Below are 57,671 nucleotides of genomic sequence, written 5' to 3'. Positions count from 1 at the left end.
CAACGGTGACGGAACCAGTTCGATCGTTCGTGAGGATCTCGGCACCGTCGACGGTCTCGCGCGCTCAGGTTCGACGATCTACGTGAGCACGACCTTCGACATGGTGACCGCCGTCCACGTCCTCGACGCACACGATCTGGGCGGAGCAGTGCGGACGATCACGCTCCCCGGATTCGGTCCGGCAAACATGGCGGACGATCTGACTGTCGGACCGGACGGCGCGCTGTACGTCGCTTTCAATGCCGGCGGCAAAGTTGTTCGCGTCGATCCGGATTCGGGATCTTCGTGTGAGATCGCCTCGGGTCTGCCGTTCACATCCGCGGTCAAGTTCGGCGCCGGTCCGGGCTGGGATCCCAACTCGCTCTACACCACCGGTTTCCTGGGTGAGGTTCACCGTCTCGAACGTGTGGCGGGCTGAGCGTCGTGGCTGAGACAGCGCCTGTGCGGTTGACGGCGTGGGTTCACGGATACGTTCAAGGCGTCGGGTTTCGGTGGTGGACCAGGGCCCGCGCTCTCGAACTCGGGTTGATCGGATATGCGTCCAATCAGCGTGACGGTCGAGTGCTCGTCGTGGCGGAAGGCGAACGCACGCAGCTCGAGCGATTGTTGGAGTTACTGCGCTCGGGGACTACCCCGGGCACGGTGGATCTTGTGGTCGACAGCTGGGACCCCGCCAAGGGCGACCTGACAGGGTTCGTCGAACGCTGACCGGTTTGGCGGTAAAGTTTCCCCCCATGCACCTCAAGAGTCTGACACTCAAGGGATTCAAATCCTTTGCGTCGGCAACGACTCTTCGGTTCGAGCCGGGGATCACCTGCGTCGTCGGCCCCAACGGCTCGGGCAAATCCAACGTCGTCGATGCGTTGACCTGGGTGATGGGCGAGCAGGGCGCCAAGGCCCTGCGCGGCGGCAAGATGGAAGACGTCATCTTTGCCGGGACCTCCGGTCGGGCGCCGCTGGGCCGCGCCGAGGTGACCCTGACCATCGACAACGCCGACGGCGCGCTCCCGATCGAGTACTCCGAGGTGTCGATCACGCGCCGGATGTTCCGCGACGGCGCGGGGGAGTACGAGATCAACGGCTCGTCCTGCCGTCTGATGGACGTCCAAGAACTGCTCAGCGACTCCGGTATCGGCCGCGAGATGCACGTCATCGTCGGGCAGGGACGGCTCGCCGCGATCCTCGAATCCCGGCCCGAAGACCGACGCGCCTTCATCGAAGAAGCCGCCGGAGTCCTCAAACATCGCCGCCGCAAGGAAAAAGCGGTGCGCAAGCTCGATTCCATGCAGGCCAATCTCGCTCGGCTCAGTGACCTCACCTCGGAACTGCGTCGGCAACTCAAACCGCTGGGACGCCAAGCCGAGGTCGCCCGGCGAGCGCAGACGGTCCAGGCCGACCTCCGTGATGCCAAGATGCGACTGGCCGCTGACGACCTGGTGACCCGTCGAACGCAACTGAACGACCAGGCGCAGGACGAGAAAGCGGCTCGCGAACAGCACAATCAGGTAGCGGCTGCGCTGGACGAGGCCAATCTCGAACTCGGGCGACAAGAGCAAGCCCTCGCTCGGCTGACTCCGGGATCGGAAGCTGCCGCGCAGAGTTGGTTCCAGCTCTCCGCGCTTGCCGAACGAGTCAACGCCACCGTGCGCATCGCCCGTGAACGCGCCCGACATCTCGACTCCGAACCCGTCGGCAATCGAGGCCAGGACCCGGACGAGATGGAGGCGCGCGCCGAACGTCTTGCGGCCGAGGAAGCTGAACTCCTCGAAGGCGTCGAGATCGCGCGAGCGGCATCGGAAGCAGCTCGTGAGCAGCTGGCAGCCACGGAAGATGCTGCAGCAGAGGCGGAACGGGCGCACATGGCGGAAGTCCGCGCCGTCGCGGATCGGCGCGAAGGTCTCGCTCGACTCTCCGGTCAGGTCGACACTCTGCGCACCCGCGTCGAATCCGTCGACGCGGAAGTGTCTCGGCTGACCGAAGCGATCGACGAGGCTCGCCTGCGTGGGGATGCCGCACAGGCCGAGTTCGACACGGTGCAGGAGAGCATCGGGGATCTCGATGCCGGTGAAGTCGGCCTCGACACCAATCACGAACGCGCCATCGAAGCTCTCGAGATGATCGACGCGCGCGTCGAGGAACTTCGCGAGGAAGAAAAGACGAGCGGGCAACGTATCGCTTCGCTCCGTGCACGCGTCGAGGCACTGTCGATGGGCTTGCAGCGCAAGGACGGTGGCGGTTGGCTGCTCGAACACCGGCGCGACGACGGCATAACCTCGCTGGCCGGATTGATCCACGTCGAACCAGGTTACGAAGCCGCGATCGCCGCCGCGATGGGACCGGCAGCGGACGCCGTCGTGGCGCAGTCGCTGGACTCGGCTCGCTCGGCGGTTGCATCACTGGCCGATCAGGACGGTGGGCGTGCATCACTGATCGTGAGCGGTGAACCGGCGATCAAGCGCGAGGCCGAGATCGCGCCGGGTAGTCGTCATGCGGTCGACGTCATCGACTGTCCTGACGAGTTGCGTGCCGGATTGACCGCCATCCTCGACGGCGTAGTCCTGGTCGAGACACTCGATGATGCGATTCGAGTTGTTGCTGACCACAAGGGGATTCGTGCAGTGACGCGTTCCGGCGATCTGCACGGTCCGGGGTGGATGATCGGCGGCTCGGATCGGCAACCGAGCACGCTGGAGGTGCAGGCGGCGATCGACGCGTCCGCAGCGGAATTGGCGGCAACGGAGAGCCGATCCGAGGAACTCGACGCTGCGCTGTCCGGCGCCCTGGCCGAACAGGCCGCTCGACGCGAGACCGCGGAGCAGACACTGGCCGCGCTCAACGAGTCGGACGCAGCCATGTCCGCCATCTACGAGCAGCTGGGCAGATTGGGGCAGGCGGCACGAGTCGCCCACGCGGAATCCGATCGGCTGACCGCCCAGCGAGTGCGTGCCGAGGAGGGACGCGGTGAGTCGCTGACCAAGCTCGCGGATCTGGAGGAACGACTGCGCGTTGCCGAAACCGACGGCAGTGCGCCGGGACACGGCGCAGAAGCGACCGCAGCCGACCGTGAAATGGCCGCAGCAGCGCTGGCGGAAGTACGCATCGTCGAAATGGATGCTCGCCTTGCGGTGCGCACCGCCGAAGAACGTGCGGAATCCGTTCGCGGAAAGGCTGATTCGCTTCGCCGCGCCGCGGCCGCCGAACGAGAAGCGCGAATTCGCGCCGAACGGGCTCTGCGCGCCAGAGCGCACGCGGCGGAGGTTGCAGCTGCCGTCGCCGAATCGGGACAACGAGTGGCGGCCGAACTCGAGACCGTCGTCGCTGCGGCTCTTGCTCACCGCGACGAGTTGGCTCGGGCCCGCTCCGAGTGCACAGCCAAACTGGATCAGGTCCGCGAGATAGTCCGAGCACTGACCGGACAACTCGCTTCGCTCACCGACGCCGTCCATCGCGACGAGGTTGCCAAGGCTCAGGCGGCGTTGCGCATCGAACAACTCGAGGAGTCGATCCTCGACCAGTACGGTATCGGCCTCGACGACCTGATCGCCGAGTACGGACCTGAAGTCGAACTGCCCCCGACGGCACTCGAAATCGAGGAGTACGAACACGCGAAGGAGCGTGGGGAGCAGGTCACCGCGCCCGCTCCGCTTCCGTACGACCGAGCCACTCAGGAACGCCGAGCCAAGCGTGCAGAGAAAGACCTCGCCACCCTCGGCAAGTTCAATCCGCTCGCGCTCGAGGAATTTGCAGCACTCGAAGAGCGGTACACCTTCCTCTCCACTCAGCTCGAAGACGTCAAGACCGCTCGCAAGGACCTTCTTGCTGTGGTCGCAGACGTAGATGCGCGAATTCTGCAGGTATTCACCGAGGCGTACGCCGACGTCGAGCGTGAGTTCGTGGGAGTGTTCGAGAAATTGTTCCCTGGGGGAGAAGGGCGACTGGTCCTCACCGACCCCTCGGACATGCTCACTACCGGCATCGAAGTCGAGGCGCGTCCGCCCGGCAAGAAGGTCAAGCGGTTGTCGTTGCTGTCGGGCGGCGAGAAGTCGTTGACCGCGGTGGCCATGCTGGTCGCGATCTTCCGGGCTCGCCCTTCCCCGTTCTACGTCATGGACGAGGTCGAGGCGGCGTTGGACGACACCAACCTGCGGCGGCTGATCGGACTCTTCGAACAATTGCGGGAGAAGTCGCAGTTGATCGTGATCACCCACCAGAAACCGACCATGGAAATCGCCGACGCGTTGTACGGAGTCAGCATGCGCGGCGACGGAATCACCACAGTGATTTCGCAGCGACTTCGCGGTCAAGACATGGCCTCTACGTAAGCCCTGCTCACTTTCCGGCTCGGAGCCTGAAACAATGGGCCGGTGACTACCCAGGCTTGGATCATCATCGCGGCTGTAGCAGCCGTACTACTCGTCGTTCTCGTTGCCGGATTCCTGCGCTACCGCAAGGGGCAGGTGTCGCTGAAGGCGCCCGAGACGAAGCCGGAGCTCGGCGCCCCCGAGAAGGACAAGTCAGGCGGCTACAAGGCCGGCGGCGGGTTCAACTTCAGTCAGGGGTCCACGGCGACGGCGCCGCCTCCGGTGGTTCCGACACCTCCGGTCGCGGAGAAGCCGCCCGTTGTCGAAAAGCCGATAGTTGAAGAACCTGTCGTCGAAAAACCGGTTGTCGAGAAGCCGGCTGTTGCGGAACCGGCTGTCGAGGAACCTGTCGCTGAGAAGCCGGCCGTCGTCGAGGAACCGGTTGCCGAAGAGCCGGTAGTAGAAGAGCCGGTAGTAGAAGAGCCGGTAATCGAAAAGCCGGTCGTCGAAGAACCGGTTGTCGAACCTGTTGTCGTTCCCGAACCTGTAGTTGTACCCGAGCCTGTCGTGCCTGCACCGCGCGTGCTGGACGAGATCGACCCGACCGAGGGTCGGCTGGACCGACTGCGCGGACGCCTCTCCCGCTCGCAGTCAGCGGTCGGCAAGAGCTTGCTCGGTCTGCTCGGTGGCGGCGATCTGGACGAGGATTCTTGGGAAGAAGTCGAGGACACCCTTCTGATCGCGGACCTCGGCTCCGCGACCACCGAGAAAGTCGTCACCAAGCTTCGTGAGCAGATGGCGGCCCGCAGTGTCCGCACCGAAGCTGACGCCCGCGCACTACTTCGCGAGGTGCTGATCGCCGAACTGCGTCCCGAACTGGACCGTTCCATTCGCGCACTGCCGCACGACGATCACCCGGCTGTTCTGCTCGTCGTCGGTGTCAACGGGACCGGCAAGACCACCACCACCGGCAAGCTGGCTCGCGTGCTCGTCGCCGACGGTCGTCGCGTCGTGCTCGGTGCCGCGGACACGTTCCGCGCCGCCGCTGCCGATCAGCTCCAGACGTGGGCCGAACGTGTCGGCGCCGAAGTTGTGCGTGGTAAGGAGGGCGGCGATCCCGCTGCGATCGCGTTCGACGCGGTTTCTCGCGGCATCGCGGACGGCGTCGACGTGGTCCTCATCGACACCGCCGGCCGCCTGCACACCAAGACCGGCCTGATGGACGAACTCGGCAAGGTCAAGCGGGTCATCGAGAAGAAGGCGTCGGTCGACGACGTTCTGCTGGTTCTCGACGCGACGGTCGGCCAGAACGGACTCGCGCAGGCACGAGTGTTCGCGGAGGTCGTGGACATCACCGGCGTCGTGTTGACCAAGCTGGACGGAACCGCGAAGGGCGGAATCGTCTTCCAGGTTCAGCATGAACTGGGTGTGCCGGTGAAGTTGGTCGGTCTCGGTGAAGGCGCCGACGATCTGGCGCCGTTCGAGCCGGGTGCGTTCGTAGACGCTCTCCTGGGCTGACGCCCCCGTGCGCCTTTTTGGTAGTGCGAACTACCAAAAAGGCGCACAGGGTTCGTAGAACCCCCTGGCGAAACCTGTTTGCAACAAAGTTGGGCAATTGGTTCACGTCTGCGAAACGCGACAGCGCCATGGACGAAACACCAGCCCAGCACTCTTCTCCTAACGACGTGCTGCCCGGCACGTGCGACTAGGAGGTAGTAAGTGAGTACCGACGATTTGTTGGCGAACTCCGGTAACGCCGCATGGATGCTGATGGCTGCATCTCTGGTCTTGCTGATGACACCCGGCCTCGCTTTCTTCTACGGCGGGATGTCTCGGTCCAAGTCCGTCCTGAACATGATGATGATGTCCTTCGGGGCCATGGCCGTCATCGGCGTCATCTACGTTCTTTGGGGATGGTCGATGTCCTACGGCACCGAGAACATCGGGGGCATTTTTGCCAACCCGTTCGAGTTCTTCGGCCTCAAGAACAGCATCACCGATGCTGACGGCAACTTCATCGCCGGCGCGTGGGGCTACCCCAACGTCATCGACATCGCGTTCCAGGTGACATTCGCGATCATCACCACCGCCCTCATCAGTGGCGCCCTGGCCGAGCGAGTCAAGTTCGGCACCTGGCTCCTGTTCTCGGGTATCTGGGTCACCGTCGTCTACTTCCCCCTCGCACACATGGTGTGGGGCGGCGGACTCCTCTCGGGCTCCGAGGACGGCATCGCGGCAAAGCTCTTCGGTACCACGGTCAACGATGACGGCGTCACCGTTGCCAACGTCGCTCCGATCGACTTCGCCGGTGGCACAGTCGTTCACATCAACGCCGGTATGGCCGGTCTGGTTCTCGCCCTCATCGTCGGCAAGCGTCTCGGCTTCGGCAAGACCGCCTTCCGTCCGCACAACCTGCCGTTCGTGATGCTCGGCGCCGCACTGCTCTGGTTCGGTTGGTTCGGCTTCAACGCCGGCTCGGCATTCGCCGCCGACGGTAACGCCGGTCTCGCTTGGGTCAACACGACCACCGCGACGTGTGCTGCAGTCCTGGCCTGGCTCGCTACCGAGCGTATTCGTGACGGTCACGCCACCAGCCTCGGCGCAGCCTCCGGTGCGGTTGCCGGTCTGGTTGCCATCACGCCGGCTGCCGGTGCGCTCAACCCCGTCGGTTCCATCTTCCTGGGCGCTGTCGCCGGCATCCTGTCCGCTCTCGCAGTCGGCCTGAAGTTCCGCTTCGGCTTCGACGACTCGCTCGACGTCGTCGGTGTTCACCTCGTCTCCGGCTTGTGGGGCACGATCGGTATCGGATTCTTCGGCACCGCAACCGGCCTCTTCTACGGCGGCGACTACAAGCAACTGGTGGTTCAGATCGTGATCGCACTCGCAGCACTCGTCTTCACCGGCGTTCTGACGACGATTATCGGCTTCGCACTCAAGCCCCTGGGCTGGCGAATCTCGGCCGAGGACGAGGCACGCGGCATCGACGAGACCGAACACGCAGAGACCGCATACGACCTCGCGTGATCAGCACGTGATTAAAGTGAATTCAGGCACTTCAGAGTTGGGAAAGGGATGAGCACATGAAGCTGATCACAGCAATCGTCAAGCCGTTCACGCTCGAGGACGTCAAGACCGGACTCGAGCAGGCCGGAGTGCTGGGTATGACAGTCAGCGAAGTTCAGGGCTACGGCCGACAGAAGGGCCACACCGAGGTGTACCGAGGCGCGGAGTACTCCGTGGACTTCGTACCCAAGGTGCGGGTCGAGGTCGTCGTAGACGACGCGGCCGTGGACAAGGTGGTCGAGGTGATCGTCGAGGCCGCTCGCACCGGCAAGATCGGTGACGGCAAGGTGTGGGTCTCGCCCGTCGAGTCGGTCATCCGGGTTCGTACCGGGGAACGCGGTGGCGATGCACTCTGACCCGAAAGGGTCCGAGAACTTCGGCCCTGGTTCCGTCGCGAAAGCGACGGGGCCAGGGCCGGTCTCGTCAGGGGGATCCGACGAAGCTGCGGACCTGGCCCGCGCACGCAAGGCCCTACTCACCGGAGGCGTCAAGAACAGGAGGCTCGACGCCCCGTCACTGCGACATGCACTGGTCGATCTGCACGAATTCTGGTTGACCACCAAGGGGACCGAACTGGGCATCAAACCGGATTGTGGGTTTGCCATCGTCGCCGTGGGTGGTCTGGGCCGACGCGAACTGTTGCCGTATTCCGACCTCGATCTGATTTTGCTGCACGACGACATGGACCCGGCAGTCGTCTCCCACGTTGCGGACAGCCTGTGGTACCCGCTGTGGGACGCGCACATCAAACTCGACCACAGCGTGCGGACGCTTCCGCAGGCGCTCCAGGTTGCGGCCACCGACATGACCGCGGCGCTCGGAATGCTCGAAGCGCGCCACATTGCCGGCGACGTGGAACTGAGCAACTTGTTGATCAGTGGTGTTCGTCGACAGTGGCGTATGGATATCCGCAGCCGGTTCGACGAGTTGATCACCCAGACTCGTACGAGGTGGGAGCGCAGCGGCGAGATCGCCCATCGCGCCGAACCGGACCTCAAGAGCGGCCGCGGCGGGTTGCGTGACGTGCAGTTGCTCAACGCCCTGTCCATTGCGCAGTTGACCGACGGGATGCCAGGACTCGGACCCAACTCGCCCGGCGGTGGTCTGGCACTTGCGCACAGGCGGTTGCTCGACGTGCGTACCGAACTTCATCGCGTTGCCGGTCGCGCTCGCGATCAACTGCGAGCACAGGACGCCGACGAGATCGGTGCGGCGCTGCGGATCGGGGACCGATTCGATCTTGCGCGCCTCCTCAGCGAATCGGCGCGCACCATCAGCTATTCGGTGGACGTCGGTATCCGTACCGCCGGAAACTCCTTGCCCAGGCGCGGTTTGTCTCGGCTGCGTCGTGCGCCGGTGCGGCGGCCCTTGGACGAGGGCGTCGTCGAGCACGCGGGTGAGGTTGTCCTGGCGCGCGACGCCAGGCCGAAGAAGGACCCCGGTCTGGTGATGCGGGTGGCGGCAGCAGCAGCCACCAACGGCATGCCTATCTCTGCGTCGACGCTCAATCGCCTGGCCGACAATGCCCCCGAACTACGTGAACCGTGGCCGAAGAACGCGGTCAACGATCTTCTTGTCGTGCTCGGTTCGGGCTCGCGTGCGGTTCCGGTGATCGAGGCGATGGACCGGACCGGGCTCTGGGGTCGACTCCTGCCGGAGTGGGGAACCATTCGCGATCTTCCGCCGCGCGACGCCGTCCACACGTGGACGGTCGATCGCCACCTGGTCGAAACTGCCGCCTATGCAAGCGGATTCACCACGCGGGTCGCCCGGCCGGATCTGCTCATGCTCGGTGCGTTGATCCACGACATCGGCAAGGGTCGAGGGGGAGATCACAGCGTCGTCGGTGCCGAACTGGCCACCGCGATCGGAAATCGATTGGGGCTCTGGCCTTCCGATGTCGCGACGTTGACGGCGATGGTGCGCTATCACCTGCTGTTGCCGGAAACCGCGACCCGTCGCGACCTCGACGATCCGGCAACTGTGCAGCGAGTGGTCGACGCACTCGAGGGAGACGGGACCCTTCTCGATCTCCTGCATTCGTTGGCGGAAGCGGATTCTCTGGCCACCGGGCCTGGTGTCTGGGGCGACTGGAAGTCGTCGTTGATCGGCGAGCTCGTGCGTCGTTGCCGATTGCTGATGGCGGGGGAGGAGCTCCCGCAACCAGATCCACTCGCACCCGAGCAGTTGGCCATCGCCGAGGACGGCGGGGTTCACGTCTCGCTCGTTCCGGCCGAGAATCCGCACACCTACGTCGTGACCGTCATCGCGCCTGACGCACCCGGGTTGTTGTCTCGGGCTGCCGGGGTTCTGGCGCTGCAGTCTTTGCGGGTGCATTCTGCTTCGCTGGGGTCGCATGCGGGTTCGGCGGTCAACTCGTTTGTCGTGACGCCGAGGTTCGGTACACCGCCGCAAGCGGTGTTGCTCCGACAGGAACTGATCCGAGCGTCCGCCGGTGAGCTGAATCTGCTCGAACTTCTCGATGCAAAGGACGAAGAGGCGCGGGCGGAGCAGTGGGACGACCCGATCCAGACCAACAAGGATTCGGCGGTTCCGGTGCTCTATTCGCAGGCGCCGCCGCGGGTCATCTGGTTCGACGCGCCCGGCGACGGTCACGCGATCCTCGAATTGCGCACCGAGGACCGCGTCGGCCTGCTCTGCCGACTGGCCGCAGCACTCGAACACAGTGGTGCCGATATCCGGTGGGCAAAGGTCGCGACGTTGGGTTCTTCGGTGGTCGACGCGTTCTGCCTCGACTTCGGTGAGGCAGACACCCGCGCGGCCAGAGAGCGTGTGGAAGAGGCGGTGCTCGCGGTGGTTCCGGTGCCTCAACCCAAGAAGAAAGAGGATTGACGGACCTGGTTTCGGCGGTTACGCCCGCATCGGCTGGGATCGGTGCGGGCGTAGCGGCTAGGCTGGTGCCCGAGAATATCCACGGCTAACTCGCACGACCTTCAGGAGCGCACTCGGTGTTCGAATCCCTTTCCGACAGATTGACCGGATCTCTCAAGGATCTGCGTGGCAAGGGTCGTCTGTCCGGCGCCGACATCGACGCTACGGCCCGCGAGATCCGCCTTGCCCTGCTCGAGGCCGACGTCGCGCTTCCCGTAGTGCGCAGCTTCATCGCCAAGGTCAAGGAACGAGCCAAGGGCGCCGAGGTCTCGGGTGCACTCAACCCGGCTCAGCAGGTCGTCAAGATCGTCAACGAAGAGCTGGTCGAGGTTCTCGGCGGCGAAACCCGTCGACTCCAGTTCGCCAAGACTCCGCCGACGGTCATCATGTTGGCCGGTCTGCAGGGTTCCGGTAAGACCACGCTGGCCGGAAAGTTGGCCAAGTGGCTCAAGGATCAGGGGCATACGCCACTCCTCGTCGCCTGTGACCTTCAGCGTCCCGGCGCCGTCACTCAGCTTCAGATCGTCGGTGAGCGTGCGGGCGCTGCAGTCTTCGCGCCGCATCCCGGCACCTCCATCGGCGGCGGTGAGAACGCCCTCGGTGTGTCCGCTGCCGACCCCGTCGAAGTCGCCCGCGCCGGCGTCGAGGAAGCACGCAACAAGCATTACGACGTCGTGATCGTCGATACCGCCGGTCGTCTCGGCATCGACTCGGAGCTGATGGCGCAGGCCGCCGGTATCCGTGACGCCGTCAACCCAGACGAGACCATCTTCGTTCTCGACGCCATGATCGGTCAGGACGCGGTCAGTACCGCCGACGCTTTCCGTGAGGGAGTCGGCATCACCGGCGTCGTCCTCACCAAGCTCGACGGCGACGCCCGCGGTGGCGCCGCACTGAGCGTCCGCGAGGTCACCGGTCAGCCGATCCTCTTCGCCTCCACCGGCGAGAAGCTCGAAGACTTCGACGTCTTCCACCCCGATCGCATGGCCAGCCGGATCCTCGGCATGGGCGACGTCCTGAGCCTCATCGAGCAGGCCGAGCAGGTTTTCGACGCCGATCAGGCCGAAGCCACCGCAGCCAAGATCGGTTCCGGACAGCTCACCCTCGAAGACTTCCTCGATCAGATGATGGCCGTCCGCAAGATGGGCCCGATCGGCAACCTGCTCGGCATGCTGCCGGGTGCAGGCGGCATGAAGGACGCGCTTGCCAACGTCGACGAGAAGCAACTCGATCGCATTCAGGCAATCATCCGCGGTATGACGCCGGCCGAGCGTGACGATCCGAAGATCATCAACGCCTCACGCCGACTGCGCATCGCGAACGGTTCGGGCGTCAAGGTTTCCGACGTCAACCAGTTGGTGGATCGCTTCTTCGAAGCCCGCAAGATGATGGCTGCCATGGCCGGCCGTATGGGCATGCCCGGCGCCCGCAAGCAGGTGCGCAGCAAGAAGGGCAAGAAGGGCAAGAAGGGCGGCAAGGGTCCGACGCAGCCCAAGATGCGCGGAGGATTCCCCGGCATGGGCGGGTTCCCGGGTATGCCCGGCGGCATGCCGGCCGGAATGCCCGACTTGTCGAACATGCCCAAGGGTCTCGATCAGTTGCCGCCCGGACTGGAAGGCATCGATCTCTCCCAGCTCAAGCTGCCCAAGAAGTAGTCGGTGACTGCGCTTCATCTTCGGGGTATCGGTCTGCCCGATGCCCGGCCGATCGAATTGTGGATCGTCGACGGGGTGATTTCTTTCGAGCCGGTGTCCGGTGCGGAGACGATCGTCGAATCGGGTTGGATCACACCGGGTCTCGTGGATGCGCACTGTCACGTCGGTATCCGTTGCGGCGGTGGCGGCGGCGAAACCGTCGACGGCTTGCTGGGGCAGGCTCAGACCGAACGTGACGCGGGCGTGCTGTTGCTTCGCGACGCAGGATCACCGGTCGACACCAGGTTCATCGACGAGCGCCTCGATTTGCCGCGGATCATTCGCGCAGGTCAGCACATCGCGGCACCCAAGCGATACATCCCGGGCCTGCCGGTCGATCTGGACGACGAATCTCAGTTGCCGGCCGAAGTCGTGCGTCAGGCACGCGCCGGTGACGGTTGGGTCAAGCTCGTCGGGGACTGGATCGATCGTTCCATCGGCGACCTCGCCCCGTTGTGGAGTGACGAGATTCTGGTCGAGGCCATCGCCGCCGCTCATGCCGAAGGCGCACGGGTCACCGCTCACGTTTTTGCCGAAGACGCTCTACCCGGACTGATCAACGCCGGTATCGACTGCATCGAGCACGGGACCGGACTGACGGACGCGACCATCGAATCGATGGTCGCTCACGGCACAGCCCTGGTTCCGACGCTGATCAACATCGCTACTTTCCCCGAGATCGCGGACTCTGCCACGCGGTATCCGACCTACGCAGCGCACATGCGGGATCTGCACGCTCGTCGACACCAGACCATCGGTGCCGCTCACGACGCGGGGATTCCGATCTATGCCGGAACGGATGCCGGCGGTTCGATCAGGCATGGGCGGATCGCCGACGAGGTGGCCGAACTCCAGGTTGCCGGTCTGACGGCGCACCAGGCGCTGGGCGCAGCCTGCTGGGACGCACGGAGTTGGTTGGGCGCTCAGGGCATCGAAGAAGGAGCGCCCGCCGACCTGGTGGTGTTCGCCGAAGATCCGCGCGGAAACCCCGCTGTGCTCGCGAAGCCGACGCGTGTGATCCTGCGCGGCACCCCCGTGAGTGGTTAGGGAGTCCCTGCACTCCCCGAACGCGCACAGGGTGGTTTCCGAACGAGCCCACCCATCTGGCACAATGGACCATTGTTCGTCGCAACCGGTTACGTACCGCTGCGACGGTCACAGGATAGAGGCAAAACCGGGCTCACAAATCGTGTGGGTCGCTGAATTGCACGTGACATGCGCAGCACTGTTGTGCGCGCTGAAGGAGAACTGCAGCTGTGGCTGTCAAAATCAAGCTCACCCGCCTCGGCAAGATCCGCAACGCTCAGTACCGCGTTGTCATCGCCGACTCGCGCACCCGTCGTGACGGCCGTGCGATCGAGACCATCGGCAAGTACCACCCCAAGGAAGAGCCCTCGCTGATCGACATCGATTCCGAGCGCGCTCAGTACTGGCTGTCCGTGGGCGCACAGCCCACCGAGCCCGTCGAGGCACTCCTCAAGATCACCGGTGACTGGCAGAAGTTCAAGGGCCTGCCGGGCACCGAAGGCACCCTGCGTGTCAAGGAAGCCAAGCCCACCAAGCTCGAGCTCTTCCAGGCTGCACTCGCGCAGGCCGAGAACGAGCCGGTTGCTGAAGCAATCACCCCCAAGAAGAAGAAGGCTGCAAAGGCTGACGAGGCCAAGGCAGAAGACACCGCGGCTGACGCCGAGGCTCCCGCTGCAGACGCCGAGGCTGCTGACAAGTGAGTGCCGTCGTCGCTGATGCGGTAGAGCATCTCGTGCGTGGCATCGTCGCCAATCCCGACGATGTTCGTGTCGAGCTGATCACCGGACGTCGGGGACGGACCGTCGAGGTGCACGTGCACCCTGACGATCTCGGCAAGGTCATCGGTCGGGGTGGTCGCACGGCGACCGCTCTGCGGACCTTGGTCTCCGGCATCGGTGGCCGCGGTATCCGTGTTGATGTCGTCGACACCGATCAGTAGACGGCAGTAAACAGGTGGAACTCGTAGTCGGTCGTGTCGCGAAGTCGCATGGCATCAAAGGTGAATTGGTTGTCGAGGTTCGTACAGACGAGCCCGAAGATCGTTTTGCCGTAGGTTCCGTGCTGCGTGGGCGTAAGCCGCGCGAGTCCACACTGAAGTCGTACACAGTGGAAGCCGCCCGGGATCATTCCGGGCGGCTTCTGCTGCGCCTCGAAGGCGTCAGTGACCGTGGCGACGCAGATGCGTTGCGCGGCACACTGTTTGTGATCGACAGTTCCGAACTCGAGCCTTCGGATGATCCGGACGAGTTCTACGATCACGAACTCGAAGGACTGAAGGTCGTCCTCACCGACGGCACCGAGATCGGTTCGGTCATCGAGGTATTGCATTCCGCCGCAGGCGAATTGCTTTCGATTCGCCGCGCCGGTGAGACGTCCGGTGAATTGCTGATCCCGTTTGTCGCAGCCATCGTCACCTCGGTGTCGATCGCCGACGGCGTCGTGGTGATCGAGCCCCCCGAGGGACTGCTCGATCCGGACTTCGGTGACAAGTCGAACAGCGACAATTCGAACGCCGACAGCGACTGATCGCTTGTCATGCGTCTCGATGTAGTCACCATCTTTCCCGAGTATCTCGAACCGCTTCGTGCTGCCTTGCTGGGCAAGGCAATCGAACGTGGCTTGATCTCGGTCGACGTCCACGATCTGCGGTCGTGGACCCATGACGTGCACAAAGCCGTCGACGATTCTCCGTACGGCGGCGGACCCGGCATGGTCATGAAACCGACCGTCTGGGGCCCGGCCCTGGACGACGTGATCGGACGAGCAGATACTGACGGCCCGGATGACGCCGAGACGATTCTGGTGGTGCCCACTCCTGCCGGCGTCCCGTTCACTCAGGCGACCGCGCACCGCTGGTCTACCGCAAAGCATCTTGTCTTCGCCTGCGGCCGATACGAAGGAATCGATCAACGAGTTTTCGACGACGCAGCCAAGCGGGTTCGCGTCGAAGAAGTCAGCATCGGCGACTACGTACTGATCGGCGGTGAAGCTGCCGTGCTGGTGATGGTCGAGGCTGTTGTTCGACTGATGCCCGGTGTTCTCGGCAATCAGCTTTCACACCAAGAAGATTCGTTTTCCGACGGACTCCTCGAAGGACCCAGTTACACGCGTCCGGCCGTGTGGCGCGACCTCGAGGTTCCTCCTGTTCTGCTGTCCGGTGATCACGCAAAGATCAAGGCTTGGCGCCGTGAGCAGTCGCTGCAGCGCACGGCCGAGCGTCGACCGGACCTGCTCCCTTAGGTATTTCGCTTCAACCAGGTGATGCTCGCGCCGTCACTCAGCGATTCGGTTGCAGTCGGTGTGAACAGCGTCGGCTCGAAGTTGCCTCTGATCATCGGTATACCAGCGCCTGCGACAACCGGATACCTCTTGACGACCAATTCGTCGATCTCCGGTAGCAGTTCGCCGGCGAGAGTTCCGCCGCCGCAGAGCCAGATGTCTTGTCCTTCCTCCTCTTTGAGGGATTTGGCCAGCGCCAGGGGATCAGCGCGGACGAGGGTGATCGCAGGATCCTCGGTGTCGGGGAGCGTCGTGGAGACGACGAACTGGCGCAGATGTGCGAAGGGGCTGCTCACCCCGGCGGACAGTCCGGGCTCGTAGGAACCGCGACCCATGATGACGGTGTCGAAGACCTTGTTGGGTACGCCCTCCACTCCGAGGGAAGGCCGCACGTGCGTTGGCACGGTGTCGGGATACCGATCGCATATCCAGGCCGTGATCTGTTCGGATGCCGGGTAGAAGTCGAATTCGCCGCCGGGGCCCGCGATGTAGCCGTCGAGCGATGCTCCCACGTAGTACACAAGCTTTCGCATGAAATGCTCCGTTCGTAGTACTCTGTTTGTAGTGGTTTAACCTAGGGTCGTGTCTGGAGTGATGTCAAGTGCGAAAGAACCCGGAACGTCGGCTTGCCCTGATCGACGCGGCAATCGAGGTGTTGGCGCGAGAGGGCGCTCGAGGCTTGACCTTTCGAGCCGTCGACAGTCAGGCAGCCGTGCCGAACGGGACTGCGTCGAACTACTTTTCCAATCGCGACGACCTACTGACACAAGCCGGTGGCCGGATCTACGAGCGACTGATTCCGGACGACCTCGAGGGACTGATCGATCCCGTCAACGGCACCGATCGTGAGCGTCTGGTGACGCTCATGCTCGAAGTGGTCGAGCGGGTCACCTCGTTCGGGACAGGTTTCCTTGCGCTCATGGAGTTGCGATTGGAGGCGACGCGTCGACCGGACCTGCGTGCGGTACTGACCGTCCGCATCCGAGAAGATTTCGATCTGAACGTAGCCAATCATCTGGCGTCGGGCGTGCCCGGTGATGCGATGACCGTTCGCCTGCTCTACATGTCGTTGAACTGGCTCGCCCTGGATCGACTCACATTGCCGAACCTGTTCGGAGAGGAAGACATTCGAACGATCGTCGAGGCGGCAGTGGATCGCGCGTTACCCCGCGAGTCGTAGAAGGTCAGTGCCGTTCGGTTGGTTTGCGACGGAATGAGAAGTATCGATGACCAAAGAAACTCACACCGGCAACGATCAGCATGACAACAGCCTGAGCGGGGAGCGGCGGGGCGTGCAGAATCGACACTGCGAGTGTTCCGAGAATCAGATTCAGCACGAGGCCACCGGAATTGACGACGATGAACGCGCCCAGGTCGCGGGCAACATGTCCGCGAACGCGGAAAACGAGAGTCCGATGCAGAACAAAAGCGATGAGGACGCTGATGGAGTACGCGCCGATCACGGCCACCTGATACAGATTCTTGTTGTCGAGGATCAACGACCACATCACGAAGAGCACGTAGCCGATCGCCGTATTGGCAACTCCGACAATGGCAAACGCAATGGGTTGATGCTTGACCACCCGCAGCAGTGGGCCGGGGTTCTCGGTTGATGCGACGTCTTCGGTCATGAAGACTCGGTGTGCACGTCGCTGATCCGGTCCTTGCGTCGCGTGCGCAGATACATCCATTCGAGCACCCCGAGTCCGAGGACTCCGGCGACCATCGAAGCGCCGCCGACCTTCCATCCCGGGGGACGCCAGGTCAGGACAAGTTCCGCATCTTTCGTACCGGCAGGAACGTCAACGGTGACAAAGGACTTCGCGACGACGTCGATCGGGACAGGCTGACCGTCGATGCTCGCCCGATATCCGGGCCAGCCGAGCCGTGCGAACACAACCTTGCCGCCGGTCTCCGAACTGACACGAAGGGTGCTCGACATGTTCGATTCCGCGATCGACGTAGCCTCGACGCCTTGGGCGTCGGCGATGCGTCCGTTGCGTGTCGAGACGGGGCCGTCGACGCGTTCGAGTACCGCGATGTAGTTCTCGTGTCCGGGGTAGTCGACCCATTTCCATCCGTCGGGAGCCGGGTTCTTGCGTGCATCGGGATAGAGGGCGTTTTGCAGTACGACGCGGTCCACGTTCATCAGATCGACGATGGTGCGGCCAGTGGTGGGTTCGACGGTGAATGCGCGTCGGAAGGCGTCGGGGCAGACGCTCATGTCCCAGCGCATGCAGAGCAGGTCACCGAAGTAGAAGTGCCCGTTGGGGGTGTAGCCGCTGGTGTAGGTCAGTTCGAGGTCTTTGGGGTAGTTGCCGAAGGCCAGGGAACCGTACGCTCCGTCGAGTGTTCGCTCGCCGGGGCCGATGAGCGCGCGGTCGCCCAGTTGTAGTGTCGTGCCTTCGAAGTCGGGGAAGGCTTCCTTCATCTCCGAGCGGGATTCGGGCAGGTTCCAGCTCATCGGGGTCGGTTGTGCTGCTCGAACCTGGGCGTAAGCGATGGGGGAGACCGCGACGATCGCTACGAGGCATGCGAACGCAGTGCCCTTGGTACGGCCGAGCCACACCATCGCGGCGCCGAGGGCAACGACGGCGACGGCTGAGATCACATGCCATTTCGCGAGCCCCGGGGCTGCCGAGGCGGACCGAATCAGCAGCAGGCCCACGAGGATTCCCGCTGCAACGCAGCGCCCGCGCAACTTGTCGGTCGTGGCGTAACGCCCGAGCAGGATGCACACCAGAAGCAGAAGGCCGATGGCCACCATCGGAAGCACGCGTGCGGGCCACCGCAGCGGGCCGATCGTGCTCGGCCCGGCAGTCCACATGAGGACGGCGACGGTGAAGATCCCGACGGCGGTCAATTCGCGTGCCGCGGCGCGTGCCTTGCCCCAGTCGATGAACGCCAGCGCCGGAATGAGGAACCAGGCGATGTAGACCATGGGCATGGTCTGGATGTATCCCCACCAGGAGGTGAACGCAGGCATGGTGCTCGGCAGGCTCGCGTTCAGCGATTCCGACCACGGAACGGCGAGGAATGCGTCGTTCTTGACCTCGGATGCACCGCGCCAGGTGACGTCGGCGGTGAGCAGGCTCGGCAGATACGTCGCGAGCCCGGCCAGAGCCGCACATGCGGACACCGCCAGAAGCCGCAGCGACGGTAGCCAACGCCGCTGATAGACAACTTCGCCGATTGCGACCGCGCCGATCATCAAGCCGGATTCGACTGCGGGGAAAACATATTGGACCGACATCGCGAGATACAAGAACACGAAGGTCGGGATCGGACCGCTCTTACCTCGGGCGTAGCGGATTGCCGACGCCCACGCCTGAACCATCCATGCAGTGCCGGTGAAGGCAGTCATCCAGCTGGCCGAGTCGAAGAACAGCAGGAAACCGGTGAACGGAATGGAGACGCCGGCGACCGCAGCCCACGTGGGCTTCGAGCCGTACTCGAGACAGATCCGATAGACGCCCAGCGCAAGAATGATCGCGAAGATCAACTTCACGATCGTCGCGTACAACGCCAAGTTGTCGAAGGACGGTGCGATCAGGTCGATCAGGAGTTGCGGTGGATTGAGAAGGCCCGCTTCCTCGATCGCGTAGTTGCCCGCCATCCAGTTCTCGGGGACGAGTACCGGGAGGTGTCCTTCTCGCAGACTGCGGCCGAGCATGACCCACAGCGGTGCGTACTGGGACTCGGTGTCGTCCGTGTAGAAGTGACGAGCATTCGCGAGCACCACGGCCAGGTAACCGGCGATGACACCGACCGCCGTGACGGCGCCCCACTTGTACACATCGGCCCGGGCGAGAGTGCGAGTTTCCACCACGAGTTCCAGACCTTAACAGGGCAGGTCGGGCGTACGGAGACGCGAGCGCGTCACGCGCCGCCGGCATCCGAAGTCAAGACATCTTTGCGTGTTAAAGTTCGCGACGGTGTGGGCCCGATCGTGCCTGTCTCTCGGCGCCAGTCGAGCCCCCTGAAGGGAGTGGAAGCGAGTGCACTCGATTTCCGTCGTAGTGCCCGTTTATCAGGGCGAAAAGACGATCACAGCACTCGTCGAGGAGTTGGACGCCCTGGGCGCACCGAGTACGACGCCCGGTGGTGCGCAGTTCTCGGTCGACGAGATCGTGCTGGTCCACGACAACGGCCCGGACCGCTCCGACGTCGTGTTACTCGAATTGGAGCGCCGTTTCGAGCAGGTGCGTGTCGTGTGGCTCAGCCGCAACTACGGCCAGGACGCGGCGACCATCGCCGGCATGGCCGCTGCAACCGGCCAGTGGATCGTGACGATGGACGAGGACGGCCAGCACGACCCGGTGCACATCGGGGCTTTCCTCGACACCGCGCTGACGGAGCGATCCGATCTCGTGTATTCCAAACCCACGAACACCCGCCCTCACGGATTTTTGCGGAACCTGACCTCGCGCGGCGCAAAGATCGTCTTGGCGACGGTGTTCGCATTCCCTGATTCGACGAGATTCGAAAGTTACCGCCTGATCCGCGGTGACATCGGTCGACAGTTGGCCGGCGTCGCCGCCAACGGCGTGTATCTGGATGTCGCGCTGACGTGGGTTGTCGGTAACACGGCCACGGCCCCGGTGACACTTCGAGCCGAAGGCCGCGAGGAATCGGGATACAACTATCGCCGTTTGTTCTCGTTGTTCTGGAAGATGGTGTTGTGTAGCGGAACCCGCGGTCTGCGGCTGGTCAGTCTGCTCGGAGTCACCCTGGCGTCAGCCGGTGTGATCATGGCCGCGGTGATCTTCATCCAGGCCATGACCGGCGACAACAACGACCCCGAAGGATGGGCGTCGATCATCATGGCGCTGCTGGTCTGTTCAGGTGCGATCCTGTTCTCGCTCGGGCTGATCGCCGAATACCTCGGTGTGGCACTGCACGTCCTCGTCGGAAAGCCGCTGTATCTGACTGTCGATTCACCGCGGCCGGGAACCTCGATCGATCGGCGTACTCGTGAGCACTGATCGAATCATCTTCTCGCGCCCCTATCGGGCCTCGAACGAATTGTCGAATCTGGCAACGGTTCTGGAGTCCGACCACATTCACGGTGACGGGCGTTTCACCAAGTCCGCGACCGCAGCCATCAAAACGATCACCGGATCCACGCACGCCCTGCTGACCACCTCGTGCACGCACGCACTCGAATTGGGTGCCCTGCTGCTCGAATTGGGCCCGGGCGACGAGGTGATCGTTCCGAGCTTCGCGTTCAGTTCGGCGGCGACCGCCGTCGCGTTGCGCGGGGCCACTGTTGTTTTCGTCGACATCGATCCGAGTACCGGCAACATCGACCCGGCGTGCGTCGCGGCGGCGATCACCGAACGCACCAAAGCAGTACTTGTCATGCATTACGGCGGAGTCGCCGCCGACATGGAACCTCTGCTCGACCTCGCGGAACTCCACGGCGTCGCGTTGATCGAAGACAACGCACACGGGCTCGGCGGAAAGTGGCGTGGGCGCGCGCTCGGCACCATCGGAACAATCGGAACGCAGAGTTTTCACGACACCAAGAACGTTCATTGCGGCGAGGGTGGCGCGCTGTTGCTCTCCGACGATCAGCTGATGACCCGCGCCGAAATCATCCGTGAGAAGGGGACCGACCGTGCGCGTTTCCTGCGTGGCCAGGTCGACAAATATTCGTGGCAGGACATCGGCTCGAGCTATCTGCCCAGTGAACTCAATGCCGCCGTCCTCGACGCACAACTCTCGGAGTTCGACGCGATTCAGGCGGCCAGGCATCGCGTCTGGGATGCCTACAGCGTGAGTCTGGGCGAGTGGGCGTCCGCGAATGATGTCGTGCCCATGGCGGTGCCCGATGATCGCGAGCACACCGCGCACCTGTTCTATCTCAAAATGCCGACCGAAGAGAGCCGTGACGGCTTGATTCGGCATCTTGCCGCCGACGGAATCGTGGCGCCGTTCCACTACGTTCCGCTGGATACGAGTGCGGCTGGTGTGCGCTACGGACGAACACCGGAGCCGTGCGTGCGTAGTGCCGAGTTCTCGGCGTCGATCCTTCGACTGCCCCTGTGGCCGATGCTCACGTCCGAACAGCAGGAGCGGGTCATCAGTTCGGTGCTCGAGTACAAGCAAGACTGAGTTCGAACAGGACCTCTTGGACCGAATCAGGGTCCGGATGCTTCGGGCATCACCGAATCCGTGGTCGTGGATGCTGCCGCCCAGTCGTCGATGCTTCCGCTCGGGAAGAGGATTTGTGTGACGCCGGTGACGGTGTCGCGTGCGTGCAGTGCACTTTCGTCGTCGACAGCATCGGTGAACGAAGTGTCGGGATAGAAGCTGTCCTCGTCCGTGTACTGGACGTCTTCTCGAGAACCGATCGCGATGATGTATCGGTTGTCGTCACCGACGATGCCGGTCGACAGGTGTATCCACTTGTCCTCGACACAGCACATCCAGCCTTGCTTGACTCCGATGACCGGCTCGCCGAACAGGGCCTCGGGCAGTCCGAACCGCTGGTCGTAGCCGTCAGTTCCTTCGGGAGTGGATTGCCGCAGGTACTCGACGAACTGGTCGACCCGTTCGGGTCCGAGTTGGTCGGAGTCGTCGAGGACGGCGTTGTAGAAGGTGACCAGGTCACGGGTCGTGGTCTCGGTGTTCCACCACATTCCGTCCCACGGCGGCGTCGTCGCAGTCAGTGCGTAACGCTCGGCGACGCGGGTGATCACTTCTTGACCGCCGACCTCGTCCCACAGGAGGTTGGCTGCAGTGTCGTCGGAGGATTCGAGCATCGCCGCCATGAGGGTGCGATCGTCGTCCGTGATCGGTCGCTCGCCTCGCGCGTCCTGATGAAGGAGATCCTCCGCGATGAATAGCTTTGCCACCGAGGCGGTTTCGATCTGCTGGTCGCCTGACACATCGAGGTACTTGTCCGAGGAGCGGTCGAGGATGGCGATGGAGACGTCCGCGCCGCGCCCGAGCGCCGCCACCTGAGCTTGCGCCAGTCGACCGTCGAGAGTCTCCGCGACCGGAACATTGGTGTCGGGGAAGGCGGGGGTCTGCATCGAATCATCCGTGTTCTGTCCGCCGCTGCACGACGCCGCAAAAGTAACTGCGGCCGCCATTGCGGCAATCCGGACGTACCGCGTACTCATCTGTTTCCCCCGGTAGCCCTGACACGGCACTGTTGCCGATCTTCTTGTCTCAGGATAGCGGTAGGGTCGGATCTCGTGATTCTCAAGACCGTGAACCAGCGCATTGCCGAGGAACTCGACGTCCGCGAAGGCCAGGTTGCAGCAGCAGTCGACCTTCTCGACGGCGGAGCCACGGTGCCCTTCATCGCCCGGTACCGCAAGGAAGTCACCGGCACGCTCGACGACGCTCAGTTGCGACTCCTGGACGAGCGGCTGCGGTATCTCCGCGAGCTCGACGACCGTCGTGACGCCGTGCTCACGGAGATCGACTCTCAGGGCAAATTGGACGATCAATTGCGTGGTCAGATCATGCTGGCCGAGACAAAAGCGCGGCTGGAGGACATTTACCTTCCCTTCAAGCCGAAGCGTCGTACCAAGGCGCAGATCGCCCGTGAGGCCGGCCACGAACCCGTCGCGGATGCCCTCATCGGCGACCCCACCACCGATCCCGCGCAGTATTCGGACGAGCAACTCGACGGAGCCCGGTCGATCCTCGTGGAGCGCTTCGCCGAGGACGCCGATCTGGTCGGCGAATTGCGTGAGCTGATGTGGAGTCGCGGCCAGGTCGTCTCCTCAGTCCGCAAGGGCAAGGAATCCGATGGCTCGAAGTTTGCTGACTACTTCGAGTTCTCCGAACCGTTCTCCAAATTGCCTTCGCATCGCATCCTCGCCGTCCTGCGCGGAGAGAAGGAAGAAGTGCTGTCGGTGAACATGGCTGCCGACACCGAAGAACTCGCGCCGGGGGAGCGCACGGTCTACGAAGGCCGCATCGCGTCGCGGTTCGAGATTGCCGACCGTGGCCGTGCCGCAGACGGGTGGCTCCTCGACACCGTGAGGTGGGCGTGGAAGACGAAGTTCGCGGTCACACTCGGTATCGACACTCGGATGCGTCTGCGACAGTCGGCCGAAAAGGATGCCGTCGACGTCTTCGCCACCAACCTCAAGGATCTACTCCTCGCGGCTCCCGCAGGCGCCCGACCCACCATGGGACTCGACCCCGGATTTCGCACCGGAACCAAAGTTGCCGTCGTCGACGGAACTGGCAAAGTTGTTGCCTACGAGACGATTTACCCGCACCAGCCGCAGAACAAGTGGGACGCTGCTCTTGCGACGCTTGCCGGGCTTGTCGCCAAGTACGGCGTCGAACTGATCGCCATCGGCAACGGCACGGCCTCACGCGAGACCGACACGCTCGCTACCGAACTGATCAAGAAGACCGGTGCGCCCAACCTGACCAAGATCGTCGTGTCCGAGGCAGGCGCATCGGTGTACTCGGCTTCGGCCTATGCGTCGCAGGAACTTCCCGACCTCGACGTCTCGATTCGCGGTGCGGTGTCCATTGCGCGTCGCCTGCAGGATCCGTTGGCGGAGTTGGTGAAGATCGACCCCAAGTCCATCGGCGTCGGTCAGTATCAGCACGACATCACAGAATCGCTGCTCTCACGTTCCCTCGACGCCGTCGTCGAAGATGCCGTCAACTCGGTCGGCGTCGACGTCAACACTGCGTCCGTGCCGCTGCTCGCTCGGGTGTCCGGAATTGCAGGCTCGCTCGCGGAGAGCATCGTCGCGCATCGGGACCAGAACGGTCCGTTCAAATCCCGCAAGGGACTCAAGGACGTCTCACGATTGGGACCCAAGGCATTCGAGCAGTGTGCCGGCTTCCTCCGGATCGCCGACGGCGACGACCCTCTCGACGCGTCGAGCGTCCACCCGGAGGCGTACCCGGTGGTTCGAAAGATCGTCGCGAGTGCCGGCGGCGACGTGCGCACCGTCATCGGAAACTCGCAGGCACTTCGATCGGTCAAGGCGTCCGACTACGTCGACGAGCGATTCGGTCTGCCGACCGTCACTGACATCATCTCCGAGTTGGAGAAGCCTGGTCGAGATCCGCGACCCGAGTTCAAGACCGCGACTTTTGCCGCAGGCATCGAGAAGGTCGCGCACCTCAAGCCCGGTATGACGCTCGAAGGTGTGGTCACCAACGTCGCGGCTTTCGGCGCCTTCGTCGACATCGGAGTTCATCAGGACGGTCTGGTTCACGTCTCGGCGATGTCACACAACTTCGTCAAGGACCCACGAGAGGTCGTCAAATCGGGTGACGTCGTCAAGGTGAAGGTTCTCGAAGTGGACGAGGCGCGTCAACGCATCGGGTTGACGCTCCGACTCGACGACGAGGTGGGCGCACCCCGCAAGTCCGAAGGCCCGCGAGGTGGGCAACCCCAGCGACAGGGCCAGCCTCCGCGTCAGGGTCAGGGTCAGGGTCAGGGCCAGCAGCGAGGTGGCGGAGGGCGACAGGGTGGACGCGAGTCGCGCCCGGACAATCGCGCGCCCGTCGCAGGATCGATGGCCGACGCGCTGCGCAAGGCCGGATTCGGCAAGTAAAGCCGTACGCCGGGTTTTCGAAGTCCGTATCGTCACAATCGAGTCGGTTGGCGGTATGAATCCGATCAGGGTCGGATCATGAATTCGGTGAAGGGAGGACAGTGATGCGGGAGTGGCTCGAGCGAGAGATCATCGCCCACGGCCGATTGCCGCTGCTGTTCTTCCTTCTCGGGTTCCTGTCTGCCTTCCTTTTCATCCGCCTGAGCGTCCGGATGATCCGCGCGAAGGTGAAATGGTGGCCGGGCAACATCGCGCCAGGCGGTCAGCACGTGCATCACGTCGTATTCGGTGTGATCGCCATGATGATCTCCGGTGGTGCGCTGATTGCGGTCTACGTCGACGGTTCGCAGACCACCGGTGCCGTACTGGCGGCGATCTTCGGTATGGGTGCGGCGTTGGTGCTCGACGAGTTTGCACTGATCTTCTACCTGAAGGACGTGTACTGGTCCGAGCAAGGTCGGACCTCGGTGGACGCGGTCTTCGTCGCGATAGCCGTGACCGGGCTGGTGCTGTTGGGTTTCCGCCCGCTCGAACTGCTCGACGTCGCCGGATTCCGTGAGGAACGAGATCCGTGGATCAAGTTGGTCTTCGTTTTTGTCGCGTTGATCAACTTCGCCCTGGCTGCCATCGTCATTCTCAAGGGGAAGATCTGGACGGGGCTCGTTGGTCTGTTCGTCTTTCCGTTGCTGGTAATCGGTGCAGTTCGCCTGAGCCGGCCGGGTGCGCCGTGGGCACGTTGGCGATACACGCGCAAGCCGAAACGGATGAACCGCGCTCTCGAGCGTGAACGGAAATGGCGTCGGCCCGTCATCCGCGCCAAGATCTACGTTCAGGATCTCATTGCCGGATCGCCGAGCGTCGAACATGCCATGACGGCGGCCGAGCAGGAATTGGACCACACCATCCACGCGGCTCCGCCACCACCGATTTCCCCACTGGTGTCCGCGTCTGGCACAATGGACGGGTTGCCTGGACCAGGCAGCAGCACTTGATCTGGGCACGAACCAGACGAGCGCCGTTTCGGGAGACCGGAACGCGTGCCGCTCGGTTCCTCTGCTCCTGCGAAATACAAGGATGACATATGAACACCCTGGACTTCCTGGACAAAAAGTCGCTCCGCGACGACATCCCCGAGTTCCGTCCCGGCGACACGCTCAACGTGAACGTCAAGGTTATCGAAGGCTCCAAGGAGCGCGTGCAGGTCTTCAAGGGCGTCGTTATTCGTCGCCAGGGCGGCGGCGTTCGCGAGACCTTCACCGTCCGTAAGGTCTCCTTCGGCGTCGGCGTCGAGCGCACCTTCCCGGTTCACAGCCCCACGCTGGCCTCCATCGAGGTTCTGACCCGCGGTGACGTCCGTCGCGCCAAGCTGTACTACCTCCGTGAGCTTCGTGGCAAGAAGGCGAAGATCAAGGAAAAGCGCTGATCTTTCCGATGAGCCCGGCACCGCGTACGCGCGGTGTCGGGCTAATCTGGTTTCTGTGGCAGATTCTTCGAAGGAGCAGGCATTGTCGTCCGGACCCGAGAATCACGAGGGATCAAGCGGTTCCGAGGAACCGACCTCACATCGGCCGCAGAAGAAACAGCGATCGTTCCTGCGAGAACTCCCTGTTCTGATCGGCGTTGCGCTGGTACTCAGCATCGTTCTTCAGGCATTTGTCTTCAGAGTTTTTCTCATCCCATCCGAGTCGATGGAACCGACACTGCACGGCTGTGCGGGATGTACCGGTGACCGCATCGTGGTGGAGAAAATCGGATACCGCTTCGGCGATCCGGAACCCGGCGACGTCGTCGTCTTCAAGGGACCCGATTCGTGGAACACGAAGTATGTGTCCAATCGGTCCGACAACGTTGTCGTCCGCGGCATTCAAGAGGTCGGTTCGTGGGTCGGCCTCGTCCCGCCCGACGAGAACGATTTGGTCAAGCGAGTGATCGCAACCGGCGGCCAGACCGTCGAATGCTGTGACGATCAGGGCCGAGTGCTGGTCGACGGCAAACCACTCGACGAGCCGTACATCAAGATGGACTTCCCGTTCACTCCGGGAACACAAACGTGTGACACCGAACTGAAGTCAGGGCGCTGCTTCGGACCGATCACCGTGCCCGAGGGACACGTATGGGTCATGGGTGACAACCGGAGTAATTCCGCCGATTCGCGCTACCACGTCGACGACGAGTTCCAGGGAACCGTCCCGGTCGACAACATCATCGGTCAAGCACGATTCATCGTCCTTCCCCCGTCGCGAATGGGCGGCATCGATGCGCCTGATATCCAGGGCAATTGAGTTGTCGGACCGCACACATGGATTCGCTTAGTTCCGAATAGGCAGAGACAGTGAGTAGTTGGCCCCCTCGCGTTGTCATTCGCAGATCGGCAGGTCTGCGGACGATGGAGTCTGCGTTGGCGCGAACCGGACTCGGTCCGGTCGCCGGCGTCGACGAAGCCGGTCGCGGAGCCTGCGCTGGTCCGCTCGTCATCGCAGCGTGTGTCCTGGCACCGAAACCGCAAGCGGCACTGGCGCGTCTGGACGATTCGAAGAAGCTGACCGAACGTGCTCGCGAGGAGCTTTTCCCAGCCATCAAGCGCTTGGCATTGGCGTGGAGTGTCATCGCTGTTCCCGCAGCGGAAGTCGACCAGATCGGTATTCACATCGCGAACATCGAGGGGATGCGGCGAGCGGTTGCGGGCCTCGACCTCGAACCGGGGTACGTCCTCACCGACGGGTTCCGGGTTCCGGGTTTGACGGCTCCCTCGCTGCCGGTCATCGGCGGTGACGGCGCCGCTGCATGTATCGCTGCGGCGAGCGTTCTCGCGAAGGTGACCCGAGATCGCGTGATGACCGAGATGGACAACACTCATCCCGGATACGGCTTCGCAATTCACAAGGGATACAGCACGCCCCTGCACATGGACGCTCTCGACGAGCTGGGGCCGTGCCCAGAGCACCGCATGACCTACGCCAACGTGGTGGCTGCGGGAGTCCGGTTGGAACAACGTGCAGGCCGTACGGGATGATGGACGTTCAGACGAACTGGGAGGACTGGCTAAACCGATGAGTGCCGAGGATCTCGAGAAGTACGAAACCGAGATGGAGCTGTCGCTCTACCGCGAATACCGGGACATCGTCGGACAGTTCTCCTACGTCGTGGAGACCGAACGACGTTTCTACCTGGCCAACACGGTCGAGTTGCTGCCCCACAATTCAGACGGGGAGATCTACTTCGAACTGCGGATGTCCGACGCGTGGGTGTGGGACATGTACCGCCCGGCGCGATTCGTGAAGTACGTACGCGTCGTGACGTTCAAGGACGTCAACATCGAAGAGCTGGACAAGCCGGATCTGCGCCTTCCTGACTGACCTGCGCTTGCCAGACTGCTCGACAACGAAGCGCCCCGCCGATATCGGCGGGGCACTTCGTATTTCGCGGAGTTGCGCGGGTTAGTTGCCCTTGACATTCACGATCTGACGCAGCGTGTGTCGAATCTCGACCAAGTCCTTCGCGTCGTCCATGACGATGTCGATGTCCTTGTACGCACCCGGGATCTCGTCGAGGAACGCAGCGGAGCGCTTGTATTCGATTCCGACCATTGCCTTGTCGAGATCTTCGATGGTGAACGTCTTGCGTGCCTGGTTACGCCCGTACACCCGACCCGCGCCGTGGGGGCTGGACTTGAACGACGGCACGTTTCCCTTGCCGACGACGACGTAACTCGCGGTCCCCATCGAACCGGGGATGAGCCCGGGAGTGCCCTCGTCGGCCTTGATCGCACCCTTGCGGCTCAGCCACACACCCCGGCCCATGTGGAATTCCTTCTGCGTGAAGTTGTGGTGGCAGTTGATCCGCTCGATCTCGTCGATGATCGTGCCGTCACCCATGAAGTGCGCGAAGTCCTTCACGACGCGGTCCATCATCTCTTCACGGTTGAGTAGAGCGAAGTGCTGAGCCCAGTTCAGATCGGTGATGTACGAGTCGAATTCGGGTGTCTTCTCGATCAGGTAGGCAAGATCCGGATCGGGAAGGTTGATGTACCACCGCTCGCACAATTCCTTGGCGATCTTGATGTGATGCTGTGCGATCTTGTTTCCGATACCGCGGCTACCCGAGTGCAGGAACAGCCAGACGCCGTCGCTTTCGTCGAGCGTCACCTCGATGAAGTGGTTACCAGAACCCAGCGTTCCGAGCTGAAACCTCCAGTTGTTCTTGAACTTGTCGTAGAAGGGCAGACGATCGCCCGCCATGGTCTCGAGTTCTGCGATGCGGATTTGCGCCGTGTCGCTCAGCGTCTTGTTGTAGACACCCGCCGAGAGTGGAACGGAGCGTTCGATGCTGTGGCGAAGAATGCTCAGGTCGCGGGCTTGGAGGTCGCGTGCGTTGAACTGGGTTTTGACTGCGATCATTCCGCAACCGATATCGACTCCGACGGCGGCGGGCATGATCGCGCCTTCCGTCGGAATGACCGAACCCACCGTCGCACCCGCACCGAGGTGCGCATCCGGCATCAATGCCAGATGTGGACGGACAAAAGGCATCTGGGACGTGCGCAGCGCTTGCTCGCGAGTATTCTCGTCGAGAATCGATGCCCAGTTCCACAGCCTCTTGGTGATCTTCTCCATCAGATTTCTCCCACATAGTTCACAGCCGAACCGATCGGTCCGGTGTGTCGTGCAGGAATGACCATGCGCTCCGTCAGTGGTTGTGTGCAACCTCTTTTCAGGTGCGCAGGCCGTCTGCGAGTTCGTAGATTCGTCCGACGTACCTCTCCTGGAAGGCTTTTCGGGCAGCATCTGCTTGTTGCCGTTCGCCCATTCTGGAGTAGAGGTACTCGAGATGAACCAAGCTCTCGCCGATGTCGACGCGTCGCTGGTCGAGAACCGTCAGCTCGTCGACCAGTCGAGCCAGATCTAACGCGTTGCCCGGTACCTCGTCCATGGTGGTCCTCGATGTTCGTGGGTGCTTCCTGACTTCGAGGCTAGCACTATTCGAACATATTTTCGATACCTGTCCTGTTTGCTTACTTCGACAACGTGGCGGTCAGTTGGTCGATGGCATACGGAATGCTCAGGACCGTGTTGCCGGACATCGCCGCACCAACCGGTGGATCTGCGGTGTATCGCACGACTACCGCGCTTCCGTACTTCACGGCGGGTAGACGCTGGAAGAGGGTGTTGCCGGCGAGGGCCTTCTCTCCCTCCGGGTCGGCCATCACGATCAAGCGGTCGACTGACTCGAGGATGTCGTAACGCTCGTTCGGAAGCCAGTCGCCGAACTGTTCGCCGACAAATGCGTCGACCGTCGGCGGGAGGGTGAACCCGAGTGACGAGAGGAAGATGCCACGTGGGTCGTGCGACGAGAATACGTATCCCTCGGGAGTGTCGAGGTTGACGATCGTTGCGGTTTGCCCGGCGAACTCCGGGTGCGCGGCGCGAGCGGCGGCAAACGCGTTTTCGGTATCCGCGATCAGTTGTTGAGCTTGTGGTTCTTTGCCGAGAGCGCGCCCGGCGGTGAGCGTCATGTCGGTCCACGGCGTTGTGTACGCGTCGTAGTCCTTGCTCTGTGCGACAGTCGGCGCGATCGAGGTCAGCTTGTTGTAGGTTTCCGTGTCGATGTCGGCGTATAGCGCGAGTATCAGATCTGGTGCGAGGGAGGCGATTTGCTCGAAGTTGAAGTCTCCGCCGCTGTTGATGTATGTCGGAGTCATTCCCTTCCAGTAGTCCTTCGTCCACGGCCAGCTTTCATCCAGGCCGGAGCCCCACCATTCGGCCATTCCGACGGGTTCAACCCCCAGGGCAAGCAGTGGTTCGTGATCGGTGTACCCGAGTGTGACGACGCGCTGCGGTTCGGCATCGATGGTCGTCGAACCCTGTGCGTGCTCGATCGTCACGGGGAATGCGTCGTTGCTCTGGGTCGCTGATGCGGTGTCGACGCCTTGCGAGGTTCCACAGGCGGTCGAGAACCCGATGATCGCGGCCGTCGTGAATAAGGCGGCGAGGATTCGGGTGCTACGTGAGGGCACGTGCATGCTCCTTCGAAGTGGTGGGCGAAGTGATCTGAGTTCCGCGTGAAGTGCTGAACTGGTCGCGTCAGCAATAAAGTGAGGCTAACCTTTGCAGGATCGTCGGTCCATCCTTCAGGATGGACTCGGATACGCCCAGAAAGACGCAAAATGTCCACTATCGAGTACTCGACTCGTCCAAAGTCCTTGCTAGCGCTGCCCGATAGTCGCGGACGGACATTCAAAGATTTTCAGGTCTACACCAACGTCGCCGACGGAGTGACTGCGTACGGAGCTCATCGACACCCCGAGCATCAGATCGCCTGGATGAGTGAAGGGACGATGCAGATCGCTGCCGGAGGCAATGTGTGGCACCTGCACAGCGAGCACTTGGTCTGGTTGCCGGGCACCGTTCTCCACGACATGACACTTCTGACGGAGGGGTGCATGATTGCGGCCTATGCGCGTCCGGATCTACGCCCTGCCGGGCCGCGGTGGACTCAGCCACTTGTTCTCGAAGTCGATGCTCTGTCCGCTCAATTGCTGCGCCATCTCGCCGACCGGACCATCGACGATGCTCGGCGGTTGATGAGTCAGGAGTTGCTCTACGACATTCTTGCTGCCGCGCCCGAACGGCACGACGTCCTCGCGGTTCCTCGCAATGCTGCGGCGAGTTCGGTTTCTGCCCGCATCCTTGCCGATCTGGCAGACTCACGAACACTAGGGGACTGGGCGGGCGAACTCGGGGTCAGTTCCAAAACCTTGATGCGCGCCTTTGTCGCCGATACCGGGATTACTTTCGGACAGTGGAGAACTCGTGCACGCATGTATGCGTCACTCGAGATGCTCGCGCGGGGTGAGGGCGTCAACGACGTTGCCCCGCAGGTGGGTTACCGAACCAGTAGTGGGTTCATCGCCGCATTCCGCGAAACTTTTGGTACGACACCCGCCAGGTACGGCGTGAAAGCTGATGCAATGATTCGCTGAATTGGAAACCGACGCCGCACACGCGGAGACGATAGTTGATAGATCTTGCTCGCGTCGACAGGCTAAAAGCTGAGGGTGGCAATCTCCCGTACGCCCAGGCTGGCTTCGTGGAGGCTGGGCGTGGGCATCGGATTCATCATTCAAGGCTGCGTCTAGAACATCGGTCAATCGCTTACGAGCAGCATTTCGATGGCGATTAGACAAAATTCAGAAATATCCTAGCGTGAGCGTTTTCCGGCAATCTGCGCAACCGTGGAAGATGTAACACACAATGCTGCGCCAGACAGGAGGACAACCCAAAGCCCCCACCCGATCGATGGAGAAACGGTGGTGCGAAGAATTGTTGCTTCTGCGTCTGACACGTTCATGGCGTCGATTATTCCGATCACGACCGTGATTGCGCCTACCGCTGGCGCGACCCACCGGTCTCCAAACTTTGCCTTTCCTCCTCTAGACAGAATAGTGAACAGTGCGATTGCTGCCACCGCGCCGAGAACGAGTGTTAGGACGCCGTCTCCGTCGACACCGGACTTTGAGAAGTTGAGAAATGTCACCCATGGACCGAGGCTTCCGACGACTATCCCGAAACATGCAAGCAGAGCTGCCACGATATTTGGCAGGTAGTTGGAAGGGAGGGGAGAGTCGGCCTGTACGAATCCAACTGGCGGTACACCTGCGAATCGCCACTCTGTCTTGTGTTCGGGATGGGGTTCGTAAGGTTGATCCGATTCTGGCGACGGTGCTTGGTGCTGAGCGAGCCAGTATTCCGGTGGTCGGGGCTCGTAGTTCGGTTGGTCAAATGGAGAGTTGGGTGGCTGCGTCACTTGAGAACCAACTTTCTGCTGTGGAAGCCGCTCAGTTTGCGGGTGAGTAGATTGCAACTGCAATCCGTCGGACAAACTATACAAGTGAAAGCTTTACGGAGTTCTTATGGTTTCGGTCAGGGGTAAATTCGAAGAGTTGACTGTCTTTTCAGAGTTAGAAAATGTTCGCCAAGAGCCTGTCTGCTTACTTCGAACGAATCGTGAATGGATCTGGCGGGCGGAGGAGAGTCCCGGCGACGTTGACCGCCTGGGTGCTTCGCGTAGAATGCCTTTGCTTACGCCTATATTGGCTCACTTTGCTTCCTGAGACCTTCCCTGCTGTCTGCGTGGGACGGGGTGTTTGCTGGTAGGGAATTCGACAACTAGGTAGTTCGAATTTATGGAGTTTAGTACAAAGCTGGAAGTTCCAGGTTTTCCTCGTCGGGCGAATTTAGACCACAGCTGGATGTCGTGCGCTTCTCCTTTCAGTGTCGCAACACTGAAAGTGATTGTTGGTTTTCAATTGCGGAACATGCCTCCAGAACGAGGAGATGGGCCGAGCTGCCAGCATGCGCTGGTGGCTCGGCCCATCTCCTAATCCGAACTGAGTCAGCTCATGTTGCCGAGCACATTGCCCAGGACACCGCTGATGACGTTGGTCATCGACCCCTGCGGGTCGGTGAGGGAACCGAATACCTGGCCCGATCCGGAGTTGAGTGAGCCGAAGCCCATGTCCTCGAGGCTTCCGGCGCCCGCCTCGACGGGGTTCGGCTGCCGGATGGTGACACACACGCCCATCGGATTGATGTTCCAGTCGCCCGCCGCCAGCACAATGTTGGTGCCGGCACCGCTGTCGAGCTGCGTGCCTACAACTGCGTTATCGGGAACTTTGTAGGTGGTTTCCAAAGCGATGACGCCGCCGCCCGCCGTGGTCCATCCGCCGCCCTTTGCGACTACGGAGTTGTTGCCGACAACCGCAGTTTTGGTGACGTCGTCCCACTGCTGATCGCCGATAAGCCATTTGACGTTCAGGCGAGCCTTGACCAGCTGGAATCCTGCCGGGTGGAAATCGCGGATCTGATTGACGAGTGCTCCCGAACCGGAAACCTTTGTCAGGTAGGTGACCGTCTGTCCCGGGGCGACCTTGCCGTCGCCGACAACCTCCTTGCTGACGGTGTACGGCGTCCCGAGGGAACCGGCCCAACTGTCGGTCACCGACTGGTTGAGCGCGCAGGCCGGCGCTGCTTGTGCCACCGAGGCTCCAAGTCCAACAGTGACGCCGGCGGCGATGAGAACGAGGGAAGTGGTGGTGGCTACTGCGTGGCGTAGTGAGCGGCGGGCCATATAGAACTCCATTCAGCGGGGTGCGTGACGGTTTGAGTAAAACTGTAACTAGTTCTACTGGACTTTCGTCCAATTTGTGGGGATTTCAGAAAATTGTCGGAGTGTGCGCCGTCGTTGGTGTATCGCGCTGCCGAATTCCACAGGTTCTGGGTTGTCAACAGGTTGGTTTTGGGTGGCTTGGTTTGGTGACGGTGGGTTGAGGGTGGTGTTGGGACGCGTTTCGTATGGGGCGGGCGCGCGGTCGTGTGAGTGGCGGGGGCTGTGATGGCGAGGAATATGGCGTTGGGGGCTCGGGGCGAGGATGTGGCTGTCGAGTTCCTGATCGATGCGGGTTTGGAGATTGTCGAGCGCAATTGGCGTTGTCGGTACGGCGAGTTGGATGTGATTGCGACGTCCGGTGATCGGATTGTGTTCGTGGAGGTGAAGACTCGCTCTGGTGCCGGGTACGGGAGACCGGCGGAGTCGGTGACGTTCGCGAAGCAGCGTCGGATTCGGGTGTTGGCGATGCAGTGGCTGGCTGATTCGGGGCGGTCGTGGTCGAGGGTGCGTTTCGATGTGGTGGCGGTGTTGATCGGTCGCGACGGTGAGCCTTCGGTCGAGCATTTTGTGGATGCGTTCTGATGGCGTTGGGGCGGGCGCATTCTGTTGCGGTCAGTGGTGTGGACGGGCAGATCGTGGAGATCGAGGCGGATATCGGGCGCGGGTTGCCGGCGGTGCATTTGGTGGGGCTTCCCGATACGGCGTTGCACGAGTCGCGTGATCGGATTCGGGCGGCGGTGACCAATTCCGGTGAGGAGTGGCCGGACAGCAAGGTGATTTTGGCGTTGTCGCCGGCGACGTTGCCGAAGGTGGGCAGTGTTTACGATTTGGCTTTGTCGTTGTCGGTGCTCGATGCGGCGAAGAAATTGCCGCGGAAGTTGTTGCGGGAGACCGTCTTTTTGGGGGAGTTGGCGCTCGACGGTCGTTTGCGGACGGTGCGTGGTGTGTTGCCTGCGGTGCTTGCGGCGAAGCGGGCGGGGTGGGGGACTGTGGTGGTTCCGCGTCGGGCGTTGGCTGAGGCGGGCCTGGTGAAGGGGATCGAGGTGCTGGGTGCCGATGATCTGTCTGCGGTGATCGGGTGGTTGCGTGGTGAGTTGGCACTGGCTGTTCCTGATGTTTTCGAGCGTGCTGATGCGGTGGCGGTGCGGGATTTGAGTGAGGTTGTCGGGCAGACGGATGCTCGGTGGGCGATCGAAGTTGCTGCGGCGGGTGCGCATCATTTGATGTTGACGGGTCCGCCGGGGATCGGGAAAACGATGTTGGCGCAGAGGCTTCCGGGGATTCTTCCGCCGTTGACGGAGGGGGAGTCGTTGGAGGTGACGGCGATTCATTCGGTGGCGGGTGTGTTGCCGGAGGATCGGCCGTTGATTGACATGCCGCCTTTCATTGCGCCGCATCACAGTTCGTCGGTCAGCTCGTTGGTGGGTGGTGGTAGTGGGATGGCTCGTCCGGGTGCGGTCAGCCGGGCTCATCGCGGCGTGCTGTTCCTCGACGAATGTGCGGAGATCGGGGTGAAAGTGCTCGAAGCGCTACGCACGCCACTCGAAGACGGGGAAGTGCGAATCGCCAGACGGGACGGAGTGGCACGTTACCCAGCGCGATTCCAGCTCATCCTGGCCGCGAATCCGTGTCCGTGCGCGCCGCCCCGTGACGCGGATTGCGTCTGTGCACCCGCGGCACGTCGCCGATACCTGGGGAAATTGTCCGGCCCGTTGTTGGACCGAGTCGACATCAGGGTCCGGATGCAGGCCGTTGCAACCGGAGCGCTGCTCGACGAAGTGGGTGAAAGCACCAGCGATGTTCGTGCGCGTGTGGCGGCAGCTCGAGACACTGCAGCCCAACGGTGGAGCGAGTACGGGTGGCGAACCAACGCGGAAGTGCCAGGACCGGCGCTTAGGCAGAAGTTCAGACTCTCGCGTGCCGCGTTGGCGCCAGTGGAACGGGCACTACGTAAAGGGGTGATCACAGCTCGAGGGGCGGACCGAGCGTTGCGGGTTGCCTGGAGTGTCGCCGATCTGGCAGGTGAGGCGATGCCCGGACCAGACCAAGTTGTCACCGCACTCGACTTCCGCGACAGGGGATTCCAATGACTGCACACGATCCACGACTACTTGCCTGGGCATATCTGTCCCGCGTCGTGCAAGGGCCCAGCGCGTACATGTCCATGTTGATCGACGAGCTCGGGATCGAAGAAACTGCGAGGGCGGTCCGCACCGGCGATCTGCCACCCGCGATCGAGGAGAAGACGCGAGCGCGCGCTCACATCGACACAGCCCAGCGAGACCTCGACCTGATGGCGGCGATGGGAGGCAGACTTGTAACACCGAACTGCGCCGGTTGGCCGGCGTGGCGAATGCTCTCCTTCGACGGACTCGATGCCGCCGGCGGCGAGATCGCGCCATTTGTGTTGTGGGTGTTGGGGTCTGGGGATCTGGTAGATCTTACGGAGAGAGCCGTCGCAATTGTCGGCACGCGGGCATCTACTGCGTACGGCGAACACGTGACAGCAGAGATTGCCGGTGATCTGGCTGTCGACGGATGGACCGTGACCTCGGGAGCGGCCTTCGGTATCGACGGGGCAGCGCACCGGGCTGCATTGGGCGTAGGGGGAACCACAATGGCCGTCTTGGCCTGTGGCGTGGATCGGGCGTATCCGTCGGGGCATGCGCGACTACTCAAGCAGATAGCGAATTCGGGTGCAGTGATAAGTGAGTATCCACCGGGTACAACACCTGCAAAGTTTCGGTTCCTGGCGAGGAATCGACTGGTTGCTGCATTGTCGGACGGAGTAGTGGTGATCGAGGCCGGATGGCGCAGTGGGGCACGCAATACCGCCAATTGGGCTCGAAAGCTAGGCCGTCCCGTCATGGCGGTGCCCGGACCGGTGACCTCGGCGTCATCGACCGGATGCCACCGAATGATTCGCGAAGGTGAAGCCCAACTCGTCTCCAACGCCGTGGACGTAGTCGAAGCGTCGGGTCCGTTCGGTGTGGGTGATTGCGCGGAGGATGTCGCCGCGACGCGTGACATCGACGCATTGCGAGGCAATTCTCGATTGGTATACGAAGCTTTGCCGGGAACAGGTTCCCGTAGTACTCGTGAGTTGTCCGAGGAATCGGGATTGCTCATGGCTCAGGTTCGTGCAACTCTTCCACTGCTCGAACTCGAGGGGTTTGCGAGTTCTGATTCGAGTGGATGGTTTCGGACGAGGTAGCGCGTGAACCTCATTGTGCACGTCCAGTGGGGCGTGGCAATGCTCACTAACCGTTCCTGCGACAGCGAAACGTGAATACCCTCGCGATGCTGGTAATCGCACGTCAGGCCTGTTTTTCGATGAACTTGCTCGGCTGTGTGCAGCGGTATTCTCGACCCTGTTATGCAGACGTGGCCGTGAATTTCAACGGGCCTCAGGAAAGTCTCAGGCCAATGTGCTTAGACGTCTGATTAGTCTGGATCCCAGTGAAGGCGGGTATTGATTGGTATGTCGTTAACCCGCTGCTAATTCGGACCATTGAGTCTGTTCGGAAATGGCAGAGGTTTTCGGACTTCTTTTGTTCATCAACGCTCTATCTGTGTATTGTGAAGGAGAATTGAATCGATCATTGAAAGAGGAGTGCAATGGCTGAGAAGCTGATTCGGCAACTCATCGACGACCTTGACGGTAAGCCGATTGACGATGGATTCGGTGATCGAATTGAGTTCTCTTACCAGGGAACGGATTACGTGATCGATCTGCGCGCCACCAATGCGGAGAAGTTCGACGCTGCGGTGAAGCCGTTCGTCGAGGCAGCTGCGAAGGTGAGCGGAAAACGCGGTAAGAAGGCTCAGGCTGCATCGCCGCAGGCCACGTCGGGTTCCGGACGCTCCAAGGAGACGCTCCAGGCCATTCGCGACTGGGCGGGTAAGAACGGTTACGAAGTTGCTCCGCGTGGGCGTATCAAAGCGGAAATCATCGACGCTTTCGATGCTGCACACTAGGTCGAATTAAATACCTCCTCTGGCTCCTGGCGAACCTCGTCAGGAGCCAGAGGCGTATTTTACTGTTGCTTTGCCAATTTCTCCGATAGTGAAGTCCTGCCTGATCATTCGCTGGTTCGTGAGCCGATAATTTGGCTGCCATCACATTTACTGGGCAGAGTGGTCGGTTTATTTCGTTGTTTACCTTGATCTGTCCGCGCGCTGGACGGATTCACCGCGGAGGCATTTTGCCCGTGCACTGCAATTGTCGTGTACCTTAGTTAGGTAACACTAACTTTCGGAAGGATCTTTCTGTGGCCAAGCCGACAACTGCATTGACGGTTCTGCGGACCGAACAATTGACTCCCCATATGGTGCGAGTGTTTCTCGGGGGATCGGGCTTCGAGTCGTTCACTCCCAGCGAATACAGCGATTCCTATGTAAAGATCGAATTCGGCACGCCTGATCAGCCGGTACTGCGTACCTACACGATTCGTTCGTACGATCTTGATGCCAAAGAGATTGCAATCGATTTTGTCGTCCACGGTGACATGGGAGTTGCAGGCCCGTGGGCTGCGTCAGTTCAGCCGGGCGCGGAGATTACCCTGCGTGGACCCGGTGGCGCGTTTTCGCCGTCGCCATCCGCTGATTGGTATCTCTTCGTCGGAGACGAGACCGCAATACCTGCTATTACCGCGTCGATAGCGAGATTGGCGCCGGATGCGGTCGGCTACGCCGTCGTCGAGGTCGGTGGACCAGAAGACGAAATCGCACTCGATGCCCCAGAAGGTATCGCGGTGACCTGGCTGCATCGCGGAGCGTCGTCCGACGCGGTGGGTGAAGAGTTGGCGGGTGACAACGCGCCAGTCGTCGCCGCGGTCAAGGCGCTCGAGTGGCTACCGGGCGAACCGCATGTATTCATTCACGGTGAAGCACAAGCCGTCATGCATAACCTCCGGCCGTACATTCGCAAGGAACGAAACGTCCCGGCATCGGCCGCTTCTATTTCCGGATACTGGCGTCGTGGTCGCACCGAAGAAGGCTTCCGCGTTTGGAAGTCCGAACTCGCCGCGGTCGAAAGCTAACTCGCTGCAGCCTTACCGCGAGTCAGCAACACGAGCGCAACGGCCGCGAGAACTCCGAAGGTGGGAATTGCAATTGCCATCGGAACTGCCGTGTCTTCTCCCGCAATTCCCACCAACGGCGAAACCAACGCCGCCAAGCCGAACTGGCCGGCTCCCATCAGGGCTGAACCGGTGCCGGCCGCGTTCGTGACCTCTCCTTGGGCGAGAGCGGTCGCATTGCCCATGATGAACCCGATGCTCGAAACTGCCACGAACAGCGGAACCAAGATCAACCAGGTATTCGTGGAACTGAAAACCACGCTGGTGCAGAACAATACGGCGCCGCCGGCGAGTAGCAGGCACACGCCGAAACGCAGTAGGGTGCGAGCTCCGACGCGACCGAGCAGGCGAGTGGTGATCATCGCTGCTGCGACCATTCCGGTGGCGTTGACTGCGAACACGATCGAGAATTGCGACGGACTCAGCCCGAGGACATTCTGAACGACGAACGGCGACGCGGAGATGTACGCGAACAGGGCGCCGAATCCGAAGACGAATGCGAGCGCATATCCGAGGTAATGCTGATTTCGGACGACGTATCTCAGATTCGAGAGCAGTGACTTCAATCCACCGCCGTGGCGTCGCTCGGGTGGGAGTGTCTCGGGAACAAGCAAAATGACACCAGCCACCATCACGGCGCCCGCGACCGCCAGGACCCAGAAGATTCCGCGCCACCCGACGGGGCCGAGAAGTGCGCCGCCGATCAGTGGCGCGACCACGGGAGCGATGCCGCCGATGATCATCATGATGCTGAAGAGCTTCGCTGCGTCGTCGCCACGCGCCCGGTCGGCAATACAAGCACGGGCCAAGACGATGGCAGCGCCTCCACTCAATCCCTGGACGAGCCGAGCGCCGATGAGAAACTCTATGCTCGGCGCCACCGCGCATGCCGCACCGCTCAGCGCTGTGATGATCGTCGCGGCAAGCAGTATTCGCCGCCTCCCCAGTCCGTCGGAGATCGGACCGATGATCAGCTGGCCGATTCCGAGGCCGGCCATGAAGGTAGTCAGTGTCAGCTGAACGCTGGCCGCAGTAGTGTCGAGTGCATCCGCCATCAAAGGTAGGCCGGGCAGGTACATGTCGATGGACAGTGGAGCGATTGCGGAAATCAGTGCCAGTACACACAACATCTTCAGAGGAATTGCTCGATTCACCGATCAACCCTATCGGCGAGGCAGCTTGCAGTTTCAATCGCGGCGGGCGAGCGTGTGTTCATGACTGACGCATTGCCGGCGAGCTTGAGTGTTCACCTCGATGCCTACGCCGAGCACCTTCGACTGAGCCGAGGGCGGTCGGAACACACGATCCGCGCCTACGTCGGTGACGCGCGGGCATTGCTGACCCATCTCGCTGCAGGTTCGGCGACTGCAGATCTCGATGACCTCGACCTTGGAGTCATGCGCTCGTGGTTGGCTGCCCAGAATGCCGTGGGAACGGCCCGGACGACGGTAGCTCGACGGGCGTCGTCGGCACGCGGTTTCACGGCGTGGCTCGCGCAGACAGGACGCATTCCCGTCGACCCCGGTACACGTCTGGCAGCTCCACCTGCCCGCCGCACGCTGCCGACGGTGCTGCGTCAGAGTCAGGCGATCGATGCAATGGATGCGGCGGAAAGCGGTGCGCAGCAACAAGAGCCGCTCGCCCTGCGGGACCGGCTCGTCGTGGAGTTGTTGTACTCCACCGGAATTCGCGTCGGCGAGTTGTGTGGACTGGACGTCGAGTCGGTCGACGCCGATCGACGCCTGCTGCGTGTGCTCGGCAAGGGAAACAAGGAGCGATCGGTGCCCTACGGCCTGCCCGCAGAATCGGCACTGAACGGGTGGCTGGAGCACGGAAGACCCGCACTGACTTCGGATCGGTCTGGGCGGGCATTGCTCCTCGGAGTTCGAGGTGGCCGGCTCGATCAGCGTCAGGCGCGTTCGGTGGTCCACGAAACCATGGCTGCAATTCCAGGGGCACCCGACATGGGTCCGCACGGGCTCCGGCACTCCGCTGCGACACATTTGCTCGAAGGCGGAGCAGACCTCCGTGTGGTGCAAGAACTTCTCGGGCACGCGAGTCTGGCGACTACTCAGCTGTACACGCATGTATCGGTCGAACGGCTTCGATCCGTCCACGATCAGGCCCATCCGCGCGCCTAGATTGTGAAGCGACGCGAGTTCTCGGCGGGTATTTGGTAGCGTCGCAGGTCAGAAGAGTGAACAATCGGCAAAGTTCGATCGTCGTGTCGAGACACTCGATTACATGCGATATCCGGGGGATTCGTGAACCGCCAAGATGTGAAGCACCCGCCGAACAGTGGCCAACCGGCCTGGCTGTCCGAAGCGCCGCAACCTGCTCCCATGCCGGCGTCGACGCCGGAGCCGGCGGCACGACCGCAAGAGGCCTGGGCCGCGCCGCCGCCGCCGTCGAGCCAGCAGCAGGTGACCAACCAGGACCTGGTTGCCGAAGCTTTACTGAAACGCCCTAAACGGACACCGCGGGGCGGCTGGCGTAGAGGATTGCATCGTGCGACCGGCGGTGTGGTCAATCTGGGGGATTCGACCAACGAACAGCGCAACCGTGCACTGGCCGCCCGAATCGAGCAGCCGATACGCAACGACTATCGAATAGCGTTGCTCTCGCTCAAGGGCGGGGTCGGCAAGACGACCGTCACGGTCGGACTCGGTGCGACGTTTGCTTCGCTGCGTGGCGACTGCGTCGTGGCGGTCGACGCCAATCCCGACTTCGGAACCTTGGCGCAACGTGTTCCGCTGCAGACAAATTCGACAGTGCGCGATCTGATCGCCGCGAGGCCGGACATAAAGAGCTATTCGGACGTACGCGCGCACACATCTCAGTCGCCGAGTCGTCTCGAGGTCCTGGCCAGTGAGCAGGATCCGGCGATTTCGGAGGCGTTCAGCGAGGACGACTATCGCCAGGTCATCGACATCTTGCAGGTCTACTACAACATCATCCTCACCGATTGCGGTACCGGGATCATGCACTCCGCGATGAACGGCGTTCTCGATCTTGCCAATTCGTTGGTTCTCGTCAGTTCTCCGGCAATCGACGGAGCGCGAAGCGCAGCGGCAACGCTCGATTGGCTTCAGTTGCATGGATACGGTCATCTGGTCGAACGGACCGTCGTCGTGATCAGCGCCGCCCGACCAGGGTCGAGCGTGATCGACATGGATGCGTTGGTGGACTACTTCATGCGTCGATGCCGCGCCGTCGAGGTCATTCCTTTCGACGAGCATCTCGCGGAGGGCTCGGTCATGGATCTCGAGTTGATGCGACCGGCCACCAGGCGAGCATTCATGGAATTGGCAGCGATGGTTGCCGACGATTTCGCGGACGCCGTGGGTCGGCACGCCGTCTCCGAGTGGCACTGACTCAACCCCATCGGTCTCAACCCCCGGTCAGTGGCTTGAGTCTGAGCGGTTGCGACCGAACCAGTCCGAGTGGATCGAGATACTCGCGCCCTCTGCGCAGGCCCCAGTGCAAACACGCGGCGACGACGCACCCGTCGTGCCCGGGTTCGAGGGTTCCGATCACCGCCCCGGTTGCGATGCGTTCACCTGCTCGAACGTCGGCCGCGACGGGTTCGTAGGTAGTACGTAGGCCGCCGTCGTGATCAATCGACACCGTCGGCTTTCCTGCGACGACTCCCGCGAACGCCACAATGCCGTCGCCGGCCGCGAGGACTGATTGGCCGGGACTGCCGCCCAGATCGACGCCGCGATGACCAGGCAGCCAGTTCTGGGCCGGTTTGTCGAAAGCGCGTTCCACATGCGGCCGCGGAGTGAGCGGCCAGTCGAAACGAGCCTCTGCCGACGCCGTGCTTACGGCGACACAGCAGAAAATCACAGCGACGACCACTCCTCGTCGGGCTCCGCTCAACATCGTCATTGCTTGATCTTCCGTGGAGTGACGCTCGCTTCAATGCAGATCAGACGGGTAATCCACAGGATGGCCGCCGATCCACAACCGCCGGTTCGGTCTGTTGCTTCCGGGGTGGTTATGGCATCGGGGGACGAGGACGTACACTTGTCGAGCGGTCTGTGCTCGCACAGTCCGACTTCGCGCGCCCGCGCACGTTTTCCGGCCTCGGCTGGTCCTGGTTCTCACGAAACAGGTCCGACGGCCGTGCGGGTGCCAGGGCAGGGATCACCCGATCGCCTGCATCAACCGGATTGAAAGTTTGAGGTACACAGCCATGGCTGTCGTAACCATGAAGCAGATGCTCGATAGTGGAACCCACTTCGGACATCAGACCCGTCGCTGGAACCCGAAGATGAAGCGATTCATCTTGACCGACCGCAACGGCATCTACATCATCGACCTCCAGCAGACGCTGACGTACATCGACAAGGCGTACGAGTTCGTCAAGGAGACCGTTGCCCATGGCGGCACCGTTCTCTTCGTCGGCACCAAGAAGCAGGCGCAGGAGTCCATCGCTTCCGAAGCGACTCGCGTCGGAATGCCCTACGTCAACCAGCGTTGGCTCGGCGGCATGCTCACCAACTTCACCACCGTCCACAAGCGTCTGCTTCGCCTCAAGGAGCTCGAGGCAATGGAGCAGACCGGTGGATTCGAAGGTCGCACCAAGAAGGAAATCCTCATGCTCACGCGTGAGATGACCAAGCTGGATCGCACCCTCGGTGGTATCCGCGACATGGCCAAGGTTCCTTCCGCGGTGTGGATCGTCGACACCAACAAGGAGCACCTGGCAGTTGCCGAGGCTCGCAAGCTGAACATCCCGGTCATCGCGATCCTGGACACCAACTGCGACCCCGACCTCGTCGACTACCCGATCCCGGGCAACGACGACGCCATCCGCTCCGCAGCACTGCTGACCAAGGTTGTCGCTTCCGCGGTTGCCGAGGGAGTGCAGGCACGTGCAGGACTGAGCGCCGACAAGGACGCGAAGCCCGAAGCCGGCGCAGGCGAGCCCCTCGCCGAGTGGGAGCAGGAACTGCTCTCGCAGGCAGCTCCGGCCGCAGAGGCTGAGGCAGCTCCGGCTGCTGAGGCTGAGGCAGCTCCGGCTGCAGAGGCTGAGGCAGCCCCCGCCGCAGAGGCACCGGCCACCGAGGCCTGATTCGTTGAAACCGGCCCTGACCAAGAGTTCTTTTGGTCAGGGCCGTTTCACCGTTAGGCCCGAGCACCACCGTCAGGCCGTGCTTCACCGTTAGGCCGTGCTCACCGTTAGTCCTAGGTCCGAAACAGACACATGAGGAGGCTCGCTAATCATGGCGAACTACACCGCCGCTGACGTCAAGCGGCTCCGTGAGCTCACCGGCTCCGGAATGATGGCATGTAAGAACGCACTCGCAGATGCAGACGGCGATTTCGACAAGGCCGTCGAGCAGCTGCGCATCAAGGGCGCGAAGGATGTCGGAAAGCGCGCAGAGCGCACCACCGCTGAGGGTCTCGTCGTCGCCAAGGACGGCGTCATGATCGAGATCAACTGCGAGACCGACTTCGTCGCCAAGAACGACGAGTTCATCAAGCTGGCCGACGCCATCGTGACCGTCGCTGCTGCTGGCAAGCCCGCCGACCTCGACGCACTCAAGGCGCTCGAGCTCGACGGCAAGACCATCGACACCGTCATCCAGGAGCAGTCCGCGAAGATCGGCGAGAAGCTCGAGCTGAGCCGCGTCGCTTCCTTCGACGGCCCCGTTGCCGTGTACCTGCACAAGCGCAGTGCCGACCTGCCGCCGGCCGTCGGCGTGCTCGTCGAGTACACGGGTGAAGGCGATGCCGCAGCCGAGGCTGCTCGCGCAGCTGCAATGCAGGTCGCTGCACTCAAGGCCAAGTACGTCACGCGTGACGAGGTCCCCGCGGAGATCGTCGCTTCCGAGCGCCACATCGCCGAAGAGACCGCTCGCGCGGAGGGCAAGCCCGAACAGGCTCTGCCGAAGATCATCGAAGGCCGCGTCAACGGCTACTTCAAGGACGTCGTGCTGACCGAGCAGTCTTCGGTTCAGGACTCCAAGAAGACCGTCAAGGCGATCCTCGACGAGGCCGGCGTGACCATCAAGCGCTTCGTGCGTTTCGAGGTCGGCGCCTCCGCTTAATCGGAGCCCGTACACATGGACCCCGCCAGAAGAGCATTTGCTCTACCGGCGGGGTCTACGTGTACCTGGGGCCTCCGATGAGGCAGGATGGGAGTGCCTTGGGACTAGTCCCGAGGGCTTTCTGTGTCACCGTCTCCGATTCGGTGGCAGAAGAAGAACGAAGGACCCACAGGGTCTTGTATCGAACTGAGGAGAACAATGTCCGAACCTGCCAACGAACGTCCAGGATTCAAGCGGGTCCTGCTCAAACTCGGCGGCGAAATGTTCGGAGGCGGCAAAGTCGGTCTCGATCCCGATGTGGTCACCAAGGTGGCTGAGCAGATCGCAGAGGTCGTTCGATCAGGCGTACAGGTTGCAGTGGTCATCGGCGGCGGAAACTTCTTCCGCGGAGCGGAACTGCAGCAGCGTGGCCTCGATCGCGCGCGCTCCGACTACATGGGCATGCTCGGCACCGTCATGAACTGCCTCGCTCTGCAGGATTTCCTGGAGAAGGCCGGCGTCGATTCTCGTGTGCAGACGGCCATCACCATGGGACAGGTCGCCGAGCCGTACCTTCCCCTTCGTGCACGTAGGCACCTCGAGAAGGGGCGCGTGGTCATCTTCGGTGCCGGGATGGGTATGCCGTACTTCTCCACCGACACCACTGCTGCGCAGCGCGCGCTGGAGATCGGTGCCGAGGTAGTGCTGATGGCCAAGGCTGTCGACGGCGTCTACTCGGCCGACCCGCGTATCGACCCGGACGCGACGATGTACGAACAGATCACGCACCGCGAGGTCATCGAGCGTGAACTCAAGGTCGCGGACGCCACGGCGTTCAGCCTGTGCATGGACAACTCGATGCCGATGATGGTGTTCAACCTCCTCACCGAAGGAAACATCGCTCGCGCGGTGTCCGGTGAGAAGATCGGCACCCTGATCAAGTCGTGAGTGAACCCCGAAAAATGATGCAGAACAACATGGAGGAACAGCCGTGATCGATGAAGCGCTCTTCGAGGCAGAAGAGAAGATGGAAAAGGCTGTCACGGTAGCCAAGGACGATCTCGGCTCGGTTCGTACCGGACGCGCCAACCCCGGTATGTTCTCGCGCATCGTGATCGACTACTACGGTTCGATCACGCCGATCACGCAGCTCGCGAGCATCAACGTCCCCGAGGCCCGCATGGTCATCGTCAAGCCCTACGAGGCTTCGCAGCTCAACGCGATCGAGACGGCGATCCGCAACTCGGATCTCGGCGTCAACCCGTCCAACGACGGCAGCATCATCCGCATCTCGGTTCCGCAGCTCACGGAGGAGCGTCGTCGTGAACTGGTGAAGCAGGCCAAGTCCAAGGGCGAGGACTCGAAGGTCACGCTGCGCAACATCCGCCGCAAGGCGATGGACGAACTCGGCCGGATCCAGAAGGACGGCGAAGCCGGCGAGGACGAGGTCGGTCGCGCGGAGAAAGAACTCGACAAGACCACGGCGAAGTACGTGCACACGGTCGAGGAACTCGTCAAGCACAAGGAAGCAGAGTTGATGGAGGTATAGCCTCCTCGTTTGCAGTGTTTGTCGTCGGGAGTAGATCAGGGAGTCTGGGTGCACGCACAAGAGGGAACCGCCGGTGGTCCCGTCACGGACGGGCCTACGGGCGGCGCTGAGGGCGCGCAACCGCCGAAGTCGAAGGCAGGCAGGAACCTACCTGCCGCCATCGGCGTCGGAGCCGGTCTCGGCGCCCTGGTCATCGGCACTTTGATCTTTCTGCCTCCGGGGTGGATCGCTGTAGTCGCGATCGCGATGTTCATCGCGACGTGGGAGGTCACCACGCGGCTTCGTGAAGCCGACATCGAGGTGCCGCGAATTCCGCTGCTCGTCGGAGGGCAAGCCACGATCTGGCTCGGCTGGCCGTGGGGACCGGTCGGAGTGCTCAGCGGATTCACCGCGACTGTCCTGGTGTGCATGGTGTGGCGGTTGTTCGACCACGGGCTCAAGGCGACTCCGAAGAACTTCCTGAGAGACACCTCCATCACGGTGTTCGTTCTGGCGTGGATCCCGCTGTTGGCGTCCTTCGGTGCGTTGATGGTGCTCGAAGACGACGGCCCGGGTCGTGTTTTTGTCCTGATGATCGGTGTCGTGTGTTCCGACGTCGGCGGTTATGCCGCGGGAGTCCTGTTCGGAAAGCACCCGATGGTCCCGGCGGTGAGCCCGAAGAAGTCCTGGGAGGGATTCGTCGGTTCCCTCATTTTCTGCGTTATCGGCAGCCTGCTTTCGGTGACCCTGATCCTCGACGCGAACTCGATGATCGGCGTCCTGCTCGGTGTGGTGCTGGTGGTCGTCGCGACGGTCGGTGACCTGATCGAATCGCAGATCAAGCGTGAACTCGGCATCAAGGACATGGGAACTTTGCTTCCCGGCCACGGCGGAATCATGGATCGCCTCGATTCGCTCCTGCCGTCGGCATTTGTCACCTGGCTGATTCTGTACGCACTCGTCTGATTTCTCGTGCGTGATTTCTTCTCGGGCCGTTCCAAGCCCATCCCCAGTCCGAACATCTGGCACTGGCCGGACGTCTACGAGGTCGAGAACCGCGCACAGGACGTCGACGGTTCCATCTGGGCCGCGATGCGAGCCCAGGTCGACTGGTCTGGACTCGACGTCGTCGACGTCGGCTGCGGCGCGGGGTTTCACCTACCGGAGTTCGCTCGCACCGCGCGCCGTGTTGTCGGGGTGGAGCCGCACGCGCCGCTGGTGAAGGCCGCGCGAGAACGAACCCGTGATTCGGCGCCGATCGACGTGGTCCAGGGTTCCGCAGAGTCCACTGGTCTCGTTGATGCTTCCGTCGATCTCGTTCATGCCCGAACGGCGTACTTCTTCGGCAAAGGTTGCGGCCCGGGAATTCGTGAGGCCATGCGCATCCTGAGGCCTGGGGGAGCCCTGCTGATCGTGGACCTGGACGTGAGCGCCGGCCCGTACGGAGAGTGGATGAGGGCGGATCTGCCCAAATACGATCCCGCGGCCGTCGAAGCCTTTTTCGAGGCTCAGGGATTCTCGCTCACCCGTGTCGACGCCCGGTGGGAGTTCGAGAATCGAGACGACTTGCGGCGAGTACTCGGGATCGAGTTCACCGAGAAGACCGCCGAACGTGCGTTCTCGCAAGTGACGGGATTGGCCTTTGCGGTGCGATACCGGATCCATGTTCGATTCAAACCACGGTCACTCGAACTGGCGTGAAGGCGGGCTCAAAAGACGAACGTCAGGCGCTCCGACGTGAGCGCCTGACGTTTTCTGCACCGATTCAGTAGCAAAAAAATTAGTGATCGGTGGGGATGTGGAACAGGGTGGCGAGCTTGTGAATCTTCTTTGCCTTGGCGAGTTTGGGCAGGTCACTGCCGTCGCGTACGCGTGAGCCGTCTTCACCGAGATCGTCGATGACGTTCTGAGCCCAAATCGCGTCGGCCACGGACGGACTCAGGCCCGCGTTGACGGGGGCAGTCTGCGCGGTGGTCATGCAGAGCTTGCCTGCCATGCCGAGTGACAACGTGATCGCACAGTCTCGGGCGAGCAGATCCAGATCGGGGCCGAGCGTGGGACCGTCGATCGGCGGAGCGATACGAGCCGCGCGGCTTGCGATGGTGAGCCGCGAACGCGGGTACGACATCGAGGTGGGCGAGTCGTCCATCCCGGTGTCGCGACGAAAGTCTCCGCTGCCGAATGCAAGACGGAAGATTCCGTCGGTGCGTGCGATCTCGGGCGCAGCTTCGAGCCCTACCGCGGATTCGACGAGAGCAAGAATCTTGGTGCCCTCGGGAAGTCGCTCGGCAGTGGCGTCGGCCTGCTGGCCGCTCTCGGTCTTCGCGAGCATGACACCCTCGAGTCCGGGGAGGCCCGCGAGTGCGGCCAGATCCTCTTCCCAGAACGGTGTCGTGGCATCGTTGATCCGAACCCAGGCGTGATTGTGTTCGCTCAGGAATGCGGCGACATCGCGGCGGGCGGCCGGTTTGTTGGGTGCGGTGACGGCATCCTCGAGATCGAGAATGACGGCGTCGGCGGCGCTCGCAAGAGCGGCATCAAAAGTGTCCGGTTTGGATGCGGGGACGAGGAGCCATGATCTTGCCTGTTGCGGGGCAATACGCGAGGTCACAGGTCTCTCCATGTGAGTAGTCACATCGGGGCCTTTCGGGTGATTTCCACGACAACAATGATGCCTGCTTACCCGCGGGTAGACCCAATTGCGTAACTAGATTTCAGTCACATCTGCCGCTTCGCTGCGCGCCGGATCTGAATGATGCGAACCCCGCCTGCCAAGGCCATGATCAACGCGCCCGCGATCGCGGAGAGCAGGATCGTGATTCCGAGCGGAAAGTCGATTTGCCAGGCCAGGATCTTGACGGAGACGCTCTCGAGGTTCTGCAATATGAACACCAGCAGCATGATCAGCACGATTGCGCCGATGACCAGGCCAACCCACGTCGTCGCAGCTCTGGTTCGGTCGGTAACCGCGGTTCCGGTCGGCGTCGGTTCAGGCGTCGGGCTCGGTTCGGGATCGTGTTTTTCGACTGCCTTGTCCTCGCCCACCTTCGGAAGTTCCGGGTCGGGACCGAAACCGTCGGCAGGGCCGTACACGGGGGAGTTCGACGGATCCTCTGGTGTGGTTGACATGACATGATCATCACGCAACCTGCGCGAAGTTGCACGGGTAATCCGGCCACAATCGGGTGGCAGTGGGGTAGCACCCCAAAACAATGGGACAATGGTGTAACTATGGCTGCCTCTCTTCCCCTCGTTTTCACTGCACCCAAGCGCGGAATGCCTCCACGGCACCTCGCCGATCTCGATTCCGCCGAGCGCAAAGAAGCGGTGAAAGAGCTCGGCCTCCCCGCTTTCCGGGCCGATCAGCTGGCGCGTCAGTACTACGCTCGGCTCGAAGCAGATCCGGAAAAGATGACCGACCTCCCCGCATCGGTGCGCGAAAAGGTGGGGGAGTCGCTCTTCCCGACTTTGTTGACGCCGATCAAGCATCTCGCGTGCGATTCAGGCGACACACGCAAAACCCTGTGGAAGGCACATGACGGAACGCTGCTCGAGAGCGTCCTGATGCGCTATCCCGATCGGGCGACACTCTGCATCTCGAGTCAGGCAGGCTGCGGAATGGCCTGCCCGTTCTGTGCGACGGGTCAGGGCGGCCTCGACCGCAACCTTTCGACTGCCGAGATCGTGGATCAGGTTCGCGAGGCGGCAGCAGCCATGCGCGACGGTGAAATAGCCGGTGGCCCCGGCCGCTTGTCGAATGTGGTGTTCATGGGCATGGGCGAGCCGTTGGCGAACTACAAGCGTGTGGTGGCGGCGGTTCGACGCATCACCTCGCCCGCACCGGACGGACTCGGCCTGTCGCAGCGGTCGGTCACGGTCTCGACCGTCGGCCTCGCTCCCGCGATTCGCAAGCTCGCCGACGAAGGACTGAGCGTCACGCTGGCGGTATCGCTGCACACGCCGGACGACGAACTGCGCGACACCCTTGTGCCGGTCAACAACCGTTGGTCCGTGTCGGAGGTGCTCCAAGCCGCGCGATACTACGCAGACAAGACCGGCCGCCGTGTCTCCATCGAGTACGCGATGATCAAGAACGTCAACGATCAGCCGTGGCGTGCGGACATGCTGGGCAAGAAGCTGAAGAAGGCGCTCGGCGGGTTGGTGCACGTCAACCTGATTCCGCTCAACCCGACTCCGGGCAGTGAGTGGGACGCGAGCCCGAAGGACGTCGAGCGTGAGTTCGTGCGTCGGGTCATCGCCCAAGGCGTCTCGTGCACGGTGCGCGATACGCGCGGCCAGGAAATTGCCGCAGCCTGTGGCCAGTTGGCCGCCGAGAACTGAAATGTTCTTGGCCTGAAACACGTAAAGAGAAGGCCTCCACGAACTTTCGTTCGTGGAGGCCTTCTCTTTGTCAGGTCTCTAGCGCGGGCGGCGACGGATGACGATGTCGCGGACCAGAATGAAGATCATCAATCCGGCGGTGCCGATGAGCCACAGATCCTCGACCTTGCCGTGATGGTTACCGATCATCATCAGAAGCAGGAATATTGCGAAGAACCATCCGAGGAAACGGAAAAACTTGAGTCCTTCACCACTCCACCCCCATGCGGCAGAGGGAACCTCGGCCTCATCGACGTGCGAGACCACGACGGGGGCGCTGGACTTGACGTCCAACTGGGTATCGGCCACGGTCGATCCTCCTGCTCATTCGGTTGCACTACTGCCCAATATGGTGACATACGACTGCCTGTCGTACGTAGTTGGGCGTCGATAAGGTTGTTCTCAGGTGTTATCAGGAACAATGGGCGAGTGCAGGAAACCACACGTGCCCGCGTCCTCCTCCTCGGCAGTACCGGTTCGATCGGTACCCAAGCGCTGGAGGTCATCGCTGCCAACCCCGATCGTTTCGAAGTAGTCGGACTGGCAGCGGGCGGCAACAACGTCGAATTGTTGGCCGAGCAGATCCGCGCAACCGGCGTCACCGACGTCGCCGTCGCCGATCCTGCGGCCGCCGCTGCTCTGGAATCGGTGACGGCTCGCTCGGGACCGAGCGCGGTGACGGAACTGGTTCGCGACAGCGGCGCCGATGTCGTCCTCAATGCGCTCGTCGGTTCGTTGGGACTCGAACCGACCCTGGCGGCTTTGCACTCGGGTGCACGTCTGGCACTCGCGAACAAGGAATCCCTTGTCGCAGGCGGAGCGCTGGTGACCAAAGCCGCCGCACCCGGCCAGATCGTGCCGGTCGACTCGGAGCATTCGGCGTTGGCCCAATGTCTACGTGGTGGAACGGGCGACGAGGTGGCTCGGCTGGTCCTCACCGCTTCGGGTGGGCCGTTCCGCGGCTGGAGCGCCGAGGATCTCGAAAATGTGAATCCGGCTCAGGCAAAAGCGCATCCCACCTGGTCGATGGGACCCATGAACACCCTCAACTCGGCAACCTTGGTCAACAAGGGCCTGGAGCTGATCGAGACGAATCTGCTGTTCGGGATCGACTACGACCGCATCGACGTCACCGTGCATCCGCAGTCGATCGTGCACTCCATGGTGACGTTCTTCGACGGTTCGACGCTGGCGCAGGCAAGCCCACCGGACATGAAGCTTCCGATCGCCCTCGCGCTCGGCTGGCCGGACCGTATCGAAGGTGCGGCGTCGGCATGCGACTTCACGACCGCCTCCACCTGGGAATTCGAGCCGCTCGATTCGTCGGTGTTCCCCGCCGTCGATCTGGCGCGAAGCGCGGGCAAATCCGGCGGTTGCTTCACTGCGATCTACAACGCGGCCAACGAAGTGGCGGCTCAGGCTTTCCTCGACGGCGTCATTTCGTTCCCGGCGATCGTCCGTACGGTGGCTGCTGTTCTCGACGATGCAGGTCAATGGTCCGCGGAACCGGTTACCGTGGACGACGTTCTGGCCGCAGACGGCTGGGCACGCACACGAGCGCGTCAGCTCGTGAAGCAGGAGGGCTAGAACTTTCATGGTTTTTGCACTGGGCGTAGTGCTGTTTGCCCTCGGCATCGGAGTGTCCATCGCCCTGCACGAAGCCGGTCACATGTGGACGGCCAAGGCTTTGGGGATGAAGGTTCGCCGCTACTACATCGGCTTCGGACCGAAGATCTTCTCGTTCCGTCGAGGTGAGACCGAGTACGGACTCAAGGCGCTCCCGCTGGGCGGATTCTGCGACATCGCAGGCATGACGGCTCTCGACGAGATGACGCCTGAAGAAGAGCCGTACGCGATGTACAAGAAGGCGGCGTGGAAGCGCGTCGTCGTCATGTCCGGCGGTATCGCGATGAACTTCATTCTCGGGTTCCTCCTGATCTACGCATTGCTCCTCGGCTGGGGCCGAACTGAGCCTGCTCAACCAGTGGTTCAAGAAGTCACGTGTGTAGCCCCCGATCAGCTGGGTCAGGACGGCAACTTCGAGCTGACAGAGTGCTCGGGTGGCGGCCCTGCGGGCGATGCGGGCCTGAAATCGGGAGATCGAATCACCGCAGTCGATGGAACGTCGACGAGTACCTTCCCCGAGGTGGCAGCAGCTATTCGAGGTGTGGACGGCCCCATCACGTTGTCGGTTGATCGCGAGGGAGAGGCATTGTCGATCACGGTCGTTCCCGAACGCGTCCAGCGATACGTGAACTCCGCCAGTGGTGTTCCCGTGAAGCAAGAAGTATCTGCTGTCGGAATCGGTGGACCCGGCTCGGCGTTGGTCGAGTACAACGCGCTCACGGCTGTTCCGGCAGCCTTCGACTACACCGGCCAGATCATGGTCGACTCGGTGAAGGCGTTGGCTGACATTCCGTCGAAGGTGGGGGCTCTGTGGGAGTCGGTCACGGGCGGCGAGCGGGCGCTGGACACACCGATCAGTGTGGTCGGCGCCAGCGTGATCGGCGGCGAGGCTGCTGATCGAGCCGAGTGGCCGATGTTCGTCGGACTGCTCGCGTCGATCAACTTCTTCCTCGGTGTTTTCAACATCCTGCCGCTGCTGCCGCTCGACGGCGGACACATCGCGGTGGTCTTCTACGAGAAGATTCGCGATTGGTTCCGCGCCCGCCGCGGCCTGATCCCGGGCGGTCCGGTCGACTACACGAGACTCCTTCCGATTACTTACGTATTCATCGTGATCGGTGGCGCGTTCATGTTGCTGACACTCACAGCTGACATCGTCAATCCGATCAAGATCTTCTGACCGTGTGAGCAGGGCGACGGTTGCCGCGCGGTAGTGCGGCGATCGCCCGGCTAAACTTGCAGAGAAGCTATGAAAGAAGGCACAGACGTGACCATCCCTATCGGACTGGGAATGCCCTCGGCACCCGCAGCGATTCTTGCTCCTCGCCGCAAGACTCGGCAGCTGCAGGTCGGCACGGTAGGTGTGGGCAGCGATTTCCCCATCTCGGTGCAGTCCATGTGCACCACGAAGACGCACGACGTCAACGCAACGCTCCAGCAGATCGCCGAACTGACCGCTTCCGGATGTGACATCGTCCGTGTCGCCTGCCCGCGCCAGGAAGATGCGGACGCTTTGGCGACCATCGCGAAGAAGAGCCAGATTCCGGTTATCGCCGACATCCACTTCCAGCCGCGCTACATCTTCGCGGCAATCGAGGCGGGATGCGCTGCGGTGCGCGTCAATCCGGGCAACATCAAGGAATTCGACGGCCGCGTCAAAGAGGTGGCGAAGGCCGCGGGCGATGCCGGCATTCCGATCCGCATCGGCGTCAACGCCGGATCGCTCGATCCTCGCTTGATGGAGAAGTACGGCAAGGCGACGCCCGAAGCGTTGGTCGAGTCTGCGCTGTGGGAAGCCGGGTTGTTCGAAGAGCACGGCTTCGGTGACATCAAGATCTCCGTCAAGCACAACGATCCGGTGATCATGGTCGAGGCTTACCGCCAACTCGCCGCCAAGTGCGACTACCCACTGCACCTCGGTGTCACCGAGGCGGGTCCGGCGTTTCAGGGCACGATCAAGTCCGCGGTCGCCTTCGGTGCGCTGCTCGCGGAGGGCATCGGCGACACCATCCGTGTGTCGCTCTCAGCCCCGCCGGCCGAGGAAATCAAGGTCGGTAACCAGATTCTGCAGTCGCTGAACCTGCGTCCGCGCAAGCTCGAGATCGTCTCATGCCCCTCGTGTGGCCGCGCACAGGTTGACGTCTACACACTCGCCGACGAGGTCTCCGCGGGTCTCGAGGGCATGGAGATTCCGCTACGCGTGGCAGTCATGGGCTGCGTCGTGAACGGACCGGGTGAAGCGCGTGAGGCTGACCTCGGTGTGGCGTCCGGCAACGGCAAGGGCCAGATCTTCGTCAAGGGCAAGGTCATCAAGACGGTGCCCGAGGCGCAGATCGTCGAGACGTTGATCGAAGAGGCGATGAAAATTGCCGAAAGCATGGAGGGCGACGCTTCGGAGGGTGCGCCGGTTGTCACCGTGAGTTGAGTGATTGCCGGATGAATCTTCCCCGTCGGTGTCAGGTTCGTGGCAATCTGAGTGCATCATGATCGGGTAGTGATATTCGTGGACGCGCAGTCGAGTCGAGGGGGTTGACGGATGCTCAAACTCCTCGGAGCCAAGCAGGTCGGAAGTCGAGATCTCGATGACGTCCGAGCGGTACTCGACGCCGATCCGGTCGCGGCCTGCATGATTGCCGCGCGCGTCGAAGAATGCGGCGTCGACCCACGAATGATTCACGGCGAGCTGTGGAGTCGTGGCGGGCCGTTGTCGTCCTTGTGCTTTGCCGGGGCAAATCTGGTTCCGCTTCGGGGCGATCCGGATGACATTCGAGCATTCGCCGACCGTGCCTGTCGGATTCCACGCATGTGCTCGTCGGTGGTCGGCCGCGCCGAATTGGCGTTGCCGCTCTGGGAAATGCTCGAACTCGATTGGGGAAGTGCGCGGGAGGTTCGCCCCGAACAACCGTTGCTCGCGGTATCCGAGCCGCTGGCATGCCCGTCGGATCCTCTGGTCCGGCAGGTCCGCTCCGACGAACTCGACATCTACCTGCCTGCCGCGATCGCGATGTTCATCGAAGAGGTGGGCGTCGATCCACGTGCCAACGACGGTGGGCGCGGCTATCGGCATCGTGTCGCAAGCCTGATCGCCGCCGGGCGAGCGTGGGCGCACATCGAGGACGGCCAGGTCGTTTTCAAGGCGGAGGTCGGTTCGATGTCCGCGCGCTGTGGCCAGATTCAGGGCGTCTGGGTCAATCCCGAGTTTCGCGGACAGGGCTTCGGCGTGACCGGAACGGCGGCTGTGGCGGAGTCGATCATGGCGACCGGTCGCATTGCGAGCCTGTACGTCAACAGCTTCAATACGATTGCGCGGTCGACCTATTCGCGGGTGGGGTTCCGACAGGTCGCAACTTTCTCGACGGTACTGCTCGACTGACCGCACACGGTGGGTGCAATGGTCGCGCCTACCCTGACCGCGTCGGTTGCCGCCCTAGTATGGGGCTCGATGAACACTCGGCATTTCTCTCGTAGTCGCTCGGCCCAACTGTTGGCCTCCTGCACCGTGATTTTCTTGGCGGTGGGGATCAGTTCGTGTACTCCGAAACCCGCCGGCCCCGAGCCCGTCGCGCAGCAGTTCCTGAGTGCGTTCGGTGACAGAGACATCGACGAGGCAGCAAAATTTACGGACCGGCCTGATTCTGCCGGACCCGTGTTGAGCGATACCTGGGATGCGCTTCAGGCCGAGTCGATGACCGCTGAGACCACGTCGGTGAAGATGAACGGAGACACCGCCACGGTCGGCTACACCTACGAGTGGCATCTCCCGAAGGACCGCGTCTGGACCTACGACGGCGAGCTGCAGATGGGGCGCAAGGACGGCGACTGGTCTGTCCGGTGGAGTTCGACGGACGTTCATCCCCGTCTCGGTGACAAACAGACGATGTCGTTGCGGGCAACCGCTGCGCCGAGGGCGAGGGTCAACGAGCATTCGGGCACGGACGTCCTCGTGCCGGGAATCGTCTACCGCGTGAAGTTCGATCGCTCGAAGAGCAACGACATCATCGGCTCCGCGAACAGTCTCGCAAGCGTTCTCGGGCGATTCGATTCGTCGCTGACGGGTCAGTCGATCGCGGAATCGTCGACGGCCGTCAAGGGCGACTATCTGGTGACCCGGTTGCGCAGTGACGACTACGACCAGGTTTCCGCGCAATTGGGAGCCATATCCGGGGTTTCGGTGTCGGACGAATCGGATCTGGTCTCGACCGACCCGGAGTTCGCACCTGACCTGCTCGGGCAGATCAAGAAGACGATCATCGACGAGGTCGACGGCAAGGCCGGCTGGAGTGTCGTCACGGTCAACCAGAACGGCGTCGACACCGACGTGTTGACCGAGACTGCGCCGCAACCGGTTCCGTCGTTCAGTATCAGTCTGGACCGCAACATCCAGATCGCTGCGCAACGCGCGGTGAACGTGAACAAGGATCAGGCGATGATGGTGGTCATCGAACCGTCGAGCGGTGCCATTTTGGCCGTTGCGCAGAACAAGGCAGCAGACCGCGACGGACCGGTCGCGACGATGGGTCAGTACCCGCCCGGTTCGACGTTCAAGATCATCACGGCAGGCGCGGCAATTTCGACGGGTCAGGCGACTCCCGACACGATGGTGCCATGCCCTGGCCGAATCGAGATCGGCGAGCGCAGCGTCCCCAACTACAACGAGTTCTCACTCGGCACGGTGCCGATGGCAACGGCCTTCGCTCGTTCGTGCAACACGTCCTTCGCGAAGCTGGCCAGCGAGATGCAAGCCGACACGTTGACCACTGCCGCAGCGCAGTTCGGCATCGGTCAGGACTACAACGTGGTGGGGTTGCCGATCGATTCGGGTTCGGTGCCGCCGGCGTCGGATCTGGTGCAGCGGACCGAGGACGGATTCGGTCAGGGCAAGGTCGTGGTCAGTCCGTTCGGAATGGCGATGGCGGCGGCGACGGTTGCGAACGGTTCGACACCGGTGCCGCAACTGATTTCGGGACGTGAGACCACCATCGACGGTGAGCGCCCGGCGATCACACCGGCCATGGTCGACGGTCTGCGCGGAATGATGCGACTCGT

55 protein-coding genes (2 of these 55 running past the window's edge) are annotated in these 57,671 nt (G+C 62.3%); 42 read left to right on the top strand and 13 right to left on the bottom strand.

Features of this window, described 5'->3' with window-relative positions; all coding sequences use genetic code 11:
* From ACFT1A_RS27345 to trmD, 13 genes are all read left to right on the top strand, one after another.
* On the top strand, positions 1-418 hold the 3' portion of the coding sequence (locus tag ACFT1A_RS27345) for an SMP-30/gluconolactonase/LRE family protein (RefSeq protein WP_378449556.1). Its footprint begins 506 nt before the window's first position; 418 of the gene's 924 nt are visible here — the last part of the coding sequence; the start codon falls outside the window, past its left edge; the stop codon is at positions 416-418.
* Between the two features lie 5 nt (positions 419-423).
* Complete coding sequence (locus tag ACFT1A_RS27340) at positions 424-708, top strand: acylphosphatase (protein WP_378449555.1); 285 nt, start codon at positions 424-426, stop codon at positions 706-708.
* Positions 709-734: 26 nt separating this feature from the next.
* Positions 735-4,322 (top strand): chromosome segregation protein SMC, encoded by a 3,588-nt coding sequence (gene smc, locus ACFT1A_RS27335; RefSeq protein ID WP_378449554.1) that lies wholly within the window; start codon positions 735-737, stop codon positions 4,320-4,322.
* Between the two features lie 42 nt (positions 4,323-4,364).
* Positions 4,365-5,819 (top strand): signal recognition particle-docking protein FtsY, encoded by a 1,455-nt coding sequence (gene ftsY / locus ACFT1A_RS27330; protein ID WP_378449553.1) that lies wholly within the window; start codon positions 4,365-4,367, stop codon positions 5,817-5,819.
* A gap of 246 nt (positions 5,820-6,065) precedes the next feature.
* A complete protein-coding gene (locus ACFT1A_RS27325) occupies positions 6,066-7,325 on the top strand; it encodes an ammonium transporter (RefSeq protein WP_042450902.1) in 1,260 nt (419 codons plus the stop codon).
* A 56-nt stretch (positions 7,326-7,381) separates the two neighbouring features.
* The gene (locus ACFT1A_RS27320; RefSeq protein WP_003942772.1) at positions 7,382-7,720 is read left to right on the top strand and encodes a P-II family nitrogen regulator; all 339 of its coding nucleotides are present in this window, start codon (positions 7,382-7,384) and stop codon (positions 7,718-7,720) included.
* Complete coding sequence (locus tag ACFT1A_RS27315) at positions 7,710-10,217, top strand: [protein-PII] uridylyltransferase (RefSeq protein ID WP_378449552.1); 2,508 nt, start codon at positions 7,710-7,712, stop codon at positions 10,215-10,217. Before ACFT1A_RS27320 ends, ACFT1A_RS27315 begins: the two co-directional genes overlap by 11 nt.
* Positions 10,218-10,333: 116 nt before the next feature.
* On the top strand, positions 10,334-11,911 hold the full coding sequence (ffh, locus tag ACFT1A_RS27310) for a signal recognition particle protein (RefSeq protein ID WP_230812905.1): 1,578 nt from the start codon (positions 10,334-10,336) through the stop codon (positions 11,909-11,911).
* A gap of 3 nt (positions 11,912-11,914) precedes the next feature.
* Entirely contained in the window at positions 11,915-12,997 is a 1,083-nt protein-coding gene (locus ACFT1A_RS27305) for an amidohydrolase family protein (RefSeq protein ID WP_378449551.1), read from the top strand.
* Between the two features lie 209 nt (positions 12,998-13,206).
* Positions 13,207-13,677, top strand: a complete 471-nt coding sequence (gene rpsP, locus ACFT1A_RS27300; protein WP_003942818.1) for a 30S ribosomal protein S16 — start codon at positions 13,207-13,209, stop codon at positions 13,675-13,677.
* Entirely contained in the window at positions 13,674-13,916 is a 243-nt protein-coding gene (locus ACFT1A_RS27295) for an RNA-binding protein (RefSeq protein WP_003939023.1), read from the top strand. The genes rpsP and ACFT1A_RS27295 overlap by 4 nt, the downstream gene beginning before the upstream one ends.
* Positions 13,917-13,930: 14 nt before the next feature.
* Positions 13,931-14,503: a ribosome maturation factor RimM gene (rimM, locus tag ACFT1A_RS27290; RefSeq protein WP_050656639.1), complete on the top strand. Its 573-nt coding sequence runs from the start codon at positions 13,931-13,933 to the stop codon at positions 14,501-14,503.
* 9 nt (positions 14,504-14,512) lie between these two features.
* The gene (gene trmD / locus ACFT1A_RS27285) at positions 14,513-15,217 is read left to right on the top strand and encodes a tRNA (guanosine(37)-N1)-methyltransferase TrmD (protein WP_378449550.1); all 705 of its coding nucleotides are present in this window, start codon (positions 14,513-14,515) and stop codon (positions 15,215-15,217) included.
* On the opposite strand, the gene ACFT1A_RS27280 is transcribed toward trmD, so the two are convergent.
* Positions 15,214-15,789: a dihydrofolate reductase family protein gene (locus ACFT1A_RS27280; RefSeq protein ID WP_378449549.1), complete on the bottom strand. Its 576-nt coding sequence runs from the start codon at positions 15,787-15,789 to the stop codon at positions 15,214-15,216. The two genes, trmD and ACFT1A_RS27280, sit on opposite strands and share 4 nt — an antisense overlap.
* Positions 15,790-15,857: 68 nt before the next feature.
* On the opposite strand from ACFT1A_RS27280, the gene ACFT1A_RS27275 reads away from it, so the two are divergent.
* Positions 15,858-16,436, top strand: a complete 579-nt coding sequence (locus ACFT1A_RS27275) for a TetR/AcrR family transcriptional regulator (protein WP_378449548.1) — start codon at positions 15,858-15,860, stop codon at positions 16,434-16,436.
* A gap of 4 nt (positions 16,437-16,440) precedes the next feature.
* Here the strand turns inward: ACFT1A_RS27275 and ACFT1A_RS27270 are convergent, their stop codons facing one another.
* Together ACFT1A_RS27270 and ACFT1A_RS27265 are read right to left on the bottom strand one after the other, a co-directional pair.
* Complete coding sequence (locus tag ACFT1A_RS27270; RefSeq protein WP_283303750.1) at positions 16,441-16,887, bottom strand: GtrA family protein; 447 nt, start codon at positions 16,885-16,887, stop codon at positions 16,441-16,443.
* Entirely contained in the window at positions 16,884-19,082 is a 2,199-nt protein-coding gene (locus ACFT1A_RS27265) for a hypothetical protein (protein ID WP_378449547.1), read from the bottom strand. The genes ACFT1A_RS27270 and ACFT1A_RS27265 overlap by 4 nt, the downstream gene beginning before the upstream one ends.
* A gap of 172 nt (positions 19,083-19,254) precedes the next feature.
* On the opposite strand from ACFT1A_RS27265, the gene ACFT1A_RS27260 reads away from it, so the two are divergent.
* Together ACFT1A_RS27260 and rffA are read left to right on the top strand one after the other, a co-directional pair.
* The gene (locus ACFT1A_RS27260; RefSeq protein WP_230812918.1) at positions 19,255-20,241 is read left to right on the top strand and encodes a glycosyltransferase; all 987 of its coding nucleotides are present in this window, start codon (positions 19,255-19,257) and stop codon (positions 20,239-20,241) included.
* Complete coding sequence (gene rffA, locus ACFT1A_RS27255; RefSeq protein WP_378449546.1) at positions 20,231-21,373, top strand: dTDP-4-amino-4,6-dideoxygalactose transaminase; 1,143 nt, start codon at positions 20,231-20,233, stop codon at positions 21,371-21,373. Before ACFT1A_RS27260 ends, rffA begins: the two co-directional genes overlap by 11 nt.
* A 26-nt stretch (positions 21,374-21,399) precedes the next feature.
* On the opposite strand, the gene ACFT1A_RS27250 is transcribed toward rffA, so the two are convergent.
* Complete coding sequence (locus ACFT1A_RS27250; protein WP_378449545.1) at positions 21,400-22,386, bottom strand: serine hydrolase; 987 nt, start codon at positions 22,384-22,386, stop codon at positions 21,400-21,402.
* 75 nt (positions 22,387-22,461) lie between these two features.
* On the opposite strand from ACFT1A_RS27250, the gene ACFT1A_RS27245 reads away from it, so the two are divergent.
* From ACFT1A_RS27245 to ACFT1A_RS27220, 6 genes are all read left to right on the top strand, one after another.
* On the top strand, positions 22,462-24,807 hold the full coding sequence (locus ACFT1A_RS27245; RefSeq protein WP_378449544.1) for a Tex family protein: 2,346 nt from the start codon (positions 22,462-22,464) through the stop codon (positions 24,805-24,807).
* Between the two features lie 104 nt (positions 24,808-24,911).
* Complete coding sequence (locus tag ACFT1A_RS27240) at positions 24,912-25,799, top strand: hypothetical protein (protein WP_378449543.1); 888 nt, start codon at positions 24,912-24,914, stop codon at positions 25,797-25,799.
* Between the two features lie 89 nt (positions 25,800-25,888).
* A complete protein-coding gene (gene rplS, locus ACFT1A_RS27235) occupies positions 25,889-26,230 on the top strand; it encodes a 50S ribosomal protein L19 (protein ID WP_003942791.1) in 342 nt (113 codons plus the stop codon).
* Between the two features lie 55 nt (positions 26,231-26,285).
* On the top strand, positions 26,286-27,089 hold the full coding sequence (gene lepB / locus ACFT1A_RS27230) for a signal peptidase I (RefSeq protein ID WP_230812928.1): 804 nt from the start codon (positions 26,286-26,288) through the stop codon (positions 27,087-27,089).
* A gap of 50 nt (positions 27,090-27,139) precedes the next feature.
* A complete protein-coding gene (locus ACFT1A_RS27225; protein ID WP_378449542.1) occupies positions 27,140-27,820 on the top strand; it encodes a ribonuclease HII in 681 nt (226 codons plus the stop codon).
* Positions 27,821-27,857: 37 nt separating this feature from the next.
* Positions 27,858-28,163 (top strand): DUF2469 domain-containing protein, encoded by a 306-nt coding sequence (locus tag ACFT1A_RS27220; RefSeq protein ID WP_003942715.1) that lies wholly within the window; start codon positions 27,858-27,860, stop codon positions 28,161-28,163.
* Positions 28,164-28,244: 81 nt separating this feature from the next.
* Here the strand turns inward: ACFT1A_RS27220 and ACFT1A_RS27215 are convergent, their stop codons facing one another.
* The 3 genes from ACFT1A_RS27215 to ACFT1A_RS27205 form a co-directional block, all read right to left on the bottom strand.
* Entirely contained in the window at positions 28,245-29,420 is a 1,176-nt protein-coding gene (locus ACFT1A_RS27215) for an RtcB family protein (protein ID WP_378449541.1), read from the bottom strand.
* 97 nt (positions 29,421-29,517) lie between these two features.
* Positions 29,518-29,736 carry a hypothetical protein gene (locus ACFT1A_RS27210; RefSeq protein ID WP_378449540.1) on the bottom strand — a complete coding sequence of 73 codons (219 nt, stop codon included), beginning with the start codon at positions 29,734-29,736 and terminating at the stop codon, positions 29,518-29,520.
* 82 nt (positions 29,737-29,818) lie between these two features.
* Positions 29,819-30,826 (bottom strand): iron-siderophore ABC transporter substrate-binding protein, encoded by a 1,008-nt coding sequence (locus ACFT1A_RS27205; protein WP_378449539.1) that lies wholly within the window; start codon positions 30,824-30,826, stop codon positions 29,819-29,821.
* 144 nt (positions 30,827-30,970) lie between these two features.
* Between ACFT1A_RS27205 and ACFT1A_RS27200 the strand changes: the two genes are divergently transcribed.
* Positions 30,971-31,786 (top strand): AraC family transcriptional regulator, encoded by an 816-nt coding sequence (locus ACFT1A_RS27200; protein ID WP_378449538.1) that lies wholly within the window; start codon positions 30,971-30,973, stop codon positions 31,784-31,786.
* Between the two features lie 1,412 nt (positions 31,787-33,198).
* On the opposite strand, the gene ACFT1A_RS27195 is transcribed toward ACFT1A_RS27200, so the two are convergent.
* Positions 33,199-33,933 (bottom strand): hypothetical protein, encoded by a 735-nt coding sequence (locus tag ACFT1A_RS27195; protein ID WP_378449537.1) that lies wholly within the window; start codon positions 33,931-33,933, stop codon positions 33,199-33,201.
* A gap of 264 nt (positions 33,934-34,197) precedes the next feature.
* Here ACFT1A_RS27195 and ACFT1A_RS27190 point away from each other — a divergent pair, with 264 nt between their 5' ends.
* The 5 genes from ACFT1A_RS27190 (at position 34,198) to ACFT1A_RS27170 (ending at position 39,014) form a co-directional block, all read left to right on the top strand.
* Complete coding sequence (locus ACFT1A_RS27190) at positions 34,198-34,554, top strand: YraN family protein (RefSeq protein ID WP_378449536.1); 357 nt, start codon at positions 34,198-34,200, stop codon at positions 34,552-34,554.
* Positions 34,554-36,062: a YifB family Mg chelatase-like AAA ATPase gene (locus ACFT1A_RS27185; RefSeq protein ID WP_378449535.1), complete on the top strand. Its 1,509-nt coding sequence runs from the start codon at positions 34,554-34,556 to the stop codon at positions 36,060-36,062. The genes ACFT1A_RS27190 and ACFT1A_RS27185 overlap by 1 nt, the downstream gene beginning before the upstream one ends.
* Positions 36,059-37,186 (top strand): DNA-processing protein DprA, encoded by a 1,128-nt coding sequence (gene dprA, locus ACFT1A_RS27180; protein ID WP_378449534.1) that lies wholly within the window; start codon positions 36,059-36,061, stop codon positions 37,184-37,186. Before ACFT1A_RS27185 ends, dprA begins: the two co-directional genes overlap by 4 nt.
* Positions 37,187-37,590: 404 nt before the next feature.
* On the top strand, positions 37,591-37,950 hold the full coding sequence (locus tag ACFT1A_RS27175; protein WP_003942721.1) for an Lsr2 family protein: 360 nt from the start codon (positions 37,591-37,593) through the stop codon (positions 37,948-37,950).
* Between the two features lie 293 nt (positions 37,951-38,243).
* Positions 38,244-39,014, top strand: coding sequence for a siderophore-interacting protein (locus ACFT1A_RS27170; RefSeq protein ID WP_378449533.1), 771 nt, complete (start codon positions 38,244-38,246; stop codon positions 39,012-39,014).
* On the opposite strand, the gene ACFT1A_RS27165 is transcribed toward ACFT1A_RS27170, so the two are convergent.
* The gene (locus ACFT1A_RS27165) at positions 39,011-40,183 is read right to left on the bottom strand and encodes a multidrug effflux MFS transporter (protein ID WP_378449573.1); all 1,173 of its coding nucleotides are present in this window, start codon (positions 40,181-40,183) and stop codon (positions 39,011-39,013) included. The two genes, ACFT1A_RS27170 and ACFT1A_RS27165, sit on opposite strands and share 4 nt — an antisense overlap.
* 84 nt (positions 40,184-40,267) lie before the next feature.
* Here ACFT1A_RS27165 and ACFT1A_RS27160 point away from each other — a divergent pair, with 84 nt between their 5' ends.
* Positions 40,268-41,194, top strand: a complete 927-nt coding sequence (locus tag ACFT1A_RS27160) for a tyrosine recombinase XerC (RefSeq protein WP_378449532.1) — start codon at positions 40,268-40,270, stop codon at positions 41,192-41,194.
* Positions 41,195-41,317: 123 nt separating this feature from the next.
* Positions 41,318-42,427, top strand: coding sequence for an AAA family ATPase (locus ACFT1A_RS27155; RefSeq protein ID WP_378449531.1), 1,110 nt, complete (start codon positions 41,318-41,320; stop codon positions 42,425-42,427).
* A gap of 16 nt (positions 42,428-42,443) precedes the next feature.
* Here ACFT1A_RS27155 and ACFT1A_RS27150 read toward each other — a convergent pair whose 3' ends face one another.
* Positions 42,444-42,944 (bottom strand): M23 family metallopeptidase, encoded by a 501-nt coding sequence (locus tag ACFT1A_RS27150; RefSeq protein ID WP_378449530.1) that lies wholly within the window; start codon positions 42,942-42,944, stop codon positions 42,444-42,446.
* Positions 42,945-43,251: 307 nt separating this feature from the next.
* Here ACFT1A_RS27150 and rpsB point away from each other — a divergent pair, with 307 nt between their 5' ends.
* The 6 genes from rpsB (at position 43,252) to ACFT1A_RS27120 (ending at position 48,320) form a co-directional block, all read left to right on the top strand.
* Positions 43,252-44,133 carry a 30S ribosomal protein S2 gene (gene rpsB, locus ACFT1A_RS27145; protein WP_113682954.1) on the top strand — a complete coding sequence of 294 codons (882 nt, stop codon included), beginning with the start codon at positions 43,252-43,254 and terminating at the stop codon, positions 44,131-44,133.
* Between the two features lie 151 nt (positions 44,134-44,284).
* Positions 44,285-45,112, top strand: coding sequence for a translation elongation factor Ts (gene tsf / locus ACFT1A_RS27140; protein ID WP_378449529.1), 828 nt, complete (start codon positions 44,285-44,287; stop codon positions 45,110-45,112).
* Between the two features lie 198 nt (positions 45,113-45,310).
* On the top strand, positions 45,311-46,039 hold the full coding sequence (pyrH, locus tag ACFT1A_RS27135) for a UMP kinase (protein ID WP_019747988.1): 729 nt from the start codon (positions 45,311-45,313) through the stop codon (positions 46,037-46,039).
* Between the two features lie 43 nt (positions 46,040-46,082).
* Positions 46,083-46,640, top strand: coding sequence for a ribosome recycling factor (gene frr / locus ACFT1A_RS27130; protein ID WP_003942777.1), 558 nt, complete (start codon positions 46,083-46,085; stop codon positions 46,638-46,640).
* Positions 46,641-46,688: 48 nt separating this feature from the next.
* Complete coding sequence (locus tag ACFT1A_RS27125; protein WP_283303770.1) at positions 46,689-47,585, top strand: phosphatidate cytidylyltransferase; 897 nt, start codon at positions 46,689-46,691, stop codon at positions 47,583-47,585.
* A 6-nt stretch (positions 47,586-47,591) separates the two neighbouring features.
* The gene (locus ACFT1A_RS27120; RefSeq protein WP_378449528.1) at positions 47,592-48,320 is read left to right on the top strand and encodes a class I SAM-dependent methyltransferase; all 729 of its coding nucleotides are present in this window, start codon (positions 47,592-47,594) and stop codon (positions 48,318-48,320) included.
* Between the two features lie 79 nt (positions 48,321-48,399).
* Here ACFT1A_RS27120 and ACFT1A_RS27115 read toward each other — a convergent pair whose 3' ends face one another.
* Together ACFT1A_RS27115 and ACFT1A_RS27110 are read right to left on the bottom strand one after the other, a co-directional pair.
* On the bottom strand, positions 48,400-49,242 hold the full coding sequence (locus tag ACFT1A_RS27115) for a CoA ester lyase (protein ID WP_030244636.1): 843 nt from the start codon (positions 49,240-49,242) through the stop codon (positions 48,400-48,402).
* 95 nt (positions 49,243-49,337) lie between these two features.
* A complete protein-coding gene (locus ACFT1A_RS27110; RefSeq protein ID WP_378449527.1) occupies positions 49,338-49,748 on the bottom strand; it encodes a lipopolysaccharide assembly LapA domain-containing protein in 411 nt (136 codons plus the stop codon).
* Positions 49,749-49,850: 102 nt separating this feature from the next.
* Between ACFT1A_RS27110 and rlmN the strand changes: the two genes are divergently transcribed.
* The gene (rlmN, locus tag ACFT1A_RS27105; RefSeq protein WP_230812959.1) at positions 49,851-50,960 is read left to right on the top strand and encodes a 23S rRNA (adenine(2503)-C(2))-methyltransferase RlmN; all 1,110 of its coding nucleotides are present in this window, start codon (positions 49,851-49,853) and stop codon (positions 50,958-50,960) included.
* Between the two features lie 78 nt (positions 50,961-51,038).
* On the opposite strand, the gene ACFT1A_RS27100 is transcribed toward rlmN, so the two are convergent.
* Complete coding sequence (locus ACFT1A_RS27100; protein ID WP_003942762.1) at positions 51,039-51,308, bottom strand: DUF2631 domain-containing protein; 270 nt, start codon at positions 51,306-51,308, stop codon at positions 51,039-51,041.
* 120 nt (positions 51,309-51,428) lie between these two features.
* On the opposite strand from ACFT1A_RS27100, the gene dxr reads away from it, so the two are divergent.
* From dxr to ACFT1A_RS27075, 5 genes are all read left to right on the top strand, one after another.
* Entirely contained in the window at positions 51,429-52,586 is a 1,158-nt protein-coding gene (gene dxr, locus ACFT1A_RS27095; protein WP_378449526.1) for a 1-deoxy-D-xylulose-5-phosphate reductoisomerase, read from the top strand.
* A gap of 7 nt (positions 52,587-52,593) precedes the next feature.
* The gene (locus ACFT1A_RS27090; RefSeq protein WP_378449525.1) at positions 52,594-53,805 is read left to right on the top strand and encodes a M50 family metallopeptidase; all 1,212 of its coding nucleotides are present in this window, start codon (positions 52,594-52,596) and stop codon (positions 53,803-53,805) included.
* Between the two features lie 87 nt (positions 53,806-53,892).
* Positions 53,893-55,050 (top strand): flavodoxin-dependent (E)-4-hydroxy-3-methylbut-2-enyl-diphosphate synthase, encoded by a 1,158-nt coding sequence (ispG, locus tag ACFT1A_RS27085; protein ID WP_378449524.1) that lies wholly within the window; start codon positions 53,893-53,895, stop codon positions 55,048-55,050.
* 111 nt (positions 55,051-55,161) lie between these two features.
* A complete protein-coding gene (locus ACFT1A_RS27080) occupies positions 55,162-55,998 on the top strand; it encodes a GNAT family N-acetyltransferase (RefSeq protein WP_378449523.1) in 837 nt (278 codons plus the stop codon).
* A 69-nt stretch (positions 55,999-56,067) separates the two neighbouring features.
* Positions 56,068-57,671: the 5' portion of a penicillin-binding transpeptidase domain-containing protein gene (locus ACFT1A_RS27075; protein WP_378449522.1), read on the top strand. The gene runs 211 nt beyond the window's last position; the window shows 1,604 of its 1,815 coding nt (coding positions 1-1,604); it begins with the start codon at positions 56,068-56,070; its stop codon lies beyond the right edge, outside the window.

The sequence above is a fragment of the Rhodococcus sp. NPDC057135 genome, assembly GCF_042670865.1.
Taxonomy (GTDB): Bacteria; Actinomycetota; Actinomycetes; order Mycobacteriales; family Mycobacteriaceae; genus Rhodococcus_F.
The sequence above is the reverse complement of the archived record's forward strand: the minus strand, read 5'-3'. Positions and strand labels throughout refer to the sequence as shown.

Excerpts from the sequence above, each read along its gene's own strand:
- smc (WP_378449554.1), top strand. The coding sequence starts at position 735 with ATGCACCTCAAGAGTCTGACACTCAAGGGATTCAAATCCTTTGCGTCG.
- ACFT1A_RS27325 (WP_042450902.1), top strand. The coding sequence starts at position 6,066 with ATGCTGATGGCTGCATCTCTGGTCTTGCTGATGACACCCGGCCTCGCT.
- ACFT1A_RS27320 (WP_003942772.1), top strand. The coding sequence starts at position 7,382 with ATGAAGCTGATCACAGCAATCGTCAAGCCGTTCACGCTCGAGGACGTC.
- ACFT1A_RS27315 (WP_378449552.1), top strand. The coding sequence starts at position 7,710 with ATGCACTCTGACCCGAAAGGGTCCGAGAACTTCGGCCCTGGTTCCGTC.
- trmD (WP_378449550.1), top strand. The coding sequence starts at position 14,513 with ATGCGTCTCGATGTAGTCACCATCTTTCCCGAGTATCTCGAACCGCTT.
- ACFT1A_RS27280 (WP_378449549.1), bottom strand. The coding sequence starts at position 15,789 with ATGCGAAAGCTTGTGTACTACGTGGGAGCATCGCTCGACGGCTACATC.
- ACFT1A_RS27270 (WP_283303750.1), bottom strand. The coding sequence starts at position 16,887 with ATGACCGAAGACGTCGCATCAACCGAGAACCCCGGCCCACTGCTGCGG.
- ACFT1A_RS27250 (WP_378449545.1), bottom strand. The coding sequence starts at position 22,386 with ATGAGTACGCGGTACGTCCGGATTGCCGCAATGGCGGCCGCAGTTACT.
- ACFT1A_RS27240 (WP_378449543.1), top strand. The coding sequence starts at position 24,912 with ATGCGGGAGTGGCTCGAGCGAGAGATCATCGCCCACGGCCGATTGCCG.
- rplS (WP_003942791.1), top strand. The coding sequence starts at position 25,889 with ATGAACACCCTGGACTTCCTGGACAAAAAGTCGCTCCGCGACGACATC.
- ACFT1A_RS27220 (WP_003942715.1), top strand. The coding sequence starts at position 27,858 with ATGAGTGCCGAGGATCTCGAGAAGTACGAAACCGAGATGGAGCTGTCG.
- ACFT1A_RS27215 (WP_378449541.1), bottom strand. The coding sequence starts at position 29,420 with ATGGAGAAGATCACCAAGAGGCTGTGGAACTGGGCATCGATTCTCGAC.
- ACFT1A_RS27210 (WP_378449540.1), bottom strand. The coding sequence starts at position 29,736 with ATGGACGAGGTACCGGGCAACGCGTTAGATCTGGCTCGACTGGTCGAC.
- ACFT1A_RS27205 (WP_378449539.1), bottom strand. The coding sequence starts at position 30,826 with ATGCACGTGCCCTCACGTAGCACCCGAATCCTCGCCGCCTTATTCACG.
- ACFT1A_RS27200 (WP_378449538.1), top strand. The coding sequence starts at position 30,971 with ATGTCCACTATCGAGTACTCGACTCGTCCAAAGTCCTTGCTAGCGCTG.
- ACFT1A_RS27195 (WP_378449537.1), bottom strand. The coding sequence starts at position 33,933 with ATGGCCCGCCGCTCACTACGCCACGCAGTAGCCACCACCACTTCCCTC.
- ACFT1A_RS27190 (WP_378449536.1), top strand. The coding sequence starts at position 34,198 with ATGGCGAGGAATATGGCGTTGGGGGCTCGGGGCGAGGATGTGGCTGTC.
- ACFT1A_RS27185 (WP_378449535.1), top strand. The coding sequence starts at position 34,554 with ATGGCGTTGGGGCGGGCGCATTCTGTTGCGGTCAGTGGTGTGGACGGG.
- dprA (WP_378449534.1), top strand. The coding sequence starts at position 36,059 with ATGACTGCACACGATCCACGACTACTTGCCTGGGCATATCTGTCCCGC.
- ACFT1A_RS27175 (WP_003942721.1), top strand. The coding sequence starts at position 37,591 with ATGGCTGAGAAGCTGATTCGGCAACTCATCGACGACCTTGACGGTAAG.
- ACFT1A_RS27165 (WP_378449573.1), bottom strand. The coding sequence starts at position 40,183 with ATGTTGTGTGTACTGGCACTGATTTCCGCAATCGCTCCACTGTCCATC.
- ACFT1A_RS27160 (WP_378449532.1), top strand. The coding sequence starts at position 40,268 with ATGACTGACGCATTGCCGGCGAGCTTGAGTGTTCACCTCGATGCCTAC.
- ACFT1A_RS27150 (WP_378449530.1), bottom strand. The coding sequence starts at position 42,944 with ATGACGATGTTGAGCGGAGCCCGACGAGGAGTGGTCGTCGCTGTGATT.
- rpsB (WP_113682954.1), top strand. The coding sequence starts at position 43,252 with ATGGCTGTCGTAACCATGAAGCAGATGCTCGATAGTGGAACCCACTTC.
- tsf (WP_378449529.1), top strand. The coding sequence starts at position 44,285 with ATGGCGAACTACACCGCCGCTGACGTCAAGCGGCTCCGTGAGCTCACC.
- pyrH (WP_019747988.1), top strand. The coding sequence starts at position 45,311 with ATGTCCGAACCTGCCAACGAACGTCCAGGATTCAAGCGGGTCCTGCTC.
- ACFT1A_RS27115 (WP_030244636.1), bottom strand. The coding sequence starts at position 49,242 with ATGGAGAGACCTGTGACCTCGCGTATTGCCCCGCAACAGGCAAGATCA.
- ACFT1A_RS27110 (WP_378449527.1), bottom strand. The coding sequence starts at position 49,748 with ATGTCAACCACACCAGAGGATCCGTCGAACTCCCCCGTGTACGGCCCT.
- rlmN (WP_230812959.1), top strand. The coding sequence starts at position 49,851 with ATGGCTGCCTCTCTTCCCCTCGTTTTCACTGCACCCAAGCGCGGAATG.
- ACFT1A_RS27090 (WP_378449525.1), top strand. The coding sequence starts at position 52,594 with ATGGTTTTTGCACTGGGCGTAGTGCTGTTTGCCCTCGGCATCGGAGTG.
- ACFT1A_RS27080 (WP_378449523.1), top strand. The coding sequence starts at position 55,162 with ATGCTCAAACTCCTCGGAGCCAAGCAGGTCGGAAGTCGAGATCTCGAT.